The following is a 57,671-nucleotide window of genomic DNA, read 5'->3' on the forward strand; positions in this document are numbered from 1 at the left end:
GTTACTCAGCCGGGCGCGGAGATTTTTCCTATCGGAAATACCGGAATCGGCTGGCAATGGGTCCGACCGCCATCGGGGAAAGCGTGGAAAGGCTTTCCAGGAACTACCGACACTGCTGGCGGTTGGGGTTGGAATGGTTCTGAGCACATCTTGCGTTTTGTAAAGACGGGAACTATTTCCGGCAGTGCGACGATACCCTCAGGCCAACTTGGGACCTTCGTCGCTGCAGAAATCGAGCCTCTGGCAATGAATACAAATGGCACGCGGATCGTCTCGCAGTCTTGTGAAACACCTGATGTGAAAGTGGATATGGGCAGCTACACCATGAGCGATTTTTTGCAGAACGGTGACTATGCCAAGGAGAAATATTTCTTTCTTGATATGAAAAACTGTCCTCCCGGAATCAATAACTTCAGGTACTCCTTTTCGCCCACTGCGGGCAGCCCTGCATGGAGCGCTGATACCGGCGTGGTACACCTCAACAGTAATTCCACTGCCAAAGGGCTGGCATTGCAAATGCGCTTCAGTGACAGGACGATACTCAAGCTGAACCAGAATTACATAATGAAAGCGCCAACATCAAGCGGCGGTAATGCATCCGTTTCCTTGCAAGCCCGCTTCGTGCGCATCGAGCCTTCCAATGCGCAAATGCGAGCGGGCGATGCCAATGCCGAAATTGCCTTTGTCGTCGAGTATCTATGAGCCCAACAGCCTCTTTACCTCAGCCACAATCACCGCAATATCAAACGGCTTGGGCACCACCACATCAAACAGATCCGAACGCTGCATGCCGATGTGCGCTTGCGCGCCACTCATGAGAATGATCGGCAAGTGTTTGACGGACGGCTGGGCACGCACGGCTTCGGCGAATTCGAGGCCGTCCATGACCGGCATCATGAAGTCAGTGATGACCAGGGCTGGACGTTCTCTTTCCAGCACTTCGAGAGCCTTCTTGCCATTGCTCGCGGTCACAGTCATGAAGCCCTCATCCTCAAGCGCAAAGCCAAGAATGTCAGCAATCAGATACTCGTCGTCGACTACCAGGATGGTGGTCATGTTATTTCAACCCGCTTGCAGACTTACGAAATTGAACCAGGCAATGACTCAGCTGTGACTGAAGGTTCATTTTTCAAAGCCTTTTCCAGGAACACATCTTGATCACGGATAACCACCTCGAACCGCGACGGGTTGTAGGAGCTATCACGTATCTTGAGAATGGAAAGCGTCCTGTGAAGTTCAGCGTGATTCTCAAAGAAACGCATGAGCATCAGGTTGTCGACAATACTGGACAGGTCGGAGTTCGGTGCGCTGACCTCGGAGCCGAACAAATCGCGCATTTCCCATGAGGCGAACACCGTAACGCCTCTGGATCGCAGCTCATTCATCAGCGCGCTGAAAAAGTCGGTGATGCGTTCCGGTGTGGTTGAAACCCGAGTCATGCCGCTGAGGCTATCGATGAACAGGCGCTTGATGCCTTTTTCATCGACCAGGCTCAGCAGGCGTGCGCCGAGGCCGTCCAGCAAGCCTTCGGTAGTTGGCTGCCAGGCAATGCTCAGCGCACCGCTGTGTTCCATGTGTTCGATATCAATGCCCAGCGAACGGCCTTTGAGCCGCAGCCGCTGCGGGCTTTCATAGAAGCCGAAGTGCAGGCCCGGCGCTTCGGCCGTCGACTGTGCGATGAACTTCAGACCCAGCGTGGTCTTGCCGATCCCGGAAGGCCCCATGACCAGCGTCACGCTGGAGCTGTGCAAGCCACCACCGAGGATGTCATCCAGTGAAGCAATGCCGCTGGGGATGCGCGTCATGTCCGCGCTGTCAGGGGCGGAAGGGCGCTTGTAGAGGCTTTCGAGGCGAGGGTAGACGACCAGGCCGTTATCGGTGATCTCGCACTCGTGAAGACCGGTCAACGCGCCGCTGCCGCGAGTCTTGCGCAAATGAATGCGGCGCACCGAACGGGTACCGAACAGCTCTTCACCCATTTCGATGACGCCGTCGACCATCGTGTGCTCGGGGCTGCCGTCGTCCAGGCGCGAGCTGGTGAGAAACAGCACGGTGCAACCGGCGAACGCCGCATGGCCTTGCAGTTCGGAGATGAATTTTTTCGTATCGATCGGCGAGTCGGCCTTGGAGCGTGCGTTGAGCAGGCCGTCGACGACCATGACGGTCGCCTTCTGCCGGGTGATTTCGCGTCGCAGCAGCTTCACTACCTCATCGAGGCCTTCGTTTTCCAGCGTATCGAATGCGCTGACAAACTGAATTTCGGCGCCGACTCGCGAGGCGTCGAAGAAACTCATGGTCGACAGAAACTGGAACAGACGGTCGTGGGACTCGGCCAGCAACGTGGCGACCAGCACACGGCCGCCGTTTCGGGCGTGGTGAAATCCGAGCTGATTGGCAAGGATGGTCTTGCCGGAGCCCGGACGCCCTTGAATGATGTACGAGGCGCCCGCGACAAAGCCCCCCTGAAGCAGCGCGTCGAGCCCTTCGATCCCGCTTTGAAGGCGTTTTAGCTTTTCCACAATGCAACCCTGATCTGAATAAACAGGCTTGTTCAGCCGAATGAGTGAAATGCTAACGCCATTTCCGGTTGAGGGCCATAAAGGCTGGGGAAAAGTAGCGTTTTTGCAATGTGAACCTCGCACGTGACTGCTCGGGATCAGGGGGTAGTGACAAGTCCGGCACAGGAAGATTCGATTTTTCGAAACCCGGAGGCCGATTACATCCATAGGCGCTGCTGCGGACCATGAGGGTAACGCTTGCCACTTTGCTTTCATGAAATCGTCACAAAACTGCTGCAGAGTTCGGGAGCCCGTAATCACTAGGTGTCATTTAATGAAAAGTTTGATGAAGTCTGCTGCGCTCGCCATTGCGGTATCTCTTTGTGCCACCTCGGCCTCCTTTGCAGCAGAAAATGTTCGCCTGACGGGGTCCGGAGCAAGTTTCCCGGCGCCGATCTATCTGACATGGTTCAAGGATTTCAGCAAGAAATCCGATGGTGTCACTGTCGATTACCAATCCAAGGGCAGTGGCGCGGGCGTACAGGACTTCTTGAACAAAACCGTGGATTTCGCTGCCAGTGACTCGGCAATGAAAGACGAAGATATCGCCAAGGTCGCCGAAGGCGTGCAGTTGCTGCCAATGACCGCCGGGGAAATCGTGCTGGCCTATAACCTGCCGGGCAATCCCAAGGGCCTGAAGCTGCCACGCGACGTCTATTCCAACATTTTCCTGGGCAAGATCACGCGCTGGAACGATCCGCAGATCGTCGCAGCCAACCCGGACCTGAAACTCTCCGATACGCCGATCACGGTTGTCGTGCGTGCAGATTCCAGCGGTACTACCGCGGTATTCACCAAGCACCTGGCAACCGTCAACGCCGAGTTCAAGCAGGCGTTGGGTGAGGGCAACACCGTCAACTGGCCGGCCAGTGACAAGTTCATCAAATCGCCGAAAAACGATGGCGTAACCGCTACCGTACGCCAGACCCCTGGTGCGATTGGTTACATCGAATATGGCTTCGCCAAGCTGGCCAAGGTCGACTTTGCCCAATTGCAGAACAAGGCAGGCAATTACGTCGTGCCAAACGCCGAAAGCGGTGCCGAGGCCCTGGCGGCGGTGAAGATGCCGGAAAACCTGGTGGCCTGGCTGCCTGATCCGGACGGTGCCAAGTCCTACCCGATCACCTCTTATACCTGGATGATTTTCCGCAAGGACAATGGCAACCCGGCCAAGGCCAAGGCCATGCGTGAAATGGTCGAATACAGCCTGACCGAGGGGCAGAAGATTGCCGATTCGATGGGTTACATCCCGTTGCCGCAATCGGTCGTCGAACAGGTTCGCAAAGCGTCCGCCAACATTCAGTAACGCCGTGAGGTCTCTCTCGGCGTGTGCGTCTGCACCACGCCGGGAGAGTTTTCCCCCTGTTCCGGACTTAGCCCATGAACAAACCTTTTGTCGTACCGGTTAATCCCGACTCTGCCTGCCAGCCACCCTCGACGAAGGATTTCCTGGTTGATCGCACCTTCCGCGCGCTCGCGCGCATCGGTGTGGTACTGATTCTGGCGCTGGTATTTGCACTGGTGTTCGAAGTCGGACGCAAGGCACTTCCCGGTATGGAGAAGCACGGCTTTGATGTGCTTCTGGGCAGTGTGTGGGACGTCAACCAGGGCAAATACGGCATCCTGCCGGCCATCTGGGGCACGCTTTACAGCGCCTTCATCGCTTTGCTGATCGCCGGTGTCTTTGGCGTGAGCATGGCGATTTTCCTGACCCAGGACTTCCTGCCGACCAAGCTCGCTGCGCTGTTTCGCACCATCGTCGAACTGCTCGCGGCCATCCCCAGCGTGGTCTATGGCCTGTGGGGGATCTATGTGGTGATTCCGGCGATTCGGCCGCTGACGACCTGGCTGAACAGCGAGCTGGGCTGGATACCCTTTTTCGGCACGTCCCTGAGCGGTCCGGGCCTGCTGCCCGCAGCTCTGGTGCTCGCCATCATGATTCTGCCGACCATTGCCGCCGTGTCGCAGGACGCGCTTACGGCTGTGCCGATGAAAACCAAACAGGCCGCGTACGGCATGGGCACAACCCATTGGGAAGCGATTCTCAAGGTGATGGTGCCTTCGGCTGCCACCGGCATTTTCGGCTCTCTGGTGCTGGGCCTGGGGCGCGCGCTGGGTGAAACGATGGCGCTGGCCATGCTGGTCGGCAATGCCAACAACATTTCCCTCTCGTTGTTTGCACCGGCCAACACGCTTGCCGCTCTGCTGGCGCTGAACTTCCCCGAAGCCGGACCGAACGAGATCGAGGTGTTGATGTATGCCGCGCTCGTGCTGATGTTGATTACGCTGATCGTGAACATTTTCGGCTCGATGATCATGATGTACGCCCAACGGGGTAACAAGGGATGACTGATCTGACCGCAGCAACAGACCTGACGGCGCCAACCGGTGCGATGCCGAGTTTGCAACGCAGGTTCGAAGGCCGCGCGCTGCGCAGCCTGATCCTGACCACCCTGGTCTGGGCAGGTGCTTTGCTGGCCAGCGTGCCGCTGATTTCCGTGCTCTACATGCTGATCACTCGTGGTGGCGCGCGTCTGAACCTGGAAGTCTTCACTGAACTGCCGCCGACCGGCTTCGAGATGGGTGGCGGTTTCGGCAATGCGATGGCGGGTACTTTCGTGATGGTCGGTATCGCGGCAGCGATCGCGGTGCCGGTCGGGATCATGGCGGCCATTTTTCTGGCTGAACTGGGGCCGGATAGCAAGCTGGGGAACGCCGCGCGTTTTGCCGCCAAGATGCTTACGGGCCTGCCATCAATCCTGGCAGGTGTATTTGCCTACGCTTTGGTTGTAATGACGACTGGCACATATTCGGCACCGGCAGGTGGCGTGGCGCTCGCCGTCCTGATGCTGCCTATCGTGGTGCTCACCGCAGAAGAATCGATGCGGATGGTGCCCAAGATCATGAAAGATGCTGCTTATGGCATGGGCTGCACTCGCTCGCAGGTCATCTGGAAAATCATCTTGCCGACCGGCATGCCGGCGATCCTGACTGGCGTGATGCTCGCCGTGGCGCGTGCCGCAGGCGAGACGGCACCTTTGTTGTTTACCGCGCTGTTCAGCAACTACTGGATCTACCACCAGGGCAATCTCGATGTCATGAATCCGACTGCCTCGCTGGCGGTGCTGATCTACAACTTCTCCGGCATGCCTTTCGATAACCAGATCGAGCTCGCATGGGCGGCCTCGTTGGTGCTGGTGATGATCGTGCTGTTCGTGAACATCATCAGCCGGATTTTCGGCAAGCCCAAGTATTAAGAACGGGAGCATCTGATTTTGAACGTATCCACTGCGCAAATTGCCGCTCCGTTTGTCACCCAGGCGCCTGTAGTCATGGACTGCAAACTGGACAAGATTTTCTACGGCAACTTCATGGCAGTACGTGACAGCCACGTGCCCATCGAGAAAAACAAGATCACCGGATTCATCGGTCCCTCAGGCTGCGGCAAAAGCACCGTGCTGCGCAGTCTCAACCGGATGAACGATCTGGTGAAGGGCTTTCGTTTCGAGGGTCATGTGCATTTCCTCGGCCAGGACGTCTACGGCAAGGGCGTCGATCCGGTGGTCGTACGCCGCTACATCGGTATGGTGTTTCAGCAGCCTAACCCGTTCTCGATGAGCATCTTCGACAACGTGGCTTTTGGTCTTCGCCTCAATCGCTACAAGGGCGATATCGGTGACCGCGTCAAGCATGCGCTGCAAGGCGCCGCGTTATGGGATGAGGTCAAGGACAAGCTCAAGGTCAGCGGCCTGTCGCTCTCCGGTGGCCAGCAGCAACGCCTGTGTATCGCCCGGGCAATCGCCACCGAGCCGGAAGTCCTGCTGCTGGATGAGCCTTGTTCGGCACTGGACCCGATCGCCACCCGACGCGTCGAAGAGTTGATGGTCGAGTTGAAGAAGGACTACACCATCGCACTGGTCACTCACAACATGCAGCAAGCCATCCGTGTTGCTGACACCACAGCGTTTTTCTCGGTGGATATTTCCCAGGGCACGCGCACCGGTTATCTGGTCGAGATGGGCCCGACGGCGCAGATCTTCGACAACCCGCGTGAACAGATGACCGGCGATTACATCAGCGGCAAGTTCAGCTAAGTCACAGCACCGGTCACGGCCGCCTACCTGCACAAGCCAAATGGATTTGGCGGGCACCGGCGGACATTTACCAAGCGTTTCCAAGGAGCTCCAATGCCTGCCACGCATCGCCTTGATTTGCCTGCGATTGAACGCGCACTGCGTAACGTGCAGAGCCGTTTCGCCGAGCTCAGCCGGCACTTCACCGAGCCCCGAGACCCGTTCACTGACGAAGTCCTGAACAATGTGCTTGAAGGTTATGCGTTGGTTGACGAATATGTTGCCCGCGGCATCGACCTGTTCGATCTGCAGCAACTGAACCTGATGCTGGAGATCAATGCCACAGTGCTTTGTGGCCGGGATCCGGCGCGCCGGCTGGAATACGCCCAGCATCTGGCAGCCACCGAGGCGCATTTCTTCAACAACGTCGAGGGCGGCATCAAGGACTTGTACAACTGGTATTGCGCGTATCGCAGTGAGTCAGTCTGGAAACGTGCAGCCGGTGTCTATGTGCGCATTCTGAGCAAGCCGCAGCTGTTTATCGAAGGCAATAACCGCAGTGGCTCGCTCATTGTCAGCTACCTGCTCATGCGGGCGGGGCTGCCTCCATTCGTGTTGACGCTGGAAAACGCCGAGGGCTATTTCAACCCGTCTTCGGTCATCCGCAACTCCGCCAAGCATGGCGTCAAGGCGTTGTACGAATTGCCCAAGATCAAGAAAAAATATGCAGCATTCTTAGAAGAACAGGCGCCCGATCCAATGAAGTTCTTTCTCAAAGGCAAGCCTTTGCCTCTCTCTCAAGGTGGCCATTGATGAACTGGGCACCAGCATTTGCCAGATTGAGAACCTTCGGCAGCCGGGCAGGGCAGGCTATCCGCTGCGCTTTGCCGCAGTTGTTCGAACGTCAGCGCATACGAATTTCGTTCGATATCGATGACACGCTCGCTTGCCAGCTCCACCACTGCGCAGTGGAGAAGAGTCGACTACCGGCCTGTATTCATCGCTGGCTGGGTGAGCCGTTGCGGATGGGCACACGATCGCTGATCCGAGAGCTGCGTCGCCAGGATTGCAGTGTCTGGGTCTACACCTCATCCGGGCGCACGCCGTCCTATATCAGGCGCTGGTTGGCGCTGTACGGTATCCGCGTCGACGGCGTGGTCAACAGTGTGCTGCACAACCGTGCCCTGACGGCGCACGGGATGTCGAATGCGCCTTCCAAGTATCCGCCAGCGTTCGATATCGACTTGCATGTCGATGATTCGGAGGGCGTGCAGATTGAAGGCAAGGATCATGGCTTCCGGGTGGTCGTGGTGCATCCCGAGGATGATCGCTGGGCGCAGAAAGTGCTGGATTCGGTGGCCAAGGTCCAGGCGCAGCTCGCCTGGCAGCAAATGCTCAGACCTCAGGCGCCGGTGCAACAGCGTGCGGAGGCTGTCTTTGAGTCGCTTGGCTGAGCGGGTACGCATTGGCTATTCGGGCAGCAGCGCCTCAGGTGTACGAGGCACTGCTGTGAAATGACTCAACAGATGCGCAAACGATGCTGCGCAAAACATATCTCGCAGAAACGACAAAGCCCTGAATAATCAGGGCTTTGTCGTATAAAGATGGCGGAGGCGATGGGATTCGAACTCATGGACCTGTTACAGTCGACGGTTTTCAAGACCGTTGCCTTAAACCACTCGGCCACACCTCCGTTTGCGTTGCGGGCGCCATAATACCTGAATGAAACACACTGTCAAACTCTCTGCATGGCTTGTTACAGAGCGTCTGTTATGATCTTTGCGACTGAACGTTTCAAACCAACAGGAGTGTCGCCATGCGCGAACAGGATTACGCAGTTAATAACAGCGTGCAGGCTGAGCAGCTAGAGGTTAGCCGCGTCCTGCGCAACACTTATGGTCTCTTGGCTCTGACTCTCGCATTCAGCGGTGTGATGGCCTTCGTAGCCCAGCAGATGCGTGTCGGCTACCCGAACATTTTCGTCGTGCTGATCGGCTTCTACGGGCTGTTCTTCCTCACCAACAAACTCCGTGATTCCGCGTGGGGCCTGGTGTCCGCCTTCGCGTTGACCGGTTTCATGGGTTTCCTGCTCGGCCCGATCCTGAACCGTTACCTGGGCATGCAGGGCGGCGCTGAAGTGGTCAGCTCGGCTTTCGCCATGACCGCACTGGTGTTCGGTGGTCTGTCGGCCTACGTGCTGATCACCCGCAAGGACATGAGCTTCCTCGGTGGCTTCATCACCGCCGGTTTCTTTGTCCTGCTGGGCGCTACACTGGCGAGCTTCTTCTTCCAGATCAGCGGCCTGCAACTGGCGATCAGCGCCGGCTTCGTGCTGTTCTCGTCGGTCTGCATTCTGTTCCAGACCAGCGCGATCATCCACGGCGGCGAGCGCAACTACATCATGGCGACCATCAGCCTGTATGTATCGATCTACAACCTGTTCGTCAGCCTGCTGCAACTGTTCGGCATCATGAGCCGCGACGACTGATCGTAATGGCTGCAATAAAAAACCCGCTTCGGCGGGTTTTTTATCGTCTGGACAAAAGTGTCTGCTCAGTTGATGACGATGCTGCCGTCCACTTGCTGACGGTAGATGGTGTAGGGCAGCAGCAAGGTATCTAGGGCGCCGGACACCACGGCGTCCACCAGCACCACCGGAATCGCCGCGTTGCGGTGATCATCGGGATCGATGCCTGAGGCCAGCGGAGCGTTCAGCGTGCAGAAGTCATAAGCGAGGCCGCTGTAGATTCTCGGTACCGCGCCGCAATAACTTTTCTGCTGCTTGAGTCCGTCAACAGCAGCCTGATCGTTGCGCGCCACCGTTTGAATCGTGCCACAACCGCCGAGCAGCAGGGCCGCCAGCAGCATTGCCTGAATTTTCATAGCGCCATTCCTTAGCCGCGAAAAACCCACAATCTACGCCGAACAACGGAAAAAAACACCTACGCCATCGGTGGCAGGCGTCGCTTGACCGGGGTCTTCTTGACGATCGCAGTGTTGGTTTCGGCCAACGTATTCAGTCGGTCTAGCAGGGTATCGAGCTGCTCCATCGAGCGCACGTGCAGGCGGGCAATAAAGCAGTCGTCACCGGTGACCTTGTCGCACTCGGTGAACTCCGGAATCGACATGATCTGCCGCTCAACCTCGTGCAATTGCCCTGGCAGTGGCCGTACGCGGACGATCGCCTGCAACTGATAGCCGAAGCATTTCGGATCAATCTCCACCGTGTAGCCCTTGAGCACGCCACGTTCTTCCAGACGCCGCAACCGCTCGGCCACGCTGGGCGATGACAGGCCGCTGATCTGCGCCAGCGCTTTGAGCGAGCGACGCGAGTCTTCCATCAGCGCGCTGATAAGGATCTGATCGATATCGTCAGTCACATTCAAACTCCGGATTAGGCGAAGGGCGCGAATCACCCTCGATAAAAAAGGCGAAAACCAAGTTTAGCCTGCTTTATGCGCTGGAGCAGCCCGAGGTGCGCTTGGCATACTTTTGCCATGCTTCGCTCACAGCCTCAGGAGAAGATGATGGACAACGCAATTCGCCGCGGCTCGCTGGAAATGACCGCCGCCATGCTCATATCCGGGACGATCGGCTGGTTTGTGCTGGTGTCCGGGCAACCGGTGCTCGACGTGGTGTTCTGGCGCTGCGTGTTCGGCGCCGGCACCTTGCTGTTGGTCTGCGCCGCGTTTGGCTTCCTGCGTCCGGGGATGCTGACCCGCACAACGTTTCTGCTGGCGGTGCTCAGTGGCATGGCGATTGTCGGCAATTGGGTGCTGCTGTTCGCATCCTATTCCCGCGCCTCGATTGCGATCGGCACGGCTGTCTATAACGTACAGCCGTTCATGCTGGTCGGCTTGGCGGCGTTGTTCCTCGGCGAAAAAATCACCTTGCAGAAGCTGTTCTGGTTGGCGATTTCGTTTCTGGGCATGCTGGCGATTGTCAGCGCCCATGGTACCCAAGGCGAGAGCGGCAATGACTATCTGCTGGGGATTGCCCTGGCGTTGGGCGCGGCGTTTCTGTATGCGATTGCCGCACTGATCATCAAGCGCCTGACCGGCACGCCGCCGCACCTGATCGCGCTGGTTCAAGTGTGCACCGGTGTGTTGTTGCTCGCGCCGTTCGCGCATTTCGATGCGTTGCCGCAAGGCGTCGATGCCTGGGCCAGTCTGCTGACTCTCGGGATCGTGCACACCGGTCTGATGTACGTTTTGCTGTACGGCGCGATTCAAAAATTGCCGACGGCATTGACCGGCGCGCTGTCCTTTATATATCCGATCGCGGCGATTTTCGTTGACTGGTTCGCCTTCGGCCATCGCCTCGAATTGCTGCAATGGATAGGCGTCGCAGCGATCCTGCTCGCCGCCGCCGGCATGCAACAAGGTTGGGGCTGGAAAGCCCGGCGGCTGGCGGCGCAATAAGAATCAGATGTTCCAGCGCGGTGCGGTTGCGGCCAGGCGCTGGCGCATCTCGCTGATATTGGCCGCCAGTTGCCGCGTCAGCATCCGGTAGCCGTCGAGCGTATTGGCGACTGGCGCATCAAGGTCCGCTGCTGGCAGCTCCATCGGCCGCTCCAGCCGTTGCGAGGCCCCGGTCTTCAAGGCGCGAGCCATCCCGATCAGTTGCACGCGAATCTGCCGGTGTTCGGCCTTCAGCGCCGTTTGCAGATGTGCCGTGGCCTGCGGGTCACTTGCGTTGGGGCGGATATTGCCGAGGATCTCCAGCGTGCTGATGCACATGCGCAGGTTGCGCTGAATCGCGTCCAGCTCGGTCATGGAGATTTTCACTTCCTTGGACACCGACGGCATCAGCGAACGTAATTGCACCATCACCGCGCCGAGCTTGCTCATCAGCCGCACGTGTTCGTCGGCGCTGACCGCTTCACCGTTGATGATGCGCCCGTACACCGTGGCGCAATCGCGCAAGGCATCGGCGAGGTTGTAGCGCCACGAGTAGACCGCGTACAGCGGCAGGGCGAAGGAAAACGCCAGGGCGAGGGCGATGCCGATCAGGATGTCGACGCCGCGCCACAGACCATCGGTGATCGGGTTGTCGCCATGCCCGGCGACGATGAACACGGTGATGGCGGAGAGCAGGGCGGTGTAGCCGCCCTTGCCGATCGCGTGATAGGAGAAAAAACCACAGACCACGGCCATGGAAAAATAGGTCAGCCACGGCATGCCCAGCCACGCATGTTGCGCCACCAGTGCCAACCCGACTCCTGCACCGATCAAGGTACCGATGGCGCGCTCGGCGGCTTTTTTGCCGATGTTGCCGTGGTGCTGCAAACCGCCGATCACCACCAGCATGGTCACCGATGCCCATTCGCCGTGGGGCAGATTGATGCCAGTGGTCAGCAGAATCGTCGCCAACAATCCCAAGGCCACCCGCACGGAATGGATCAGTCGGGCGTGACGGTAGCGCCGATACGGGTCCAGTAACGGACGCAGGATACGGCGCAACAGCGGTGGCAGGCGGTGGGTGCTGTAAGTAGTCAGTGCGAACCTCGTGAGTCAGTCAAATCAGTGGAAGGGGAAAATGTAATTCATCCAGGCGGACATGCGCAGCAGGATTTTGCGCATCGCGCCGATGTGGTGAAAGTGCTGACTGTAAAGCGCCGCTTGCCCGTAGGCGCCCCCCGGCATGAGCGCGCTGTATTCGGCGAACGCTGGGTCAGTGATTTCAATGATCACCGGCACCCGTCCGGGCGGTGGTGAGCCGGTGTAGCTGATCAGGGTGCCGGAAGGTTGCACCTGGCCCTCGGCTATCACCCCGATCACACTTTTCACCCGACCGGCGAAAACCTTGCCGGGAATGCCGTCGAAGGCGACTTCGGCCTCGTCGCCCACGGTCAGACGCAATAGGCTGTTCTGACGCATCCAAGCGGCGAAGTACTGACCTTCCTGCGGGATAAACACCATCGACGGGCGCAGCGGCAGCTTGCTCGCCATCATCCCCGGTCGCAGCGAAACGTGGGTGACGAAGCCTTTGCTCGGTGCTCGAACCACGGTGTTGTCCAGCTCGAACTGCGCATTGTCCAGTTGCGCCTGCAGATCGTCGGTGCGGGCGATGGCCGCGTCCAGTTCACGCTGGGTGCCGAAGTTGCGGCGAATCAGTTCGGTGATGCGGTAGCGGTCGCCTTTGGCTGCAACCAGTTGCGCCTTGAGCGATTTCAGGCGGTTCTGGAAAGGCGTGGGATCAATGCGGAACAGCACGTCGCCTTTTTCCAGGGGTTCGTTGCCCTTTACCGGTACGTCGATCACCTGGCCACTGATGATCGGAATAACCGGCACCGAGACGAAGTAGGAGCGCGCCACCTCAGAATAGGGATGGTTGTAGTTCATGGTGAAAATCAGCGCGCCGATGATCAGCACGCCACCCAGGACAGCGGTGGGCACCGTCCATTTGTTCAGCGGAATGCGGAAGATCTTGAAAATCGCGACGCAGAGCGCGGCATACGTGAGGATGAGCAACAGATCCATGCTCAGATCCCCCGGCTGTCAGATTGAGGCGCAACCGGCGACTGCGCTTCGAGCCGCTCGATCCGGGCTTGCAGCTCGACGACCTGTTGCTCCAGTTGATTGACGTGGTTCTGAATGGGTTTGCCATCGCCGAAACCCCAACCGCGATCCTCGCGATAGGCCATCGCCCAGATCCACAGAAATGGCCAGAGTGCATGCAAGGTGAACAGACTGACCCAGCCAGTGGCATGGATCGCGTCCTGGTGCGGGTGGTTGCGGTGGACAGCGATCTCGTACGGGATGTCATGCAGCACGATGATCCCGTAAAACAGCACGAGACCGACAAAAACCAACAGACCCAATGCGAAGTAATCGAGCATGGTCAGCCTCCCGGGCATCCAGCAATGCTGGGCTCAGTGTAGTCACTGAATCGCCGGGGGGCTGACGGATCGGCAGGATCATTCAATCCTGCCGATCACCCGTCAAAAGATGTAATCGGTGGTCAGGAAGCTCGAATCACGCCCGCGAATGATCTCGCTGATCAGATCCTTGTTGCTCTCCTGGAATTTGGTCGCCACCAGGGTGCGGATCGAAAACACTCGCAATGCATCGTGAACCGACAGCGTGCCTTCGGCGGAGTTTTTGCGGCCATTGAACGGGTAAGTGTCCGGGCCGCGCTGGCACTGGGCGTTGAGGTTGATCCGCCCGACCTGATTGGCAAAGGTGTCAACCAGCCGGCCGACCGCCACCGGGTTGGTGCCGAAGATGCTCAACTGCTGGCCGAAATCCGATTCCAGCACGTAGTCGATCACGGTATCGAGGTGGCGGTACGGCACGATGGGCACGACCGGGCCGAACTGTTCTTCCTGATACACGCGCATCTGCGGGTTCACCGGATATAGCACTGCCGGGTAGAAGAACGAGGCGTGGGATTCACCGCCATTCGGGTTGACTACCTGGGCGCCTTTGCTTTGCGCATCCGCGACCAGACCGTGCAGATAATCGACCTTGCCCGCCTCCGGCAGCGGCGTCAGCGCCACGCCGCTGTCCCACGGCATACCCGGTTTGAGCGTGGCCAGTCTGGCGTTGAATTTCTCGATGAAGCTGTCGACCACGTCTTCATGTACGAAGAGGATTTTCAGTGCGGTGCAGCGCTGACCATTGAACGACAGCGAGCCGGTGACCGCTTCGCTGACGGCGTTGTCGAGATCGACTTCGGGCAGAACGATTCCCGGGTTCTTTGCATCCAGACCGAGAGCGGCGCGCAAACGGTGTGGTTTCGGGTGCAGCTTCTTCAGGTCGCTGGCAGCCTTGTTGGTGCCGATAAAGGCGAAGATATCGATCTTGCCACTGGCCATCAACGCACTGACGGTCTCGCGGCCGCTGCCGTAGATGACGTTGATCACGCCGCTCGGGAAGCTGTCGCGGAAGGCTTCGAGCAACGGGCGAATCAGCAGCACGCCGAGCTTGGCCGGTTTGAACACCACGGTGTTACCCATGATCAGTGCCGGAATCAGCGTGGTGAAGGTTTCGTTCAGCGGGTAGTTGTAAGGTCCCATGCACAAGGCGACGCCGAGCGGCACGCGGCGGATCTGCCCGAGGGTGTCCTGCTCCAGCTCGAAGCGGCTGGAGCGGCGGTCGAGTTCTTTCAATGCGTTGATGGTGTCGACGATGTAATCGCAGGTGCGATCGAACTCTTTTTCCGAGTCCTTGAGGTTCTTGCCGATCTCCCACATCAGCAGCTTGACCACCGCCTCGCGCTGCTCGCGCATGCGGCCGAGGAATGCTTCGACGTGCTGGATACGCTCGGCCACGCGCATGGTCGGCCACAGACCCTGACCTCGGTCGTAAGCGCGAACGGCAGCGTCTAGGGCGGTAAGGGCGGTGTCGGCATCCAGCAGCGGCGTGCTGCCGAGGATCACCTGTTCTTCACCGTTTGCGCCTTTCAGATAAACCGGGCTGCGCACCTGCGCGAGCGGGCCGTCCCAGCGGCGCAACTGGCCATCGACCAGATATTCACGCTGCTCGACCTGAGCGTCGAGGCGATATTTTTCCGGGATGTCGCTGACCGAAGGGAACAGGTTGCCAAGGATGTTTGCTGTGGTCATGTCACTACCCTGTGTTGAAGTCGGCGTGCCGATTGAAAGTCTTGTGAAGGTTATACGCCTGAACGGGCCGGGATTTAACCCCGTGAATGTCACGCGAATGTCACGCAACGGTGCAACCACAGTCCACCTTGTGGGAGCGAGCCTGCTCGCGAAGGCGGCGGCACATCCAACATCCTCATCGCCTGACACAGCGCTTTCGCGAGCAGGCTCGCTCCCACGGTCGATCATCTACATCCGTCAATCCATCTTCGGTAATGAAGCTTTTATGACAAAAGTTCGGTAGCCCTTTGCCAGTCCGGTCATGCCTGTGTAACGCGCTTGAGGGGCCTTTCGGGGCGCACTTTGCAAGCCGAGGCGGGACGCCGGGAGTGAGGCAATGGGGACTATGGAACGCTATTCGAAAGTGGGCATGCAGGAGCTCGATCAACGCCTGTCGAAGATCGTCGAAGCCGCGCGCAAGAAGCCGGTTTCGGTGTATCGCTACGGCGCGCCGTGGGTCTGGATCGTCTCGCAGGAGGACTGGCAGGGCGCTTTGAAAGAAGTCTCCAGCTACATTCCGCCGGGCCATTCGCTGGTGTTGCTGCGCCCGCAGATCGACGATCTGCTCGACGCCCACCAGGACCTGCTGCGCGACCTCAATGCCGCACCCGGCATGCTCATTCCCGCGCAGACGGTGATGCACATCCTGCTCCTGCAATTGCTGTATTCGGTGCCTAGCGAACAGCAGCTCTATGAACAACTGAACTACAACCTGCTGTTCCGCTGGTTCGTCGGCCTTGGCCTGAACCAGAAGGTCTGGAGTTTCACCGCCCTCAGCCGTGACATCGCCACGCTGCTCAACGAGCCGCGTGCGGTGCTGCTGATTCAGAAAATCATCGGCGAAGTGTTCTGTGGTGCCTTGCTGCAAATGCCCGAGTTCTCGCTGAACTTTGCGCTGTTGCACACCTGGCTGGGCAAGCACGCCTGCGCCACAACGATCAGCAATTGACGCAGCACACCGGGCGCTAACGCCTACAGGTCATCGCGAATTTCAGGGGGTAGTGTGGAACGGATTTTCACGTCACGGCTGGCACTGTGGGGCTGGCTGCTGGTGACGGCGGGCGCGCAGCCGGCGCTGGCCGAGGAGGGCACAGAAGCGCCCGCCGCGCAGCGACTGGTCGACGTCAACGAATACTTCGTGCGCGGCAACACCGTGCTTGATGCGCGGGCGATCGAAGAAGCGGTGTATCCGTTTCTCGGCCCGCAGAAAGCCTTGAGCGACATCGAAGGCGCCCGTGATGCGTTGCAGAAGGCCTACCAGGAACGCGGCTATCAATCGGTGTTTGTCGAGCTGCCCGAGCAGGCCGTGGCTGATGGCATCGTCTATCTGCAAGTCAGCGAAACCAAGGTCGGCCGGGTGCGCGTGGTCGGCGCCAAACACTATTCGCCGCTGGACATTCGCGACAACGTCCCGGCGCTGAAAGAAGGCGAGGTGCCGGACTTTGCCAAGGTCCAGGGCGAACTCGCGCAGCTCAACAAGACCCCCGGTCGCCAGGTCATGCCGCTGGTGCGCGAAGGTCAGCGCCCCGGCACTATGGATGTCGACTTGCAGGTCGAAGACCAGAACCCGTGGACGGCCAGCGTCGGCCTCAATAACGACTACAGCGCCGACACCGAAAAGCTGCGCAGCGTCACCAGCCTCGGTTACAACAACCTCTGGCAACTCGGTCACAGCGTCAACCTGACGTTCTTCACCGCGCCGCAAGAAACCGACAACGCCAAGGTCTGGTCCGGGTCCTACACCGCGCCGCTGAGCGAGCGCTGGAGCGTGCAATTCTCCGGTTACCAGTCCGACAGCAACGTCGCCACCATCGGCGGCAGCAACGTGCTCGGCAAGGGTCACAGCTACGGCGTCGCGGCAATTTACACGCTGCCCTCGAGTGGCAACTGGTCGAACTCGCTGTCGGCCGGCATCGACTTCAAGGACTTCGACGAGCGCCTGAGCCTGTCCGGCGAAAGCGACAAGGTGCCGCTCAAATACGCGCCGTTCACCTTCGCCTACAACGGCTATCGCTACAGCGAAAAGAGCCAGCTCGGTCTCGGTCTGAGTCTGGTTGCCGCCACGCGCAGCGTGTTCGGCTACGGCAGCGACGACGAAGACTTCGACTACAAACGCTATCGCGCCAAACCGGGTTTCGCCGTGCTCAAGGGCGACACCAACTACACCTGGACCTTCGACAGCGACTGGCAGAGCGCAAGCAAAGCCGCATTCCAACTCGCCTCGGGGCCGCTGGTTTCCAACGAACAATTCTCCGCCGGTGGCGCCACTTCGGTGCGCGGCTATCTCGCGGCTGAACGTACCGCCGATGACGGCTACCTGCTCAGCCAGGAATTGCGCACACCGTCGCTGGCGAAATTCGCCGGCACGTGGATGCAGGACTGGCGCTTCTATGCCTTCGCCGAAGGCGCGCAGTTGTACCTGCGCGACGAACTGCCGGATCAGGACGCCAATTACGCCCTGGCCAGCGTCGGCCTCGGCACCCGCGCCAGCCTCAGTAAATGGCTGTCCGGCAGCCTCGACTGGGGCTACCCGCTACTCGAAGGGCCGAACACCTCAAAGCAGGAATCGCGCCTGCACTTCAACCTTCAAGCCACTTTCTAACGGAGCACGTCCATGCAACGCCTCTTCCTTTCGTTGTTGATCTGCCTGGGCTTCGTGCTCCCGGCCACGGCTCAGGCCTGGTGGCAGGACGACTGGCATTACCGCAAACAGATCGCCTTCGACACCACACCGCAGGGCGCGGCGATCAATCAGGCCCTTGGCCGCACCGCGCTGCTGGTGCGCCTGCACACCGGCAACTTCACCTTCGACGGCGTGAAAGAGGACGGCTCCGATCTGCGCTTTGTCGCTGTCGATGACAAAACCGTGCTCAACCACCAGATCGAGAGTTTCGATGCGCTGATGGGCATGGCGCTGATCTGGGTCGATGTGCCGAATGTCGAGGGCGGTCAGCGTCAGGACATCTGGATGTATTACGGCAACCAGAAAGCCCCGGCTACCGGCAACGGCCAACTGACTTTCGATCCGAATTACACCGCGCTGTATCACTTCGACGGCGCCACCGGCACCCCGGCGAAAGACACCACGGCGTACGGCAACACCGCGCAAAGCGCGACCGGCACAGCGATCGATGGCGTCGTCGGCCGTGCGTTGCAGTTCAGCGGTCAACCGTTGCTGCTGCCGGCCAGTCCGTCACTGCAACACAACGCCGGCAGCGCGTTCACCTTCAGTGCCTGGCTGCGTCTGGATCAGGCGAGTGGCGAGCAACTGATTCTCGCTCGACGCGAAGGCTCGCAGAGCCTGCTGATCGGCGTTAGCCAAGGCCTGCCGTTCGTGGAAATCGACGGCCAGCGCGCCGCTGCCACCCAAGCGCTGGCGCCGGGGCAATGGCAACACCTCGCACTAACCGCCGAGGGCTCGAAAGTCACCCTGTACATCAACGGTCGCGAGAGCGCTGCATTGGCCCAGGCGATGCCGGCATTCAACTCGGTCATGGCCATCGGCGCTGATCTGCAGGAAGGCGCGTTGCAGCCATTCTCTGGCGCCATCGACGAACTGCGCCTGTCGAAAATCGCCCGACCTGCTGCGCTGTTGCTGGCCGATGCCACCTCGCAAGGCGCCGAGTCGAAACTGGTCGCTTACGGCGTCGATGAAGAACAATCCGGCTTCGGTTTCGGCAGCCTCGGCTTCCTCCTTAACGCGGTGCCCATCGACGCCTGGGTGATCATCGCCGTGCTGGTGCTGATGATGTTCCAGTCGTGGATCATCATGCTGCGCAAGAACCGCAGCCTCAGCCGCGTCACTGCGGCCAACGAAGACTTTCGCGTGCAATTCGCCAAGGTCGGCACGCGTCTGGAGATGTTCGCCGACGACGCGCAACTGGCTCAACGTCTGCAGCATTCGTCGCTGTGGCGCCTCTATCTGGTGGCGGTCAAAGAGATCCGCACCCGCCGCGAGCAGGGCGCCGATACCTCGTCGGTCTCTGCCGCGACCATCGAAGCCATCCGTTGCTCGATGGACGGTGTGCGCACCCGCGAGAACCAGCAACTGAGTTCGAAACTCTCGACCCTGTCCAACGCCATCGCCGGCGGTCCGTATATCGGCCTGTTAGGCACGGTGCTGGGGATCATGGTGGTGTTCCTCGGCACGGCGATGGCCGGCGACGTGAATATCAATGCCATCGCGCCGGGCATGGCCGCCGCTCTGTTGGCCACGGCGATGGGCCTGTTCGTCGCGATCCCGGCGCTGTTTGGCTACAACCGCCTGATCACCCGCAACAAGGAAGTCAGCGCCGACATGCGCGTGTTCGTCGACGAGTTCATCACTCGTCTGGCGGAGATGCATGGCGAGAGCCAGTTCAGTGAGGCGTCGCACCAGCGCGGCCATCACGCCAACCACTCCGTACCGGCCTGAGGAGCACTGCCATGGCGTCCGTAAATGCCTCCCACGACGATGATGACGATGCCGCAGTCGACAGCATCAACATCACTCCGCTGGTCGACGTGCTGATGGTGGTGCTGGTGATGTTCATCCTCACCGCCACCGCGCAGGTTTCCGGGATCCAGATCAACCTGCCCAAGGCCAGCGCTTCGGTGTCGCTGTCGGAGGCCAAGACCAAGGCGATCTCGGTCAACGACGGCGGCCAGGTGTTTCTCGATGCCTATCCCGTGACGTTGGCGGAGCTGGAAGAACGCCTGCGCATCGAGAAAGCGCAGAGCCCGGATTTTCCGGTGATCGTGCGCGGCGATGCGACGGTGCAGTACCAGAAAGTCATCGAAGTGCTCGACCTGCTGCGTCGGCTCGAACTGTCCCAGGTCGGTCTCGTCACCGGCAAACCGAGTCAGGGCTGAGTCATGACCGCACAACTCCCGATCGAGCCGCCGCCAGTGAAAAAGACGCCGTTGCGCTATGTGAAGTGGGGCGCCGGATTGCTGGTCGGCGCACTCGCCGCGTGGTTCCTCTGGCAGTGGGCCAACGACATGGCCGGCGTGCGTCGCGAAGCGCCGAAGGTGCCGACGATCATTCCGTTGCCGCCACCGCCACCACCGCCGCCGGAGAAACCGCCAGAGCCGGAAACGCCGGTGGAAGAAAAAGTCGTCGAGCCTGAGCCAACGCCGGAGCCGGAGGAGGTCAAGCCTGAAGAAGAAGCACCGCCATCGCCGGCGGACGACCTGGCCAACCCGATGCAAATGGACGGCGACGCGCAGGCCGGCAGCGACGCTTTCAACATCGGCGCGGGCAAGGGCGGCGGCATGGCCGGTGCCGGCGGCGGGCGTTTGGGTACGGGCACGTACAGCCAGTTTCTCGCGTTCACCTTCCAGCGTTTGCTGCGTGAGAACCCCGAGCTGCGCAACCTCGCGTTCTCGCTGCAGGCCGATGTCTGGCTGAGCAGCGTCGGCGAGATCACCCGTGTCGAGCTGATCAAGTCCAGCGGCAACCCGCAAATCGATACCCAGGTGCTGGCCGCTTTACGCGGTGCGCCAGCGCTCAGCGAAAGGCCTCCGGCCTCCATCACTTTGCCCGTGCGCCTGTCCCTGCAAGGGCGGCGTCCGGGTTAATTCACTTATTCAAGCTTTGGCAAAAGGAGTTGTGTGCAGATGATTTCCAACGTGAATCGATTGTCCCTGGCGGTCGGCATGGTCATTGCGACCCTGGTCGGTCAGGTGGTGGCAGCGCCTGCGCCTTCGGAGAACGCCACGATCAATCTGATCCGCTTGCTGGTCGAGCAGGGCATTCTCAAACAGGACAAGGCCGACGCGCTGATCGCCCAGGCGCAGAACGAAGCGGCGCAGGCGAAACAGGCTGCCGCGTCCACTGCCGTAGCGGCTGGACCGGTCGCCGCGCCGGGGGATGTGCGCGTGCAGTACGTGCCGGCAGCGGTGCGCGACCAGATCCGCGATCAGGTCAAAGCTGAGGTGATGGCCACCGCCAAACAGGAAAACTGGGCAGCACCGAATACCTTTCCGGACTGGGCCTCGCGCATCAGCTTCGACGGCGACATTCGCCTGCGAGACGAATCGCGTTACTACTCGGGCAACAACAGCAACGAAATCGTCGACTTCGCCAAGCTCAACAACAATGGCCCGTACGACGTAAACCCCAACAGCAGCACCAGCCTGCCGCCGTTGCTCAATACCCGCGAAGACCGCGAAAACCTCTTTCGCCTGCGCGCACGCCTGGGCATGAAAGCGGTGATCTCCGAGGAATGGACCGCCGGCATTCGCATCGGCACCGGTTCGGACAACAACCCGGTATCGACCACGCAGAACCTCGGTGGCGGCTTTGCCAAGAAGGACATCTGGCTCGATCAGGGCTACCTGACCTGGAAGCCAATGGACGAATTGACTCTGACCGGCGGGCGCTTCGCCAACCCGTTCATGTCCACCGACATGCTCTATTCCAATGACCTGAATTTCGACGGTGTGGCGGCGATTTTCGATCACATGCTCAACCGCGATTGGGGCGTGTTCGGCACGGTCGGCGCGTTCCCGGTGGACTACACCAACGACACTTCCAGCAGCAACGGTTTCGACAAGGAAGAGAGCGACAACAAGTGGCTGTACGGCGCGCAGCTCGGCGCGAAGTGGGCGATCAATAGCAACAACCGCCTCAAAGGTGCGCTGGCCTATTACCGCTTCGACGATATTCAGGGCCAGCGCTCCAGCCCTTGCGAACCGTGGGCCGGCGCGCCGGGCTGCGACAGCGACGGCACCCGCGCGGCGTTCATGCAGAAGGGCAACAGCGTGTTCCTGCTGCGTGACATCACGCCAAACCCGCTCAACCCGAGCACTACGCCGCAGCCGCAATTCGTCGGCCTCGCGTCCGAGTTCAACCTGCTCGATCTCAACGTCGTGTGGGACGCCGACCTGCCGCAGGACTTCAAACTGCGCAGCCAGGGCAACTACATCCACAACCTCAGCTACGACGAAGGCGACATGCGCAAGCGCTCCGCCGGGCAGATCGTCAACAACCTCGACAGCAACGGCGAGATCGAAAGCGGCGCCAACGCGTGGATGGTGCAGTTCACCCTCGGCAACGCGCTGGACCTCAAGCGCAAGGGCGACTGGAACCTGTTCGCCGGCTACAAGTACATCCAGCCGGACGCCTTGCCCGACGGCTTCAACGACTCGTCGTTCCACCTCGGCGGCACCAACGCCAAGGGCTATTTCATGGGCGGCAACTACGGCCTGGCGAAGAACGTTTCCGCCACGGGTCGCTGGATGAGCACCGAAGCGGTGTACGGCGCGCCGTTCGACATCGACGTCTTGCAGCTTGAGATCAACACGCGCTTCTAAGGCGCCGGGAGAGCTTTATGAACACGCGTTTTCTCGCGCTGGGCCTGGGTTTGTTGATTGCCACCGGGGCGAGCGCCGAAGGCATGGAAGAACGCTTGCGCACGCAATTGCGCAGCACCACCCAGCAATTGCAGGCCCTGCAAAGCCAACAGGCCCAGGCCAGCGCCGCGCAACTGGCGGCGCAGAACGAAGCCAAGGCAGCGCAAGCGCAAATCAAGCAATTGACCGCCGAACTGGCCAAGGCCAAAGGCCTCGCCGAGCAACTCGCCGGGCAGCAACAGAGCCTGCACAGCCAGGCGCAGGCGCAAGTCGCGGCCAGTGCCGAGCAGACTGGCAAGTTCAAAAAAGCCTACGACGAGTTGCTGGTCCTCGCTCGCGGCAAAGAAGCCGAACGCTCAAAGCTGCAAGCGCAACTGGCGGAACGTGACACACAAGTGCAGCAATGTTCAGCCAAGAATCAGCAAATGTACGGCGTCGCCAAACAGATCCTCACGGCCTACGAAAACATCGACGTCGCCGAAGTGATGAAGATCCGCCAGCCCTTCGCCGGCAGCGCCCGGGTCAAGTTCGATGAACTGGCCCAGGGCTTTGGCGACGAGCTGTACAAAACCCAATTCGACGCGCCGCAAGCGGCGATCGCTCACTGATAACAAGGAAGAAAGCCATGACTCAATTGATCACCCACGTTTCCCCGCAATCACTGACCGACGTCCTGCAAGCCGCCGGTTACCGCGTCAACCAGAGCGAACAGAACGGCATCGTCCAGTTGCTCAGCGCCAGTCAGGGCATCGGCTACGCCGTGCGCTTCGGCAACCCGGCGGTGGAACAGGGCAGCTTTGTTGATTTCACCTTCAGCTGTGCGCTGCGCGTGCAGGGCGACTTGCCCAGGGCGTGGCCGAGCAGTGGAACGCTACGCGGCGGTTTGCACGGTTGTCGTTGCAGGGTGAGTTTCTGCTGATGGAAATGGACGTGGTCGTGGCCGCAGGGGTGAGCAACGAGCACCTGCGCGGCAATCTGGAGTTGTGGGATCGCCTGTTGCAGGAATTCATCGTTTACCTGCGCGATTTTAGCCAGACCGCTGCTGTGCAACCCGCCAAATCCGCTGTCGCCGAAGCAGAGGAAGTCGCACTGTGAAAAAGCCTGCCATGGTGATCGGCGCCGGAGCGGTGGCGTTGTTGGTGGTGGCCGTGGCGCTGGTGCTGCGACCGGGAAGTGATCCGGTCGCCGCCCAGCAGCCGTCGCCGTTGCCGGCGGTTGCAGCCGGGCCAGCGGTCGCGCGGTTGGGCAATCAGCAGGTTTCGCCAGAGGAATTGCAGGCGCTGCTGGCCACCGTCCCGGCGCAAACCCGCGAGCAATTGCGCGGCAACCGTGAGGCACTGGAGCGCTGGATTCGTGCGCGGCTGGCCGAGAAAGCGGTGCTGGAACAGGCCGATGCGCAGGGCTGGGCGCAGCGTCCGGACGTCGCCCGGCAGACCCGTGCTGCGACTGAGCAAATCGTGTTTCGTGATTATTTGCGCTCGGTGAGTCAGGTGCCGGCGGAGTATCCAAGCGCAGCTGAATTGCAGCAGGCGTACGACGCCGGCAAGGCCAATTGGCAGACGCCGCCGATGTACCGGGTCAGTCAGATTTTCCTTGGCGTCAGTGACGCAGCGAATGTGGAAACGGTGCGCAAACAAGCCGCTGAATTGAGCAAGAAGGCGCAATCAGCACCGGCTGATTTTGCGGCGCTCGCTACGCAATATTCGCAGGATCGCGTCACGGCAGAGCGGGGCGGTGATACCGGCCTGCAACCGTTGCAACAACTCGTGCCGGAAGTGCGCAGCGCCGTGGCGCGGCTCAAGGTGGGCACCGTGTCCGATCCTGTGCAAAGCGCCGCCGGTTTCCACGTGATCAAGCTCACCGAACAACAACCGGCCCGCACCGCGACGCTGGAGGAACTGCGCGACCAACTGACCCAGGCCCTGCGCGCACAACGCCAGGAACAGATCGCCCAGGCTTACCTGGACGGCATGCTCAACACCGCGACGCTGAGCATTGACGGTGCCGAACTGAACAAAGTGATAGGTAACTGACACACGGTGTTTCTGTAGGAGCTGTCGAGTGAAACGAGGCTGCGATCTGTTGATTTTGCTTTTAAAGATCAAAAGATCGCAGCGTGCCGCAGCTCCTACAAAGATTTGCGTAACGACACCACATTAGATCGACAGGGAGTCATCAATGTCATTCACCGAACCCGCAGGACGCCCGGGCACCGTTGATTATCAATCGCCGCAATCCCGCTCCGAGCCCTGGCTAAACCAGGCCGCGACCATCGACAGCGAAGTCGCCCAATACTTCCTGGTCAGTGCTCGCTGCGGCTGCTTCATGCAAGCCGCGCGCAGCCTCAACGTGCGCTCAACTGTATTGCGCAAACAACTCGCGCAACTCGAACAGCAACTGCAACGCAGCCTGTTCAGCTTCCAGGGCAGCGCCCTCAGCCTGACCCGCGAAGGCCAACAGTTGCAGGCCCGACTCATCACCCTGGCCCACGAACGCAAACTCCCGGTCATCGAACAACCGCTGATTCGTCTGGCCATCGCCGAATCGATCCTGCACGACATCCTCGGCCGCGACCTCATCGCACTGCTGCGGCGCAACGCCAGCCTGCGCCTGGAAATTTTCGCGCTGGATAGTGAACTGGCATTGCGTGCGGTCAGCGCCGACATTGTCCTGTGGCTTGCTCCTGGCGAATGCCCAAATCCCGGCCCGACCTTTTCCACTAGCGAACCGCAACACCTCGCGCGGATTGCGTATCTGCCGCACATTGCCAAGCGCTATTCGCGGGTGACAGCTAGACCGGAAAGTACGGATGAACTGGCGGATTTCATGCTGGTGCAGTGGCAGCATGACCGGCGGGTTGAGAGCTTTCGCCCTTGGAATGAACTGGTTGAACAGCGCTTGGCCGGGGTGGTGCAGATGCAGTCTTATGAATTGATGCTGGAGATGATCCGCTGTGGCGCCTGCATTGGCTTGCTGCCGGCATACATGAGCCGCTTCGACCGTGGCCTCATCGCACTGCCCGGATTATTCGCCGAACCGATGCAGCTCCATGCTTGGCTCGCCGTCAACACCGACTCGCAAGACTCCCCCGAAATCAAAGCCCTCACCGACCTCATCCAGCAAACCTTCAACGAACGCCACGAATGGTTCCAGCCGTAACCCGCCCCCGTGTAGGAGTGAGCCTGCTCGCGAAAGCAATCCGCCAGTCGAAGCCTCAGTGACTGACCCACCGCCTTCGCGAGCAGGCTCGCTCCCACAGGAATCTTCATTGCTTACGCGTTGATCGTTCCCACGCTCCGCGTGGGAACGCAGCCCGGGACGCTCTGCGTCCCCACCAGAGCTGGAACGCGGAGCGTCCCTTGAGGCATTCCCACGCAGAGCGTGGGGACGATCATCAAAACCTTCAACGAACGCCACGAATGGTTCCAGCCTTAACCCGATCCCCTTGTAGGAGTGAGCCTGCTCGCGATGGCGCCAGCCCAGACACTGCACCCGTAACTGAATAAACCGCATCAACAGTGGGAGCGAGCCTGCTCGCGAATGCAATCCGCCAGTCGAAGCCTCAGTGACTGACCCACCGCCTTCGCGAGCAGGCTCGCTCCCACAAGAATCTTCATTGCTTACGCGTTGATCGTTCCCACGCTCCGCGTGGGAATGCAGCCCGGGTCGCTCTGCGTCCCCTCAGAGCTGGAACGCGGAGCGTCCCTTGAGGCATTCCCACGCAGAGCGTGGGAACGATCATCAAAGGCCCGCTACTGCGGCAACTCCAGATTATCCAGCACCCGATTCACTGCCAGTTCGCCGAGCATGATCAACTGCGCAATCCCCATCAGCGTTCGGCGCTGGGATGGCTTGACCAATCCGGCGAACTCCTGGGCGAGGGTTTTGGCCGAGGCGAGGGTTTCGCAGGCGTTGGCCAGCAGGTCTTCGTTTTTGGTGTCGGCGGTGACGGCGTACATGGCGCGGGGACTGAAGGGTGGCGGGGTAGAGTCGGGTGGGCAGAGGTAGTGGTCGAGGGCGCGGTCGGCGGCTTGGTGAAGTTTTTTTGAGTCGAGGGATTCGTAGGGAGAGGTGGGGTCGGATTCGGGTGGGTTGGGTGTGGGTTTGATCATGGGTGAAGCCTCTAGAGTGGTGAAGCTGCCACCGTTCGCTGCTAACGAAGGAGGTGGCGGCTGTACGTGGGTTAGCAGACCAGGACTCTAGAACCCGGCGCACCGAAGTGCCCCACGCAAAGCCGCCATAACGGCAAGACCTTGTGCGTCTAGAGATAACCCGGGCTGCTAAACCCGATCACTGAACATTCAGCGATCGGACCACAATAGAATCCGCCCCCAAGGCGCACAAGCCGGCGGATTCTGACTTGGCTGTAGGCAATGGCGCAAGGGTTTGTAGCCTAGAAGGCGTGTCAGCGCGTGTCTTTTAAACGCCTTGGTTTAAATCAAAAAATTGCGCCAAACCTGTCGGCCCTTTCGCGATCAGAAGAGATGCCTTGATCATGCCCGCTGCTTAAATCACCGGTTGGATAGATCCGCCCCATATTTATGAGTAAAGCTTGAAGGTGTCAAAATAAAAGCCTGTACCCGTTGCAGGCGGTGCGGGTATGTATGGAATGATCCTGATTTTTCGAATGTCTTTGCCCGAGAAGTCAATATTTTTCTGGCTTGGAGTTGGCGAGGCTACCATGTCAAACTTTCCCAAAAGTTGGTTTTGAATGTCTAGAAATTCGATGGAGCCTACAGTTTGATGAAAATTATTTATATTAACGGCGCAATACCAGAAATTCACTGCATGGTAATTTGAGTGAAGGTGCAGAGTGAATTCGCTCACGTATGGCGCTGTATTTGTACCCGTGTAGAGCGCTTGGTTTTGCATCTCTTCGGTTATCGGGAGAGGGGGGTTCGAAGGCTTGTCTTGAAGCTTGAGTAAATAAAGTGCGCCTTTAGTGCATGCAAATTTCATTAACGGGCTATCTATTGACTGACCTGCAGTAATCGTAAAAGAGCGTAATAAATCAAAGTTTTCTAATGTATAGCTCGGATTCGCAATGAATACATATGTTCGCGCAGGAAAAAATAATTCTTTATTGTTGTTCGCGTCGGCTTCTGGTTTCGTGCCAAAGTTGATATTTAGCTTGCTTTGGCTTTTAAGTGTACGCAGCCACTCCATTGGTGCTGCCACAGATAATCCGTCGGTCGAATAATGGGGTTGCCCGTTATATATCACTTGTTCCGTGCTATTTCCCTCGGTGTCAATGCCTTCCAACTTCAAAAAAACCGGATTTCCACTTTCCTGAAATGACCATCTGCTGACAATTATTTCAGCGTTGTCCGGAAGTAGATCAATATTGAGTTGATCACCGGTTTCCCCTGCAATATTTGGCGTCGGCAACCGCGGGTCGTACTCGGCTATGGCATTGATAACCAACGTCAACTCCGGCGAATTCCCCACCGGGTCACCGTCACTGATCAACGTCCAGTAAAAACTTCTACTGCTTCCCCGGCGCGCCACCAGAAACGCTGAACTGAGCGAAAAATCAGCCTGTTTACCTGGATCAAGCGCCAGTACCGGAAACGGTTTACTCCCCGGCAACGGATCATGTTCCTTGAGCTGCGCTTGTTGCCCTGGTGACGCTTCCGGAAACATGACACGCAAGATGACACCTTGTACGTAGGCCAGGACATCGATGGGGGTGACAGCTGGAGACAGCAATACTGGCGGCTGCATGGCCACAACATTGATCGTATAGACATCGGAACTCTGCCCCGCTCCATACAGTTCCTTCGCCACGAAAACGTGTGTGGTCTTGTCTAGCGCGGTAATGAGCAGCGTCCAGACGCCTGTTACCGGGTCGGCAGTCGGCTGCCCCTTTGAAGTAATGCCATCCAGTACATCGACTTTCTGCCCTTTGGCAGCAACCCCGCTCAAGGTTATGGCGGTTTCGACGGTGGTGCCGCCGTTGGGAATCTCCTCGCCGTTGTCAGTAGCTGTAATCGAATCAATCGTCGGCGCAACATCCGCTGTCACCGTAAAACTCCGCGCGTCAGAATCCACCTCACCACTGTGATACAACGATCTCGCAAATAACCGGTGCTTCCCTTCAGCAACAGTTATTCCCCGTGTCCAGATCCCCGTCAGCGGGTCGGCCGTCGCTCGGCCTTTGGCAACCGTGCTCGACCCATCATCATCGAACACCTCGATATCCAGTCCCTTACTGGCAGTTCCCGACAACGTTAAGCTAGTGCTGACCGTCCATCCCCCTTCCAGCACTTCCTCACCGTTCGAGTCCAATACCCTGTCCAGTGTCGGCACAACCAGTTCCACAGACTTGATCGTGTAAACCCGATCCGGAAATTTCACTGCGTTCGTTTCGATATTGCTCTTGTCCAGCGCCACCAGGTACTTAAGCGTCAGTGTCGTGCCATGCCCCAATTGCACGAGATAGCTGTTAGCCAGCGACTTCGGCCAGAAGCCTTGCCTGATCCAAGTGCTGTTGACCTTGGCCGGTAATCCTGCCCAGATCGTCAGATTATGCGCAGTGCCATCAGCCTTCTTACCCTCAAGCCGCAGCCAGCAGGGCTGTTCGGCTTCAATCAAGGTATGCAGCAGCGCATGAATGGTTGCGTTTTTGGTGCCAAGCGCCGTTATGTCGAGAAAATTGTTGGCATCGGCCTCGACAATTTTCGGGGAGTTCAAAGCGGTTGCCGGCAGCGGCAGAATGTCCAGCAGCAACACAGCCGACTCCACGGGTTTGTCGTCGCGGTCGATAAAATAACTGACTGCAACCCGTTGGCCCAGGCTGTAGGCGAGCACCGAGCGCGGTACCGCAATCTCCAGGCCGGCACTGACCAGCCGAGGCGGGCTTGGGTAGGAGCCTTCAGGGACAGCCGTCGCGCCTTGCCAGTTCACCCACAACGTGTCGGTGGGCAGTAACGAACCCTGCGGTACTAGGACTCTGATTTCCGGAGTGGTCGGACTGAACTGATTGCCGTTCATGCCACGGACGGTGGGTGCCAGCAGAGAAAGGCGACCGAGGTGAATGTCCACGCGCTTTTCACCTGACATGACGGCATTGCCCAATTGGTCAAATACTCTGAATTCCGCCACAGCATTCGGATTGTCACCGGCACGCTGGAAGGTATCGGTGAACAGCGTCAGGTTGACCGGGGCCGGCGCGTCGGGCACGTCGAAGCGCACGGTGGTATCGCCGAGCGCAAAAACGATGGAGTCGAAGTGGCGTCGGTTGGTGTAAGTAAACGCAAATGTCACACCTCGTGCGGCGAGCTCCGGCCCCACGCCTTCATGTTCTACATCCGGCGGAATGATCAGATCCAGAGATTCCGGCAGACGCAAATGGTAGAGGGCTAGCGTGTCCCGAGACGATTCATCGTTACCTCCTACGCGCGTGACCTTGTAATACAGGCGATTGACGCCCTGATTGAGCCAGCCGTGGGGCAAGTACAAGCGCACCCGCTGTTGTTCTTCGCCCGGGGCAACGGTCTTGCCCGTTGCGGGAGTAGGGTTGTCGTTGACGTACAGATCGACGCGGTCATCAGCGGCCATGGTCCAGGAAGCGAGCTGCATTTCCGTCCACGGATCTATCAGACATTCCAGACCCTGCGTCTCGCCATCGTAAAGCACCTTGGGAATCCCGCCTTGGGCAATGCCCTGCGGCTTCACCGGTGTGACCCAGCCCCTGATGATGACCGGATACAAGACAAACAATTCGTTGAAAATCGAAGACTGGATATCCATGGAAGCGCTCCCTGAGAATTTTGCCGTGCCGTGCCGTGCATTGAATGGGATCCATCTCACTCCAGTTTGAAAAAAAGCACACCTGTCAGATCTGACAGGTACAGGCGGTATTCAGACGAGCGGTCGAGCCGGCTCTTGTTTGCGCGGTTGTTGTGGGAGCGAGCCTGCTTGCGAATTTGTCGTAATGTTCGGTTGCAATGCTGACTGCTCCGACGCTTTCGCGAGCAGGCTCGCTCCCACAGGAATCTTCATTGCTTACGCGTTGATCGTTCCCACGCTCTGCGTGGGAATGCAGCCCGGGACGCTCTGCGTCCCCACCAGAGCTGGAACGCGGAGCGTCCCTCGAGGCATTCCCACGCAGAGCGTGGAAACGATCATCAAAGGCCCGCTACTGCGGCAACTCCAGATTATCAAGCACCCGATTCACCGCCAGTTCGCCGAGCATGATCAACTGCGCAATCCCCATCAGCGTTCGGCGCTGGGATGGCTTGACCAATCCGGCGAATTCCTGGGCGATGGTTTTCGCTGAGGCGAGGGTTTCGCAGGCGTTGGCCAGAAGGTCTTCGTTTTTGGTGTCGGCGGTGACGGCGTACATGGCGCGGGGGCTGAAGGGCGGCGGGGTGGAGCCGGGTGGGCAGAAGTAGTGGTCGAGGGCGCGGTCGGCGGCTTGGTGAAGTTTTTTTGAGTCGAGGGATTCGTAGGGAGAGGTGGGGTCGGTTTGGGGTGGGTTGGGTGTGGGTTTGATCATGGTAAAGCTCCTAGAGTCGACGGAGCTGCCACCTTTCGCTGCGATACGAAATGGTTGGTGGCAGCTGTACGCGGGTCGCAGACCGGGACTCTAGAACCGGCAGACCCGAAGGTCTCCCACGTACAGCCGCCATAAAAACAGCGGGTGTTGTGCGTCCAGAGATCGACGGGCTGCGAGACCCGATCGCTGATTCGTCAGCGACCGCACCACAATAGAACCCGCCCCCAAGGCGCACAAGCCGGCGGATTCTGGCTTGGCTGTAGGCAACGACGCAAGGATTTGTAGCCTGGAAGGCGTGTCAGCAGGTGTCCTTTAAACAGCGGTGTTTAAAAAGCAAAAAATTGGCGACAGCACGGCAGACGTTTTTGCCGGGAAGCAGGTGTTGGCTATGAGGTCGCTTTCGCGAGCAGGCTCGCTCCCACAGGAATCTTCAGTGCTCACAGGGGTTGTGCCCGGGCTGGATCAAAATGTGGGAGCGAGCCTGCTCGCGAATGCAATCTGCCAGTCGAAGCTTCAGTGACTGGCCAACCGCCTTCGCGAGCAGGCTCGCTCCCACAATTTCATCTCGCCAGATTCCAGATCAGCGGTTTAGAGTGACCAGCCACACGCTGATCACGGACCGATCCCATGTCAGACCCAACCTCCACGATCCATCTCGAACGCTCCAACGAATCCCACCTCGAAGGTATCACTGCGCTTTACAACGACCCCGTCGTTGCACGGCAAGTGCTGCAAATGCCGTTTCAATCCACCGAGGTCTGGCGCCAGCGACTGCAGGCTGATAACGAACGTGCGCTGAAACTGGTTGCCCTGGACCAAGGCGTGGTGATCGGCAATCTGGGCCTGGAAGCTTATTCCCGCATGCGCCGCGCCCACGCCGGCAGCTTCGGCATGGCAGTCGGGGCGGCTTGGCAGGGCAAGGGCGTCGGTTCGATGTTGTTGGCGGCGGCGCTGGAGGTCGCCGATAACTGGATGAATCTGCACCGCGTCGAACTCACGGTCTACGCCGATAACGAGGCGGCGATCGGGCTTTATCGCAAGTTCGGTTTCGAGGCCGAAGGGCTATTGCGTGATTATGCGGTGCGCGACGGGCAGTGGGTCGACACCCTGAGCATGGCCCGTCTACGCAATAGCCTGAAAGCCTGAGTCAGTCGCCCAGTGCGAACGCCACTGCCGACTGCGCATGCAGCTCGGTAGTGTCGAGCAGGGGCAGGGCGCTGTGTTCGGGTTTGATCAGCAGACCGATTTCGGTGCAGCCGAGGATGATTGCCTGGGCGCCACGGGCGGTCAGGGATTCGATGACGCCTTGATAGATTTCTCGCGATTGTTCGCTGATTACACCCACGCAGAGTTCGTCGTAGATGATCCGGTGCACCTCTTTGCGCTCGGCATCATCCGGCACCAGCACGGTCAGGCCTTGGGCGATCAGACGCTGCTTGAGAAAGTCCTGCTCCATGGTGAACGCGGTGCCGAGCAACCCGACAGTGCGCGCGTCGATTTCCAGTGCAGCCTGCGCGGCGGGTTCGGCAATGTGCAAAAACGGAATGCTGATCGCCGCCTGAATCTGCTCGGCGACCTTGTGCATGGTGTTGGTACACAGCACCACGCATTCTGCGCCGCCAGCTTCGAGCCGGCGCGCGGCATCCACCAGAATCGCCGCTGCATCGTCCCAGCGCCCGGCGTGCTGGGCCTGTTCGACCGGACCGAAATCGACGCTGTACATCAGCAACTGCGCCGAGCGCAACGGGCCGAGGCGCTCGCGAACCTGTTGGTTGATCAGGCGATAGTATTCGGCGCTGGACTCCCAGCTCATGCCGCCGATAAGGCCGATGGTGCGCATTGGATTTCCTCAAGCAAATGTCAGTGTCGAGCATTCAGGGCTGCCTGAAGTTTCCTTCTGTTCGAGACTCGACGCCAGTACCGACTGACTGTACCGCCGATCTTTCCCGCAACTGTGCATCTGCAAGAACTAAACGTACGCCGCGCCGGGGATCTGCCACTATCACCCTTCGCAGGTCCTTTCCGAGGAACACCGCAATGAACGACATACAGCAACTGGGCGAAATGCTTCGCCACTATGCCGAAAGCGAAGCGCACAAGAAGCAACTGTTCACCACGCAATCGGCTGCTTGGGCTGCTCGGATTGGCGCGCTGTTCGACCAGATCGAGCAATGGCTTGAACCGGTCAAGGCGCCCAATCTGCTGGAGGTCAGCCGCGAGGCGTATGTCGCGTCCGGGCCGAGCGTGCCGGTGGAAACCTCGACGTTCAAGACGGAAAAACTGAGCATTGTGATTGCCGGCAAACCGGTGGAGTTTGTGCCGGACGTCATGGGCAGCGGCGGGCAGATTTCTTTGGCAGTGATGGGGCTGACGGCGGCGCGGTACGGGAGCATTTCCCTGGTTGGCCTGGCGGATGGTGCGTGGCAGTGGCGCAAGACCAATGGCTTGAAGGATCCGGATACGTTTGCCTTCGACGCCAATTTCCTTGCTCAGCAATTGCAGAGCCTGATACCTCGCGATCGCGGTTAAGATCAAAAGCTTACCCCCTCACCCCAGCCCTCTCCCCAAGGGGGCGAGGGGGAAAGGGGGCAGACCGAGTGATGTTCAAAACTTGAGCTCGACGCGATATTTCAGGTCGACGTGAGTCCTACAAACACTTCGGTCAGTCCCCTCTCCCTCTGGGAGAGGGCTAGGGTGAGGGCAGCCCGCCGCCAGCCACAAAAACATCACGCCCAGCGCATCAAAAAGCATCTCCATCACCTGAGCCCTCAAGCAATTTGAGCATGACGCCGGGCCAGCGCCACATCCGCAGGAGGAGTGAGGCGTAGACCGGGGAAACCCTTAGGTTCGGTGCCAATCCGGCATTTTCCCTTGGGTCACTGATGGCCTTTTGGTAGAGTCGCCGTCGCCAGCGGGTTTTCGGCTGGAAGATGGAACCGAAGAAGGGAGTCTTATCAGTGAGTGCGGGTAAAAAAATCCTCGGTCTCACGGCGTCGCTTTTGCTGCTGACGCTGTGGGCCAGTTACTTTTATGTATTCAAGGAAAACCGCGACGGCCACCTTGGCGGTGTCGGCGAAAGCACCGCGTGGTGCGGCACGCCACCGACCAGTGAAGCGGCGTTGCTGGGCAAGGATCAACTGACCTTGCGCGTCACCAACAACCTGCGCGGCGAATTCATGGTTGGCGGCTCGCTGGTGGTTTCCGAACGAACCTTCAACCGCTACGACCTGGGCCGCAACGAACTGCGCCTGCGTCTGGAACCGCTGCAGTGGTCGTTCGGCGTCACGCCGATCTTCCTTGAGCAGGTCAAGGTGCAGCCGCTGAGCCGCAACCTCTCGTCGACCAATAAAAGCGCTTTCGCCGAACTTGAGCCTCGCGCAATCGGCGTGCACGCTCAGACTGCCGCGTTCCCCTTCGATACCTATCGCTACGGCTATAAACCGGTGCTGTATTACCTCAAGGGCAGCGAGCGCATCGACTTGCGCTTCAAGAACATCACCACGCTGATGGAGATGTCCAACACCTTTACGCCGATCCAGAAGTACAACCGCGCCGACTACATCAACGAGAAAAACTCGATGATCCGCGATGAGGACTACAAGCCGTACGGGGCGCATGAGTGCGCGTTCAGCGTCGAACGCAAAGGCTCGTTCAAGGTCGTGGTGCTGTTGCTTCTGCTGGTGCTGTGCCTGCCACTGATGTTGGTGTTCTACCGCGATGAACCGGGGATCGACTTTCTCGCGACGCTGGTGGGAATTGCGCTGGTGCGTACATTGCTGATCGGGCCGGTGGAAGATTTCCAGCTATACAACATCGACTTCTTGTTTGGTGCGGCGATTCTGCTGGTGGGAACGGTATCGCTGATCAAGGCGATGCGCGCCAATAGTCGGCGAGAGATGGCGTTGCGCAGTGGCGAGACATCGTCCTGGTAATACCGGTTGGCGAGGCACACGCGCTGTCGGATGTGAACTTTGCAATTGGCCATCGCATTTGCCGGGGTTTTGGCTATACCTGTATCTCCCCTATGCAAAATGTCTTGGCCTTCTCAAAGGAATTACAGCATGAAGCTAGCCGTCGTGATGGGCACGCTGTGCATTGCCACCCTTGGCGTGGTGGGTTGTTCCAGCAAAACCGTCGAGCCTGACCAGTATTCCGGCTTTCTCAAGGATTACAGCCAGCTGAAGGAGGCCAAGTCACCCTCTGGTGCCGAGGTGATGCGCTGGATGGACCCGAAACTCGACATCAATAAATTCACCAGCGTTTACGTAGAGCCAAGCCAGCTCTACCCGAAGCCGCAAGCCACCGAGAAAATCCCCCAGCAGACTCTCAATGGCATAACCAGTTATTACGATCAGGCGCTCAAGCGCGAACTCGGCAAATCGCTGCCGTTGGCCGCAGGTCCCGGGCCGGGCGTAATTGTGGTGCGTCCGGCGATTACCGCAGTCAGCAGCAAGACCGAAGGCCTGCAAGTCTATGAAGTGATCCCGATCGCACTGGTCGCCGCAGCGGTAAGTACGGCCTCTGGCATCCGCGACCAGGAAACCACGCTGGCCACCGAAGCGGTATTCATGGACGGCGCGACCAATCATGTCATCGCGCAGGTGGTGCGCAAAGGTACCGGCAAACCGCTGGAAAACTCTTCCCAGGTGATGAAAGCCGACGACATGAAAGCGGTGATCGATGGCTGGGCAAGCGATCTGCATCAGTCGTATCTGAAACTCAAATCTGAAGCCAAATGATGCAGTAAGGCCGGTTGCCTTTTCGCGAGCAGGCTCGCTCCCACACTGGACTCGTATTCAGTATGGGAGTGAGCCTGCTCGCATTTCGGTGTATCAGTTTCGAATGTCCTGCCTGGCACAACGCTTTTGCTAGCAGGCTCAGCCCTACAGGAAAGCTGCGGTGGGTTGTATACAATGTCACCGCTCAGCACCCAACAATTTCCAACAGGGCATAGGTCGTCAGCCGATTTCGTGGTTAACTTCCGCCTCTTGCATGCTTTCCAATCAAAAAACAGAAGGACTCAAGTCATGGCTCAAGTCACCCTCAAAGGCAATCCGGTTCAAGTCAACGGCCAGTTGCCACAAGCCGGTTCCAAGGCGCCAGCCTTTTCCCTGGTAGCCGGCAATTTGTCCGACGTCACCCTGAAAGACTTCGCCGGCAAGCGCAAAGTCCTGAACATTTTCCCAAGCGTCGACACCCCGACCTGCGCCACCTCCGTGCGCAAGTTCAACGCCCAGGCCAACGACATCAGCAACACCGTGGTGCTGTGCATCTCCGCTGACCTGCCATTCGCCCAAGCACGCTTTTGCGGTGCTGAAGGTCTGGAAAACGTACAGAACCTGTCGACTCTGCGCGGCAGCGAGTTCATCGAAAACTATGGCGTGGCCATCGCTGACGGCCCGCTGAAAGGCCTGACCGCTCGCGCGGTTGTGGTGCTGGATGAAAACGACACCGTTCTGCACAGCGAACTGGTCAAGGAAATCGCCGAAGAGCCTAACTACGAAGCGGCACTGTCCGTTCTCAAGTAAGGCTTTTACAATTGTTAACGGCCTGGCCCTGTCCAGGCCGTTTTCATTTGTGTATCAGGGTTTTGCCTCACACCTTGAAACGTAAGTGGAAGGTAAATTGCCGGTAAAGCTGCTTTGCTTAAATCCACTCAGTGCTTATCGTTCAGCCTCCCGTAATAGAAGCCCACGCGCCCAATGGTCAATAACTCCATGCAATCGTCCCCCCGCAAATCCCGTCGCTGGCTGATCAGCCTGCTGGTCCTGTTGGTCATCGCTGTCCTGTGCTGGAAATTCTGGCCCACCGGCTCTGCTGACAAGGCGGGCGGCGACAAAGCGGCCGCTGGGCATACCGGGCGCTCGGGAATGATGCGGCCTGGCTTCGGCGGCGGTACCGGGCCGATTCCGGTGCGTGTGGCGCCGGCGGTGAAGGGCGACTTCCCGCTGTATTACAAGGCGCTGGGCACGGTCACCGCGCTGAACACCATCAATGTTCGCAGCCGCGTGGGCGGCGAGCTGGTAAAGATTCATTTCGAAGAAGGGCAGATGGTCAAGGCGGGCGACCTGTTGGCCGAGATCGATCCGCGTCCTTACCAGAACGCTTTGCTCCAGGCCGAAGGCACGTTGCTGCAGAATCAGGCGCAACTGAAAAACGCTCAGGTGGACGTCGAGCGTTACCGCGGCCTGTACAAAGAAGACAGCATCGCCAAACAGACCCTCGACACCGCCGAAGCGCTGGTTGGCCAGTACCTGGGCACGGTCAAGACCAATCAGGCGGCGGTCAACGACGCCAAGCTCAATCTCGAATTCACCAAGATCCGCGCGCCGATTGCCGGTCGCGTCGGTCTGCGTCAGGTCGACGTCGGCAACCTCGTCGCCGCTAATGACACGACGTTCCTCGCAGTGATCACCCAGACGCAACCGATCAGCGTTGCCTTCACCTTGCCGGAGAACAGCCTCGACACCGTGCTCGCGCGTTACCGCAGCGGAGCTAAACTGCCTGCCGAAGCGTGGGATCGGGGCGACACCAAGCTGCAGGCTACCGGTGTGCTGCAAAGCCTCGACAACCAGATCGACGTCGCTACCGGCACCCTCAAGTTCAAGGCCCGTTACGATAACCGCGACCAGTCGCTGTTCCCCAATCAGTTCGTTAATGTTCATTTGCTGGCCGACACGCTCAAAGGTGTAGTGCTGGCACCGTCGGCAGCGATTCAGTTCGGCACCAATGGCACCTTTGTCTATGCGCTGGACGGCGACAAGAAAGTTACCATTCGCCAACTGAAAATCGGTGCCAGTGACGGTGACAACACCGTGGTCACCGAAGGCCTCGCCGCGGGTGATCGCGTGGTGCTCGAAGGCACCGATCGCCTGAAGGAGGGCAGCGAAGTCGAAGTGGTCAATGACAGCAGCGAAGTGCCGACCTCGCCGACCGAACACCTGCAAGGCAAATCTGCCGCCAATCCCGATGCGACCACAGCCGATAAGGCCAAGAAGGGCGCATGAACATTTCGCGGCTGTTCATCCTCCGTCCGGTAGCCACCACCCTGAGCATGCTGGCCATTGTCCTGGCCGGCCTGATCGCTTATCGCCTGCTGCCGGTTTCGGCCTTGCCGCAGGTCGATTATCCGACCATCCGCGTCATGACCCTGTACCCCGGCGCCAGTCCGGACGTGATGACCAGCGCCGTCACCGCGCCGCTTGAACGCCAGTTCGGGCAGATGCCGGGCCTCACACAAATGGCCTCGACCAGCTCCGGCGGCGCTTCGGTGCTGACCCTGCGCTTCAGCCTCGACATCAACATGGACGTCGCCGAACAGCAGGTGCAAGCCGCGATCAACGCCGCGACCAACCTGCTGCCGACCGACCTGCCGGCACCGCCGGTGTACAACAAGGTCAACCCGGCGGACACGCCTGTTCTGACCTTGGCCATCACCTCGAAAACCATGCTGCTGCCCAAGCTCAATGATCTGGTCGATACGCGCATGGCGCAGAAAATCGCCCAGATCAGCGGCGTCGGCATGGTCAGCATTGCCGGTGGCCAGCGTCAGGCGGTGCGGATCAAGGTCAACCCCGAAGCGCTGGCGGCCAACAGCCTCAATCTGTCGGACGTGCGCACGCTGATCGGCGCCTCCAACGTCAACCAGCCGAAAGGCAACTTCGATGGGCCGACCCGGGTGTCGATGCTCGATGCCAACGACCAACTGACCTCGCCCGAGGACTACGCGAATCTGATCCTGACCTACAAGAACGGCGCGCCGTTGCGGCTCAAGGACGTCGCGGAAATCGTCGATGGCGCCGAGAACGAGCGTCTGGCCGCGTGGGCCAACCAGAATCAGGCGGTGTTGCTGAACATCCAGCGTCAGCCGGGCGCCAACGTTATCGAAGTGGTCGACCGCATCAAGGCCTTGCTGCCGAGCATCACCGACAACCTGCCGGCCGGCCTCGAAGTCACGGTGCTGACCGATCGCACCCAGACCATCCGTGCCTCGGTCACCGACGTGCAACACGAACTGCTGATCGCTATCGCGCTGGTGGTCATGGTCACGTTCCTGTTTCTGCGCCGCGCCAGTGCGACGATCATCCCGTCAGTGGCCGTGCCGCTGTCGCTGATCGGCACCTTCGGCGTGATGTACCTCGCCGGTTTCTCGGTGAACAACCTGACCCTGATGGCGCTGACCATTGCCACCGGTTTCGTCGTCGACGACGCCATCGTCATGCTCGAGAACATTTCGCGCTTCATCGAAGAGGGTGACAGCCCGATGCAGGCCGCGCTCAAGGGCGCGAAACAGATCGGCTTCACCCTGATTTCCCTGACTCTGTCGCTGATCGCCGTACTGATTCCGCTGCTGTTCATGGCCGACGTGGTAGGGCGCCTGTTCCGCGAGTTTGCCATTACCCTGGCGGTGGCGATCCTGATTTCCCTGGTGGTGTCGCTGACCCTTACGCCGATGATGTGCGCCCGCCTGCTCAAGCGTGAACCGCAAGAACACGAGCAAGGCCGTTTCTACCGCGCCAGCGGTGCGTTCATCGACTGGATGATCAAGGAATACGGGCGGATGCTGCGCTGGGTGCTCAAGCATCAGCCGCTGACCTTGCTGGTCGCCATCGGCACGCTGGCGTTGACCGTATTCCTTTACGTGATCGTGCCGAAGGGTTTCTTTCCGGTGCAGGACACCGGGGTGATTCAGGGCATTTCCGAAGCGCCGCAGTCGATCTCCTTCGCGGCGATGGGCGAGCGGCAGCAGCAACTGGCCAAGATCATCCTCGAAGATCCGGCGGTGCAGAGCCTGTCGTCCTACATTGGTGTCGACGGCGACAACGCCACGCTCAACAGCGGCCGCTTGCTGATCAACCTCAAGCCCCATGGCGAGCGCGATCTGACGGCCAGTGAAGTGATTTCCCGCCTGCAACCGCAACTGGACAAACTGGTCGGCATTCGGCTGTTCATGCAGCCGGTGCAGGACCTGACCATCGAGGATCGGGTCAGCCGCACCCAGTACCAGTTCAGCATGTCCTCGCCGGACTCGGAATTGCTCAGCCAGTGGAGTGGCCGTCTGGTCGAAGCCCTGGCCCAGCGTCCGGAGTTGACCGACGTGGCCAGTGATCTGCAGGACAAAGGCTTGCAGGTCTATCTGGTGATCGACCGCGACGCCGCATCGCGCCTTGGCGTGTCGGTGGCGAATATCACCGATGCGCTGTACGACGCCTTCGGCCAGCGGCAGATTTCGACCATTTATACTCAGGCCAGCCAGTACCGCGTGGTGCTGCAAGCCCAGGCCGGGGAGAAGATCGGCCCGCAGGCACTGGATCAGATTCACGTCAAGACCACCGACGGCGCGCAGGTGCGCCTGTCGAGTCTGGCGCATGTCGAAGAGCGTCAGGCGCAACTGGCGATCACCCACATCGGCCAGTTCCCGGCGGTGATGATGTCGTTCAACCTCGCGCCGGGCGTGGCGTTGGGGCATGCCGTGGACATCATCGAGCAGGTGCAGCAGGACATCGGCATGCCGGTCGGCGTGCAGACTCAGTTCCAGGGCGCGGCGCAGGCGTTCCAGGCTTCGCTGTCGAGCACCTTGCTGCTGATTCTGGCGGCCGTGGTGACCATGTACATCGTCCTCGGTGTGCTCTACGAGAGCTACATCCACCCGATCACCATTCTTTCGACCTTGCCGTCCGCCGCAGTCGGTGCCTTGCTGGCGTTGCTGCTCAGCGGCAACGACCTGGGCATGATCGCGATCATCGGCATCATTCTGTTGATCGGTATCGTCAAGAAGAACGCGATCATGATGATCGACTTCGCCCTCGACGCCGAACGCACCCAGGGCATGGCCCCGGCAGAGGCGATCTATCAAGCGGCGCTGCTGCGCTTCCGGCCGATTCTGATGACCACGCTGGCGGCGTTGTTCGGCGCAGTGCCGCTGATGCTGGCCACTGGGTCTGGTGCTGAATTGCGACAGCCGTTGGGTCTGGTGATGGTCGGCGGCTTGTTGGTGAGCCAGGTGTTGACGCTGTTCACCACGCCGGTGATTTACCTGTACTTCGACCGCCTCGGAAGGCGCTTTGGCAAGGCCAAAGCCGAAGGTGAAGAGGTCGCGGTATGACTGTCGGAATATATCTCCCCTGTGGGAGCGAGCCTGCTCGCGAAAGCGGGAAGTCAGTCACTGCCAAAGTTGAAGGTAAGGGCGCATTCGCGAGCAGGCTCGCTCCCACAGAGGTATGCGGGGAGAACAAGAGTCGATGAACCTCTCCGGCCCTTTCATCAAACGCCCCGTGGCAACCATGCTGCTATCCCTGGCAATCATGTTGCTCGGTGGGGTCAGCTTCGGTCTGTTGCCGGTATCGCCATTGCCGCAGATGGATTTCCCGGTGATCGTGGTTCAGGCCAGTCTGCCGGGCGCCAGTCCCGAGGTGATGGCTTCGACGGTGGCGACGCCGCTGGAGCGGTCGTTCGGTGCGATTGCCGGCGTCAATACCATGAGCAGCCGTTCCAGTCAGGGTTCGACGCGGGTGATTCTGCAGTTTGACCTCGACCGCGACATCAACGGCGCGGCGCGGGAAGTGCAGGCGGCGATCAACGCCTCGCGCAATCTGCTGCCGAGCGGGATGCGCAGCATGCCGACCTATAAAAAGGTCAATCCGTCGCAGGCGCCGATCATGGTGCTGTCGCTGACCTCGGACGTGCTGGAAAAAGGCCAGCTTTACGACCTGGCTTCGACCATCCTCTCGCAAAGCCTGTCGCAGGTGCAGGGCGTTGGTGAAGTACAGATCGGTGGCAGTTCGCTGCCGGCGGTGCGCATCGAGCTCGAACCGCAGGCGTTGAACCAGTACGGCGTGGCTCTCGACGATGTGCGCAAGACCATTGCCGACGCTAACGTACGGCGGCCCAAGGGTTCGGTCGAGGACGGCGAGCGCTTGTGGCAGATCCAGGCCAACGACCAGTTGGAGAAAGCCAAGGATTACGAGTCGCTGATCATTCACTACGCTGACGGCGCCGCATTGCGTCTCAAGGACGTGGCGAAAGTCAGCGATGGCGTCGAAGACCGTTACAACAGCGGTTTCTTCAACGACGACGCGGCGGTATTGCTGGTGATCAACCGTCAGGCCGGCGCCAACATCATCGAGACGGTCAACGAGATCAAAGCGCAGTTGCCCGCGCTGCAAGCGGTGCTGCCGGCCAGCGTCAAACTCAATCTGGCCATGGATCGCTCGCCGGTAATCAAGGCCACGCTGCATGAAGCCGAGATGACCTTGCTGATCGCCGTCGCCCTGGTGGTGCTGGTGGTTTATCTGTTTCTCGGTAACTTTCGCGCCTCGCTGATCCCGACGCTGGCGGTGCCGGTGTCGCTGGTCGGTACCTTTGCGGTGATGTACCTGTACGGGTTCTCGCTGAACAACCTGTCGCTGATGGCGCTGATTCTCGCCACAGGTCTTGTGGTGGACGATGCCATCGTAGTGTTGGAGAACATTTCCCGGCATATCGACGAAGGCGTCAAGCCGATGCAGGCCGCGTACCTCGGGGCCAAGGAAGTCGGTTTTACCCTGCTGTCGATGAACGTCTCGCTGGTGGCGGTGTTCCTGTCGATCCTGTTCATGGGCGGGCTGGTTGAAAGCCTGTTCCGCGAGTTTTCCATCACCCTGGCGGCGGCGATCGTGGTGTCGCTGGTGGTTTCCCTGACGCTGACGCCAATGCTCTGCGCGCGCTGGCTCAAGCCGCACACGCCGGGCCAGGAAAACCGCCTGCAACGCTGGAGCCACAAGACCAACGACTGGATGGTCGGCAAATACGCCACCAGCCTCGACTGGGTATTGCGTCATCGCCGTCTGACCTTGTTCAGTCTGCTGCTCACCGTTGGCGTCAACATTGCGCTGTATGTGGTGGTGCCAAAAACCTTCCTGCCGCAGCAGGACACCGGCCAGTTGATCGGTTTCGTGCGTGGCGACGACGGTCTGTCGTTCAACGTCATGCAGCCGAAAATGGAAACCTTCCGCCGCGCCGTGCTCAAGGACGAAGCGGTGGAAAGTGTCGCCGGCTTCATTGGTGGTAACAACGGCACCAACAACGCCTTCATGATCGTGCGCCTGAAGCCGATCAAGGAGCGCCAGCTTTCAGCGCAGAAGGTCATCGAACGTCTGCGCAAGGAAATGCCCAAGGTGCCCGGGGCGCAGTTGATGCTGATGGCCGACCAGGACCTGCAATTTGGCGGCGGCCGCGAGCAGACCAGTTCGCAATACACTTACATCCTGCAAAGCGGCGACCTCGCTGAATTGCGCAAGTGGTTCCCGAAAGTGGTCACCGCGTTGCGCGCCTTGCCCGAGCTGACCGCCATCGATGCCCGCGAAGGTGCCGGGGCGCAGCAGGTGACACTGATTGTCGACCGGGATCAGGCCAAGCGCCTGGGGGTCGACATGAACATGGTCACCGCCGTGCTCAACAACGCTTACAGCCAGCGGCAGATTTCGACGATCTACGACAGCCTCAACCAGTATCAGGTGGTGATGGAGGTCAATCCGAAATACGCCCAGGATCCGGTGACGCTCAAGCAGGTCGAGGTGATTACCGCTGACGGTGCGCGCGTGCCGCTGTCGACGTTCGCCCATTACGAAAACAGCCTGGAAAACGACCGGGTCAGTCATGAAGGCCAGTTTGCGTCCGAAAGCATTTCATTTGATATGGCCGAAGGCGTGACCGTGGAGCAGGGGAGTGCCGCCATCGAACGAGCGATCGCCAAGGTCGGTTTGCCGGAGGATGTGATTGCGAAAATGGCCGGCACCGCTGACGCCTTCGCCGCCACGCAGAAGAGCCAGCCGTTCATGATCCTCGGTGCATTGCTTGCGGTGTATCTGGTGCTCGGTGTGCTGTATGAAAGCTACATCCACCCGCTGACCATTCTCTCGACCTTGCCCTCGGCCGGGGTTGGCGCGTTGCTGTCGATCTATGCGCTGGGCGGCGAGTTCAGCCTGATTTCCCTGCTGGGGATATTCCTGCTGATCGGCGTGGTGAAAAAGAACGCCATTCTGATGATCGACCTTGCGCTGCAATTGGAGCGGCATGAGGGCCTGTCGCCCCTGGAGTCGATCCGCAGCGCCTGTCTGCAACGCTTGCGGCCGATCCTGATGACCACGCTGGCGGCGATCCTCGGCGCCTTGCCGTTGCTGCTCGGCCGCGCCGAGGGTGCGGAAATGCGCCAGCCGCTGGGCCTGACCATCATTGGCGGCCTGGTGTTCAGCCAGGTCCTGACCCTTTACACCACCCCGGTGGTTTACCTTTATCTCGACAAGCTGCGCCATCGCTTCAACAAATGGCGTGGCGTGCGTACTGATGCCGCTCTGGAAACTCCGCTATGACTGACCGTTCGCTTATCCAATTGGCCACCGTCCGCGGCTCGCGCCTGTTGAGCCTGTCGCTGTGCGTGGCGCTGCTCAGCGCTTGCGCAGTCGGTCCGGACTACCAGCGCCCGCAAACCGCCGAAATCGCTCAGTTCAAGGAAGCCGAAGGCTGGCGTCAGGCCAACCCAAGCGACTCGCTGGCCCGGGGCGCCTGGTGGGAGTTGTACGGCGATCGGCAGCTCAATGCCTTGGTGGAAAAACTCAACAGCTCCAACCAGACTGTCGCCCAGTCCGAAGCGCAGTTTCGTCAGGCGCAGGCTTTGGTGCGCAGCGCGCGCGGGGCGTTTTACCCCAGTGTCGACCTGAGTCTGGGCAAGAACCGCTCGAGTCAGGGCACCGGCAGCAGCAGTTCGAGCCTGAGCAGTTCCTCAAGCGGTATTCGTGATACCTACACCGCGCAACTGGGCGTCAGTTGGGAAGCCGATGTCTGGGGCAAGCTGCGCCGTGGGCTGGAGGCGGATGAGGCCAACGCCCAGGCGAGTTTTGCCGATCTGGCGGCGATGCGTCTGAGTCAGCAGTCGGAGCTGGTGCAGAACTACCTGCAACTGCGCGTCATCGATCAGCAGAAGCGTTTGCTTGAAGCCACGGTTGCCGCTTACGAGCGATCACTGAAGATGACGCAGAACCAGTACCGCGCCGGGGTTTCCGGGCGCGATGCGGTGGCGCAGGCGCAAACTCAGTTGAAAAGCACTCAGGCCGATCTGGTCGACCTGATCTGGCAGCGCGCACAGTTTGAAAACGCCATTGCCGTGCTCACTGGCGAAGCCCCGGCCAACTTCAGCATTGCCGAAAGCCATAACATCCCGAATCTGCCGCAAGTGCCGTTGAGCCTGCCTTCGCAATTGCTCGAACGCCGTCCTGACATCGCTTCGGCAGAGCGCTCTGTGATCGCCGCCAACGCCAATGTCGGCGTGGCGAAAGCCGCGTATTACCCGGACCTGACACTGAGCCTGAGCGGCGGCTACAGCAGCAGTACCTCGAAAAACCTGATCAGCCTGCCGAACCGTTTCTGGTCGGTCGGCCCGCAGCTGTCGTTACCTCTTTTCGATGGTGGCATTCGTTCGGCCGAGGTTGACCGCAGCGAGGCGGCCTATGACGAAACCGTCGCGCGCTACCGCCAGACTGTGCTCGACGGTTTCCGCGAAGTGGAAAACTACCTGGTCCAGCTCAAGGTGTATGAAGACGAAGCAGCAGTGCGCCAGGAAGCGCTGGATGCCGCCCGCGATTCCCTGCGCCTGACGGAAAACCAGTACAAGGCGGGCCTGATTGCCTATATCGACGTGGTCGTGGTGCAAGCCACAGCGCTGAGCAACGAACGCAGTGTGCTGAATATTCTGCAGAACCGACTGATCGCCAGCGTGCAACTGATCGCCGCGCTGGGCGGCGGCTGGGACGGCCAACTCGACGTCAGCGACAACCGCTGAACCTGTGGGAGCGAGCCTGCTCGCGAAAGCGGTGGGTCAGGCAACTACGATGGTGGCTGTGCCGACGCCTTCGCGAGCAGGCTCGCTCCCACGGGGATTTTTGTCTGGCATGAGATCGCTTTCACAGGGTGAGGTTAAAGCCCACCGCAGAGCCTTGTAGGACGATCGAACAAGCGTTTCATCGGCTTGATGGCAATTTGGTTACTTTGTCAGTGCGTTCTTCCGCGCAATCAGTACAATCGCCGCATTTGCCCGACCGAGAATGGAAGCAGTACGGTTTCGGCTTGTCACGAGAACGTCCATGCTCATCGGCAGCTACTCCTTCACCCTGGTTTTCATTTCGTTGTGCGTGGCCATTCTGGCTTCCTACACGGCGCTCGATCTCACCGGACGCATTGCCACGGCTAAAGGCCGGGCCGTGCATTTCTGGACGGCGGGCGGGGCGTTGGCGATGGGCGTTGGCGTCTGGTCGATGCATTTCATCGGCATGCTCGCCTTCAAATTGCCGATCGACCTGGGCTATGACTTCGCCCTCACTGCGCTGTCGCTGCTGATCGCGGTGCTGTCCTGCGGTTTCGCCTTGTGGCTGGTCAGCCAACCGAAACTGCCGCTGGCGCAACTGGCTTTCGGTGCGCTGATCATGGGGGCGGGCATCAGCGCCATGCATTACACCGGTATGGCCGCGCTGCGCATGACACCGGGCATCGATTACGACCCGACCCTGTTCAGTGCCTCCCTGCTGATCGCCGTCGGCGCCTCGGCAGCGGCATTGTGGATTGCCTTTCGCCTGCGTCAGCAATCGCCCTATGTGCGGCTGATTCGTGCCGGCGCGGCGGTGATCATGGGTGTGGCGATTGTCGGCATGCACTACACCGGCATGGCTGCTGCGCAATTTCCTGACGGCAGTTTCTGCGGCGCGACGCTCAATGGTTTGAAGGGCAATGGCCTCGATAGCCTGGTCGTGGTCACTACGCTGGCGGTGTTGTCGATTGCCCTGTTGACCTCGATTCTCGACGCCCGGCTCGAAGCGCGCACGGCTGATCTCGCGCACTCGCTGACGGTGGCCAACCGCGAACTCACCCAACTGGCCCTGCACGACCCGCTGACCAGTCTGCCCAACCGCATGCTGCTCGACGACCGCATCAATCAGGCGATCAAAAAGGTGCAAGAGCAGGGTGGCTGCTTCGCCTTGATGTTCATCGACCTCGACGGTTTCAAACCGGTCAACGACGCATTCGGCCATCACATGGGCGACCAATTGCTGCGTGAGGTCGGCGCGCGTCTGCGTGAAGACTTGCGCAGCCAGGACACCCTGGCGCGAATCGGCGGCGATGAGTTCGTTTTGCTGGTGCGCTTGAGCGAGCCCAATGACGCCTTGAGCCTGGCTGCGCGTCAGGTCAGCCTTATCGGTCGCACGTTCCGCGTCGCTGAACATGATCTGCAGATTTCCGCCAGCGTCGGCATTGCCCTGTATCCGGGCAACGGCGCCAACGCCCAGGAACTGCTGATGAACGCCGACGCCGCGATGTACCACGCCAAGGGCGGTGGCAAGAACGGCTACAGCTTCTTCGATGCGTCGATGAACACCAACGCGCGCAAACAATTGCAACTGTTACAGGATCTGCGCGCGGCCATCGAGCACAACCAGTTCTGCCTGCATTACCAGCCCAAATTCGACGCCGCCAATGGCCGTCCGGTCGGTGCCGAAGCGCTGCTGCGCTGGAAGCATCCGCTGCATGGCATGCTGATGCCGGATAAATTCATCGATCTGGCGGAGAAAACCGGGCTGATCATTCCGATGGGTGAATGGGTGCTCAACGAAGCCTGCCGGCAGATGCGTGAATGGTACGTGCTCGGTTACACCGACTGGCGCATCGCCGTGAACCTCTCGGCCTTGCAGTTCTGCCATGCCGGGCTGGTGCAAAGCGTGGCCAAGGCGCTGGCGACCCACCACTTGCCGGCCAACAGCCTGACCCTGGAAATCACTGAAACGACAGCGATGAGCGACGCTGACGCGAGCATGACCGTGCTGCAAGAGTTGTCGGACATGGGCGTCGACCTGTCGATCGACGACTTCGGCACCGGTTATTCCAGCCTGATGTACCTCAAACGTTTGCCGGCCAATGAGCTGAAGATCGACCGCGGTTTCGTCCGCGATCTGGAGCATGACAGCGATGATGCCGCAATCGTCTCGGCGATCGTTGCGCTGGGGCAGGCCCTGGATTTGCGGATTGTCGCCGAAGGTGTCGAAACCGGCGCGCAACAGGACTTCCTGACCAAACTGGGCTGTGATTCGCTGCAGGGCTATCTGCTCGGCCATCCGATGCCGGCGGAGCGCTTCATGCAGGACATCGTGCGTGGGCAACGGCTGGCAGTGGTCTGAGATACCGAGTCATCGTTCTTCGCGAGCAGGCTCGCTCCCACAGGTGATCGCATTCCCTTGTGGGAGCGAGCCTGCTCGCGAAGGCGCTTGTGCAAACACCATAGAACTCATGCAAAGCCATGAATGGCAGTTATTCTTCCCCCGACTGTTACGTGTGCACGTGGGGGAAGGCCAGCATGGATAAAGTCATTGTCATCACCGGGGGCGGGCGCGGAATCGGCGCGGCTACGGCATTGCTGGCAGCCGAACAGGGCTACCGGATCTGCATCAACTACCAGTCGGATGAGCAGGCCGCACACAGCGTACTCGAACAGGTTCGAGCCTTGGGCGCGCAGGCCATCGCGGTTCGCGCCGATGTCAGCATCGAAGACGAAGTAATCGCGATGTTTCATCGCGTCGACACCGAACTGGGCCGTGTCACCGCGCTGGTCAACAACGCCGGCACCGTCGGACAGAAATCGCGGGTCGATGAAATGTCCGAATTCCGCATCCTCAAAATCATGAAAACCAATGTGCTGGCGCCGATCCTCTGCGCCAAACACGCGATCCTGCGCATGTCGCCCAAACACGGCGGGCAGGGCGGCAGCATCGTCAACGTGTCCTCGGTCGCGGCACGCCTCGGTTCGCCGAACGAGTACGTTGATTACGCCGCATCCAAGGGTGCGCTCGACACCTTCACTATCGGTCTGTCGAAAGAAGTCGCGGGTGAGGGCATTCGCGTCAATGCCGTGCGTCCGGGCTACATCTATACCGACTTCCACGCGCTGAGCGGCGACCCGTATCGAGTCAGCAAGCTTGAGTCGGCGATTCCCATGGCCCGGGGCGGGCGGCCGGATGAAGTTGCGGAGGCGATTGTCTGGTTGCTGTCGGACAAGGCATCGTATGCGACCGGGACGTTTGTTGATTTGGGGGGCGGGCGGTAAACCGGTGGGTTTGCAGTGTTAAAACCGGCCTCTTCGCGAGCAGGCTCGCTCCCACAGTGGATTTGTGAATACAGACCCCATGTGGGAGCGAGCCTGCTCGCGAAGGGGCCAGTCCAGACAACATCTATCCCTCAGAACGACCGCACAATCCGCCCCAACGTCTCCATGGCCTTTTCCGATTCCTCGGTCCACGGGCTGCCGTAATTCAAGCGAATACAGTTCCTGAAACGCTGGGTCGGCGAGAATATCGGCCCAGGCGCGATGCTGATGCCTTGCGCCAATGCCATCTGAAACAGCTTCAGCGAATCCATCTGCTCCGGCAATTCCAGCCACAGAAAGTAGCCGCCCGCCGGTTGGCTGACCCGGGTCTGCGCCGGAAAGTAGCGGGCAATCGCCGCGAGCATCGCGCTCTGCTGTTCTTCCAGGGCATAACGCAGTTTGCGCAGATGCCGATCGTAGCCGCCGTGTTGCAGATAATCGGCGATAGCCGCTTGCGCCGGCATCGAAGCGCACAGTGAGGTCATCAGCTTCAGCCGTTCGATTTTCTGCGCAAAACGCCCGGCCGCCACCCAGCCGATGCGATAACCGGGCGCGAGACTTTTGGCGAACGAGCCGCAATGCATGACCAATCCTTCGGTATCAAAAGCCTTGGCCGGTTTTGGCGCCTGTTGCCCGTAATAAAGCTCGGCGTAGACGTCGTCTTCGATCAACGGCACCTGATGCTGACGCAGCAGTTCGACCAGTTCCTGTTTCTTCGCCTCGGGCACAGTCGCGCCCATCGGATTCTGGAAACTGGTCATGCACCAGCAGGCCTTGATCGGATGGCGTTCCAAAGTCTGCGCGAGCACACCGAGGTCGATGCCATCGCGCGGGTGCACGGGGATCTCCACAGCTTTGAGTTTCAGACGCTCGAGCACCTGCAGGCTGGCGTAGAACGCCGGGGCCTCGATGGCCACCAGATCCCCGGGCTCGGTCACCGCTTGCAGGCACAGGTTCAGCGCTTCGAGCGCGCCGTTGGTGATGAGCAATTCTTCCATCGGCAACATCAGCCCGCCGACCATGTAGCGCAGGGCAATCTGCCGGCGCAGTTGCGGGTTGCCCGGGGACATATCGGTGACGACCATGCGCGGGTCCATCTCCCGCGCGGCGCTGGCCAGGGAGCGCGACAGGCGTTGCAGCGGGAACAGCGTCGGGCTGGGGAAGGCCGAGCCGAATGGCACGGTGTTGGGGTCTTTGATCGAATCGAGTACCGAGAACACCAACTCGCTGACGTCGACTTCAGTGGATTCGTTGACCTGGCTGCTGATTACCGGCTCGGAGAATGTGCTCGGCGTATGGGCGTTGACGAAGTAACCGGAGCGCGGCCGGGCGCGGATCAGGCCGCGGCGTTCGAGCAGGTAATAGGCCTGGAACACCGTGGACGGGCTGACGCCGTAGGTCTGGCTGGCGTAGCGCACCGACGGCACCCGCTGGCCGGGGCCGAGGACGCCGGAGCGGATCAGTTCAGCGATGTCGTCGGCGAATTTTTCGTAGCGTTTCATCGGTGGGCCTTGGTGGACTTGATTTTGTGGGGTGTCAGGGAAGGAGCCCTCACCCTAGCCCTCTCCCAGAGGGAGAGGGGACTGATTGGGGGATGCTGATGAAATACGCCGACCTGACAGTGCTTTGCCGAATCCATAATCGACTCGGTCTTTCAGGTCGATGCATAGCGACAGACACCTCGGTCGGCTCCCTCTCCCTCCGGGAGAGGGCTGGGGTGAGGGCAGCAATGCCAAATTCTCAACGATTTATCGGCGCCACAAACCGGCTCTTCGCCACGCTGTATACCTGCGGCTCGTCACTGTCTTCAATCCTGAAATTCAACGTCTGCGAACTGCTCGCCGGCCGCTCGGTGGTCATCGCCACCGACACCGGCACATCGACAATCTCTCCCGGCGCCAGGCTCAATGCCGTTTTGCCCTGCAACTCAAACCCGTCGCCATCAACCAGACTCAACCGGTATTCCTGTCGCTGCTGAGTCTTGTTGATCACTTTCAGCGAATAAATATTCTCGATCTGCCCCTGAGCGTTCTCGCGGAACAACCCGCGATCCTTGGTCACGTCCAGCGACACCATCGGCCGCGCGATCAATGCCAGCGCCAACGCTCCGATCATCACCAACAACACCGCCGTATAGCCAATCAAACGCGGACGCAGCAGATGGGTTTTGCCGCCCTGCAATTCGCGCTCGGAACTGTAGCGGATCAGGCCGCGCGGGTAATGCATTTTGTCCATGATCGAATCGCAGGCATCGATGCACGCTGCGCAGCCGATGCATTCCATTTGCAAACCATCGCGGATGTCGATGCCGGTCGGGCAGACCTGCACGCATAACTGGCAGTCGATGCAATCACCCAGGCCGGCTTCGACCGGGCGCACATCACGCTTGCGCGGACCACGGTTTTCGCCACGGGCGGCGTCGTAGGCAATGGTCAGCGTGTCCTTGTCGAACATCACACTCTGGAACCGCGCATACGGGCACATGTGCATGCACACGGCTTCACGCAGCCAACCGGCGTTGATGTAGGTGGCGGCGGCGAAGAACAGCACCCAGAACAGACTGATGCCACCGATCTGCAGGGTCAGCAAATCTTCAGCCAGCGGCCGGATCGGGGTGAAGTAACCGACGAAGGTCAGGCCGGTCATCACGCTGATCGCCAGCCACAACGTGTGCTTGGCGGCGCGCCGCGCCAGTTTGTTCAGGCTCCACGGCGCCGCTTGCAGCTTGATTCGCTGGTTGCGTTCGCCTTCGGTGATCTTCTCGCACCACATGAAGATCCACGTCCACGAACTCTGCGGGCAGGTGTAACCGCACCAGACGCGACCGGCGAACACGGTGATGGCGAAGAGTCCGAACGCAGCGATGATCAGCAGCGCCGAGAGCAAAATGAAATCCTGCGGCCAGAACGTCGCGCCAAAGATATGGAATTTGCTTTCCGCCAGATCCCACAGCACCGCCTGCCGACCGCCCCAGTTCAGCCACACGGTGCCGAAGAACAGCAGGAACAGAAACCCGGCACCGCTCATACGCAGGTTGCGGAACAGGCCGGTGAAACTGCGGGTGTGGATCTGCTTGTCGGTGGATCCGGCAGTCGCTTTCAGAGGGCGTGCGGGTACGCTTCTTATCGTCGGCGCTGCTTCTACGGTTCGGACGGGGATTTGCTCGCTCATGTTCGTTCGCTCATCAGCCTCCATCAGGCCGATGCACTATGAGCGCCGATCTGTTTGCAGAACAGACTCAGGTTTGGCAATAAAAAGCGGATCAGATGGGGTTTGGCGCAATCCCTGCGACAACTTGAAGCATCAGGGTGGGCGCGGCGCAAACGCCTATTGCAGGCGCCTGCGCCGGGTGTTGATCGAAATCAATCAAACCACCGAATCACTGTCATCGGCCTTCAGATGTTTGCGCCCGTCCTTGGCCCCGGCGACGGTCAAGACATCGGCTTCTGCTTCGGTGATGTAGGCGCGTTTGCCTTCGATTTCCACGAACGACATGGCTTTTTCGCTATCGGTCTCGACTGTCAACGTGTCGCAGATACGGATTTGCTCACCATGCTCGACGGTGAAAAAACACACTTTCTGCTCAGGGTTGGATTCATCGATTCGAACGGTCATGGCGGCAGTCCTTTCAAGTGAGGTCTGCACGTTAGGAAACGCAGCGCGCAGTTCGTTCTGCGCAACCGATTAATGGTCGCTGTTGTCCATCGTTTATCTAACCAATAACAAGGGAGGCACGATGGAAGACTGGTGGGATGAAGTGTGGGCCACGATGCAAGCCGAATTTGCCGACATCGGCGACGCCTCGCAAATGACCCGGATCACCGTACGCCTGCTGATGGCGGCGATTCTCGGCGGGATACTCGGATTTGAGCGCGAGCATAAAGGCAAGGCAGCGGGCGTGCGCACGCACATGCTGGTGGCGTTGGGCGCTGCGCTATTCGTGTTGGTGCCGCAGACCTCGGGCGCAGAATCCGATGCCATGAGTCGGGTCTTGCAGGGTGTGATTGCCGGGATCGGCTTTCTCGGCGCCGGCACCATTCTGAAAAATCAGCAGGGCGACGAGGCCCATGTCAAAGGCCTGACCACGGCGGCGGGCTTATGGATGACGGCGGCGATCGGCGTGGCGGCGGGGCTGGGCAAGGAAGCGACGGCATTGCTCAGTACCATTCTGGCACTGGCGATCTTCAGCGTGATGCCTTACGTGGTGAGAGTGTTCGAAAAGGATGTCGACAAGAACGACCACCTCTGACTTCCCGCCGGCTGATGATCGTTGCCTGATCGTTGCCTGATCGTTCCCGCGCTCCGCGTGGGAATGCAGCCCGGGACGCTCCGCGTCCCTTCTGGAGCCGAACGCGGAGCGTCCGTTGAGGCATCCCCACGCGGAGCGTGGGAACGATCAGGGGGGCAGGGTCAGACGATCACCGGCGGCATCGTATTCGGTGGCTCTTCTTTCGGCGGTGGCGTGGTGCCGGGTGGCTCTTGCTCGGGCACCGGTGGCGGCTCGGTATCCGGCAGGGTGGGTTTGTCGATGTTCGGATCAGGCGTTTCCGCCGGGATCGGGATGTTCATCTGATGACCTCCGTATGGCACATGGCGTGGGACGTGCTTAAGTGAGTTGACCCGGCCACGGCAAATTCGATCCGCCGGTTTGTCTTGTTAATTTCATCTGAACTTTTCCCCGCGCCGGTTGCTCGGAACCTAAGTGAGTTCATGACAGGGCCGGCGCTTTGTCGCGAATACTGTTCCGGCACAAGAGCGTCCTTGGGGCGTTAAGGAGAGATGCTCAATGACTGCTGAAAGACCTTCAGAGCTGAGTTACAACCCGCACATGCCATTGTCGCAGGCGTTGCTGCTGCCTCGAATCGTCATCGAAAACACCATGCCGACCCTCGACGGCGGCCAGTTTGCCGTCAAGTCGATTGCCGGGCGCGAAGTGGTGGTGACCAGCAAAGTGTTTGCCGACGGCCATGACAAGCTCGCCGTACGCATCCGCTGGCGCGAAGAAGGCCAGGAAACCTGGCAGACCGAGGTCATGTCCGATCAGGGCAACAACACCTGGCAAGGCCAGTTCCGCCCGCAAGAGCAGGGCCGCTATCTGTATTGCATCGAAGCGTGGATCGACCATTTCGCCAGCTTCCAGTACGAACTGGAAAAGAAGCACAACGCTGCTGTGCCGGTTTCCCTGGAGCTGCAGGAAGGCCGAACCATGGTGCAACAAGCCGCAGAACGCAGCGAAGGTCAGCTCAGCGAGCAGCTTGCCGCGCTGCACCATGAATTGTCCGGCCTGCTCGAAACCGAGCAGGTTGCGCTGTTTCTGCACTCGCGCAGTGCAGAGCTGATGGCCCAGGCTGATCACCGCGCCTACCTCAGCATCAGCGCCGAATTCCCCATGGACGTCGAGCGCGAACTCGCCGAGTTCGCCAGTTGGTATGAGCTGTTTCCGCGCTCGATCACCGACGATCCCCAGCGTCACGGCACTTTCAACGACGTGCACTCGCGTCTGCCGATGATTCAGGACATGGGCTTCGACGTGTTGTACTTCACGCCGATTCACCCGATCGGCCGCGCCCACCGCAAGGGCCGCAACAATTCCCTGACTGCTGGCCCGGATGATCCCGGCAGCCCGTATGCGATTGGTAGCGAAGAGGGCGGCCACGAGGCGATTCACTCGCAGCTCGGCACCCGTGAAGATTTCCGCCGGCTGGTGGCTGCCGCCGCCGATCACGGTCTGGAAATCGCTCTCGACTTCGCCATCCAGTGCTCCCAGGACCATCCGTGGCTCAAGGAGCATCCGGGCTGGTTCAACTGGCGCCCGGACGGCACGATCAAATACGCCGAAAACCCGCCGAAGAAGTACCAGGACATCGTCAACGTCGACTTCTATGCGCCGGATGCAATTCCGAGTCTGTGGGTCGAGTTGCGCGACATCGTCGTCGGCTGGGTCAAGGAAGGTGTGAAGATCTTCCGCGTCGACAACCCGCACACCAAACCGCTGCCGTTCTGGCAATGGCTGATCGCCGATGTGCGCACCCTGTATCCGGAAGTGATCTTCCTCGCCGAGGCTTTCACCACGCCGGCGATGATGGCGCGTCTGGGCAAGGTCGGTTACTCGCAGAGCTACACCTATTTCACCTGGCGCAATACCAAGGCCGAACTGGCGGAATATTTCACCGAGCTGAATCAGTCGCCGTGGCGCGAATGCTACCGGCCGAATTTCTTCGTCAATACCCCGGACATCAACCCGGCGTTTTTGCATGAGTCGGGGCGTCCCGGTTTCCTCATCCGCGCTGCCTTGGCAACGATGGGCTCGGGCCTGTGGGGCATGTATTCCGGCTTCGAGTTATGCGAATCGGCACCGGTGCCGGGCAAAGAGGAATACCTGGATTCGGAGAAATACGAAATCCGCGTCCGCGACTTCACCGCGCCGGGCAACATCATTGCCGAGATCGCTCAGCTCAACCGCATCCGCCGGCAGAACCCGGCGCTGCATACGCATCTGGGCCTGAAAATCTATAACGCCTGGAACGACAATATTCTGTTCTTCGGCAAGCGCAGCGCCGATGGCAGCAATTTCATTCTGGTCGCAGTCAGCCTCGATCCGCATAACGTTCAGGAAGCGAATTTCGAACTGCCGCTGTGGGAAATGGGCCTGCCGGACGATGCCACCACCCATGGCGAAGATTTGATGAACGGCCATCGCTGGGACTGGCACGGCAAGTATCAGTTTATGCGCATCGATCCGGCGTATCAGCCGTTCGGGATTTGGCGGATTACCGCTTCGTAACATTTGCACCGCCTCCGTGGCGAGGGGATTTATCCCCGTTGGGGCGCGCAGCGGCCCCTTTTTTCAAGCTGCACCGCGTTAACAATTTGCGACTGCTGCGCAGCCGAACGGGGATAAATCCCCTCGCCACAGGGGCTCACCACTGCGAGTCCCTCGGTGTATCAGAGAATTTTTCAGGAGTTCCACATGGCGAAGAAACCCAAGGCAGCCGCCTTCATCAAAGACCCGCTCTGGTACAAGGATGCGGTGATCTATCAGGTTCACGTCAAATCGTTTTTCGACTCCAACAATGACGGGATCGGTGACTTTCCCGGGCTTATCGCCAAACTCGATTACATTGCCGACCTCGGCGTCAACACCATCTGGCTGCTGCCGTTCTATCCCTCGCCACGTCGCGACGACGGTTACGACATCGCCGAATATCGTGGTGTGCACAGCGACTACGGGACCATGGCCGATGCCAAGCGCTTCATTGCCGAAGCGCACAAGCGCGGGCTGCGGGTGATCACCGAGCTGGTCATCAACCACACCTCCGACCAGCACCCGTGGTTCCAGCGTGCGCGTAAAGCCAAGCCGGGTTCAGCGGCGCGGGATTTCTACGTGTGGTCCGATGACGATCAGAAATACGACGGCACGCGAATCATCTTTCTCGACACCGAAAAGTCCAACTGGACCTGGGATCCGGTCGCTGGCCAATACTTCTGGCACCGCTTCTACTCGCACCAGCCGGATCTGAACTTCGACAACCCGCAAGTGATGAAAGCCGTGTTGTCGGTGATGCGTTACTGGCTCGACATGGGCATCGACGGCCTGCGCCTCGACGCGATTCCGTACCTGATCGAGCGCGACGGCACCAACAACGAAAACCTGCCCGAGACCCACGACGTCCTCAAGCAGATCCGTGCCGAGATCGACGCCAACTATCCCGACCGCATGCTGCTGGCCGAGGCCAATCAGTGGCCGGAAGACACCCAGCTGTATTTCGGTGACACCGACGCTGCTGGCGTCAATGGTGACGAATGCCACATGGCCTTCCACTTCCCGCTGATGCCGCGCATGTACATGGCGCTCGCGCAGGAAGATCGCTTCCCGATTACCGACATTCTCCGGCAGACCCCGGAAATTCCGGCGAATTGCCAGTGGGCAATTTTCCTGCGCAACCACGATGAACTGACCCTGGAAATGGTCACCGACCGCGAGCGCGATTACCTGTGGAACTACTACGCGGCTGACCGTCGCGCGCGGATCAACCTCGGTATTCGCCGTCGTCTCGCACCGTTGATGGAACGCGACCGTCGCCGCATCGAACTGCTCAACAGCCTGCTGCTGTCGATGCCCGGCACGCCGACGCTGTACTACGGCGACGAAATCGGTATGGGCGACAACATCTACCTCGGCGATCGCGATGGCGTGCGTACACCGATGCAGTGGTCGATCGACCGCAACGGCGGTTTCTCCCGCGCCGATCCGGCCAGTCTGGTACTGCCGCCGATCATGGACCCGCAGTATGGCTATCAGTCGGTCAACGTCGAAACCCAGTCCGGCGATCCGCACTCGCTGTTGAACTGGACGCGGCGCCTGCTGGCCGTGCGCAAGCAATCGAAAGCGTTCGGCCGTGGCACGTTGAAAATGCTCTCGCCAGCCAACCGTCGC

General features: G+C 59.8%; 48 protein-coding genes, 1 tRNA gene and 1 pseudogene (2 of these 50 cut by a window edge). 33 read left to right on the plus strand and 17 right to left on the minus strand.

What is annotated here, in order from left to right; translation table 11 throughout:
• On the plus strand, positions 1-702 hold the 3' portion of the coding sequence (locus tag AB4N73_RS07605; RefSeq protein WP_056785684.1) for a fimbrial protein. 255 nt of this gene lie to the left of the window's left edge; 702 of the gene's 957 nt are visible here — the last part of the coding sequence; its start codon lies off the left edge, out of view; it ends in the stop codon at positions 700-702.
• Here the strand turns inward: AB4N73_RS07605 and AB4N73_RS07610 are convergent.
• Both AB4N73_RS07610 and AB4N73_RS07615 read right to left on the minus strand, forming a co-directional pair.
• Complete coding sequence (locus AB4N73_RS07610) at positions 697-1,056, minus strand: response regulator (protein WP_016774585.1); 360 nt, start codon at positions 1,054-1,056, stop codon at positions 697-699. The two genes, AB4N73_RS07605 and AB4N73_RS07610, sit on opposite strands and share 6 nt — an antisense overlap.
• A gap of 23 nt (positions 1,057-1,079) precedes the next feature.
• Positions 1,080-2,519: an ATPase domain-containing protein gene (locus AB4N73_RS07615; protein ID WP_041478782.1), complete on the minus strand. Its 1,440-nt coding sequence runs from the start codon at positions 2,517-2,519 to the stop codon at positions 1,080-1,082.
• Between the two features lie 313 nt (positions 2,520-2,832).
• Between AB4N73_RS07615 and pstS the strand changes: the two genes are divergently transcribed.
• The 6 genes from pstS to AB4N73_RS07645 all read left to right on the plus strand — a co-directional run bounded on the left by pstS (position 2,833) and on the right by AB4N73_RS07645 (position 8,085).
• Positions 2,833-3,864, plus strand: coding sequence for a phosphate ABC transporter substrate-binding protein PstS (pstS, locus tag AB4N73_RS07620; RefSeq protein WP_051600442.1), 1,032 nt, complete (start codon positions 2,833-2,835; stop codon positions 3,862-3,864).
• A gap of 74 nt (positions 3,865-3,938) precedes the next feature.
• On the plus strand, positions 3,939-4,907 hold the full coding sequence (gene pstC, locus AB4N73_RS07625; protein ID WP_095179884.1) for a phosphate ABC transporter permease subunit PstC: 969 nt from the start codon (positions 3,939-3,941) through the stop codon (positions 4,905-4,907).
• On the plus strand, positions 4,904-5,815 hold the full coding sequence (gene pstA / locus AB4N73_RS07630; RefSeq protein WP_460143192.1) for a phosphate ABC transporter permease PstA: 912 nt from the start codon (positions 4,904-4,906) through the stop codon (positions 5,813-5,815). The genes pstC and pstA overlap by 4 nt, the downstream gene beginning before the upstream one ends.
• 75 nt (positions 5,816-5,890) lie before the next feature.
• Entirely contained in the window at positions 5,891-6,652 is a 762-nt protein-coding gene (pstB, locus tag AB4N73_RS07635; RefSeq protein WP_016774591.1) for a phosphate ABC transporter ATP-binding protein PstB, read from the plus strand.
• Positions 6,653-6,745: 93 nt separating this feature from the next.
• Positions 6,746-7,444 carry a hypothetical protein gene (locus tag AB4N73_RS07640; protein ID WP_056785687.1) on the plus strand — a complete coding sequence of 233 codons (699 nt, stop codon included), beginning with the start codon at positions 6,746-6,748 and terminating at the stop codon, positions 7,442-7,444.
• Positions 7,444-8,085, plus strand: coding sequence for a hypothetical protein (locus AB4N73_RS07645; protein ID WP_236169731.1), 642 nt, complete (start codon positions 7,444-7,446; stop codon positions 8,083-8,085). Before AB4N73_RS07640 ends, AB4N73_RS07645 begins: the two co-directional genes overlap by 1 nt.
• 151 nt (positions 8,086-8,236) lie before the next feature.
• Here the strand turns inward: AB4N73_RS07645 and AB4N73_RS07650 are convergent.
• Positions 8,237-8,324, minus strand: a tRNA-Ser gene (locus AB4N73_RS07650).
• 123 nt (positions 8,325-8,447) lie between these two features.
• Here AB4N73_RS07650 and AB4N73_RS07655 point away from each other — a divergent pair.
• Positions 8,448-9,119: a Bax inhibitor-1/YccA family protein gene (locus tag AB4N73_RS07655; protein ID WP_008006561.1), complete on the plus strand. Its 672-nt coding sequence runs from the start codon at positions 8,448-8,450 to the stop codon at positions 9,117-9,119.
• A 65-nt stretch (positions 9,120-9,184) separates the two neighbouring features.
• Here AB4N73_RS07655 and AB4N73_RS07660 read toward each other — a convergent pair whose 3' ends face one another.
• Both AB4N73_RS07660 and AB4N73_RS07665 read right to left on the minus strand, forming a co-directional pair.
• Entirely contained in the window at positions 9,185-9,514 is a 330-nt protein-coding gene (locus AB4N73_RS07660) for a YceK/YidQ family lipoprotein (RefSeq protein ID WP_041481021.1), read from the minus strand.
• A gap of 59 nt (positions 9,515-9,573) precedes the next feature.
• Positions 9,574-10,011, minus strand: a complete 438-nt coding sequence (locus AB4N73_RS07665) for an Lrp/AsnC family transcriptional regulator (RefSeq protein WP_041481020.1) — start codon at positions 10,009-10,011, stop codon at positions 9,574-9,576.
• 147 nt (positions 10,012-10,158) lie between these two features.
• Here AB4N73_RS07665 and AB4N73_RS07670 point away from each other — a divergent pair, with 147 nt between their 5' ends.
• Entirely contained in the window at positions 10,159-11,052 is an 894-nt protein-coding gene (locus tag AB4N73_RS07670; protein WP_460143193.1) for a DMT family transporter, read from the plus strand.
• 3 nt (positions 11,053-11,055) lie between these two features.
• Here AB4N73_RS07670 and AB4N73_RS07675 read toward each other — a convergent pair whose 3' ends face one another.
• The 4 genes from AB4N73_RS07675 to AB4N73_RS07690 form a co-directional block, all read right to left on the minus strand.
• A complete protein-coding gene (locus AB4N73_RS07675) occupies positions 11,056-12,096 on the minus strand; it encodes an FUSC family protein (RefSeq protein ID WP_041481018.1) in 1,041 nt (346 codons plus the stop codon).
• Positions 12,097-12,153: 57 nt separating this feature from the next.
• Positions 12,154-13,113, minus strand: coding sequence for an HlyD family secretion protein (locus tag AB4N73_RS07680; RefSeq protein WP_460143194.1), 960 nt, complete (start codon positions 13,111-13,113; stop codon positions 12,154-12,156).
• A gap of 2 nt (positions 13,114-13,115) precedes the next feature.
• Positions 13,116-13,472, minus strand: a complete 357-nt coding sequence (locus AB4N73_RS07685; protein WP_016774599.1) for a DUF3302 domain-containing protein — start codon at positions 13,470-13,472, stop codon at positions 13,116-13,118.
• A 102-nt stretch (positions 13,473-13,574) separates the two neighbouring features.
• Positions 13,575-15,200: an NADP-dependent glyceraldehyde-3-phosphate dehydrogenase gene (locus tag AB4N73_RS07690; protein ID WP_423661342.1), complete on the minus strand. Its 1,626-nt coding sequence runs from the start codon at positions 15,198-15,200 to the stop codon at positions 13,575-13,577.
• Between the two features lie 376 nt (positions 15,201-15,576).
• Between AB4N73_RS07690 and AB4N73_RS07695 the strand changes: the two genes are divergently transcribed.
• From AB4N73_RS07695 to AB4N73_RS07740, 10 genes and pseudogenes are all read left to right on the plus strand, one after another.
• Positions 15,577-16,188, plus strand: a complete 612-nt coding sequence (locus tag AB4N73_RS07695; RefSeq protein ID WP_080902524.1) for a transposase — start codon at positions 15,577-15,579, stop codon at positions 16,186-16,188.
• A gap of 54 nt (positions 16,189-16,242) precedes the next feature.
• Positions 16,243-17,841, plus strand: a complete 1,599-nt coding sequence (locus AB4N73_RS07700) for a ShlB/FhaC/HecB family hemolysin secretion/activation protein (protein ID WP_095179900.1) — start codon at positions 16,243-16,245, stop codon at positions 17,839-17,841.
• A 12-nt stretch (positions 17,842-17,853) separates the two neighbouring features.
• Positions 17,854-19,653, plus strand: a complete 1,800-nt coding sequence (locus tag AB4N73_RS07705; protein WP_460143195.1) for a DUF2341 domain-containing protein — start codon at positions 17,854-17,856, stop codon at positions 19,651-19,653.
• 11 nt (positions 19,654-19,664) lie between these two features.
• Entirely contained in the window at positions 19,665-20,090 is a 426-nt protein-coding gene (locus tag AB4N73_RS07710) for an ExbD/TolR family protein (RefSeq protein WP_003201710.1), read from the plus strand.
• Between the two features lie 3 nt (positions 20,091-20,093).
• Entirely contained in the window at positions 20,094-20,798 is a 705-nt protein-coding gene (locus AB4N73_RS07715) for an energy transducer TonB family protein (protein WP_150635408.1), read from the plus strand.
• 39 nt (positions 20,799-20,837) lie between these two features.
• The gene (locus AB4N73_RS07720; RefSeq protein WP_460143196.1) at positions 20,838-22,535 is read left to right on the plus strand and encodes a putative porin; all 1,698 of its coding nucleotides are present in this window, start codon (positions 20,838-20,840) and stop codon (positions 22,533-22,535) included.
• Between the two features lie 17 nt (positions 22,536-22,552).
• A complete protein-coding gene (locus tag AB4N73_RS07725) occupies positions 22,553-23,182 on the plus strand; it encodes a hypothetical protein (protein WP_056785753.1) in 630 nt (209 codons plus the stop codon).
• A 17-nt stretch (positions 23,183-23,199) separates the two neighbouring features.
• A pseudogene (locus AB4N73_RS07730) lies at positions 23,200-23,669 on the plus strand (YbjN domain-containing protein).
• On the plus strand, positions 23,666-24,607 hold the full coding sequence (locus tag AB4N73_RS07735) for a peptidylprolyl isomerase (RefSeq protein ID WP_460143197.1): 942 nt from the start codon (positions 23,666-23,668) through the stop codon (positions 24,605-24,607). The pseudogene AB4N73_RS07730 and the gene AB4N73_RS07735 overlap by 4 nt, the downstream one beginning before the upstream one ends.
• A gap of 145 nt (positions 24,608-24,752) precedes the next feature.
• Complete coding sequence (locus AB4N73_RS07740; RefSeq protein ID WP_460143198.1) at positions 24,753-25,733, plus strand: LysR substrate-binding domain-containing protein; 981 nt, start codon at positions 24,753-24,755, stop codon at positions 25,731-25,733.
• Between the two features lie 593 nt (positions 25,734-26,326).
• Here AB4N73_RS07740 and AB4N73_RS07745 read toward each other — a convergent pair.
• The 3 genes from AB4N73_RS07745 to AB4N73_RS07755 form a co-directional block, all read right to left on the minus strand.
• Complete coding sequence (locus tag AB4N73_RS07745; protein ID WP_252887893.1) at positions 26,327-26,686, minus strand: DUF6124 family protein; 360 nt, start codon at positions 26,684-26,686, stop codon at positions 26,327-26,329.
• A gap of 427 nt (positions 26,687-27,113) precedes the next feature.
• Positions 27,114-30,326: a hypothetical protein gene (locus AB4N73_RS07750; protein ID WP_460143199.1), complete on the minus strand. Its 3,213-nt coding sequence runs from the start codon at positions 30,324-30,326 to the stop codon at positions 27,114-27,116.
• A 388-nt stretch (positions 30,327-30,714) separates the two neighbouring features.
• Entirely contained in the window at positions 30,715-31,074 is a 360-nt protein-coding gene (locus AB4N73_RS07755) for a DUF6124 family protein (protein ID WP_252878118.1), read from the minus strand.
• A 627-nt stretch (positions 31,075-31,701) separates the two neighbouring features.
• Between AB4N73_RS07755 and AB4N73_RS07760 the strand changes: the two genes are divergently transcribed.
• Complete coding sequence (locus tag AB4N73_RS07760) at positions 31,702-32,220, plus strand: GNAT family N-acetyltransferase (RefSeq protein ID WP_056785767.1); 519 nt, start codon at positions 31,702-31,704, stop codon at positions 32,218-32,220.
• Position 32,221: 1 nt separating this feature from the next.
• On the opposite strand, the gene AB4N73_RS07765 is transcribed toward AB4N73_RS07760, so the two are convergent.
• Positions 32,222-32,914, minus strand: a complete 693-nt coding sequence (locus AB4N73_RS07765; RefSeq protein WP_460143200.1) for an aspartate/glutamate racemase family protein — start codon at positions 32,912-32,914, stop codon at positions 32,222-32,224.
• A gap of 197 nt (positions 32,915-33,111) precedes the next feature.
• Between AB4N73_RS07765 and AB4N73_RS07770 the strand changes: the two genes are divergently transcribed.
• The 10 genes from AB4N73_RS07770 to AB4N73_RS07815 all read left to right on the plus strand — a co-directional run bounded on the left by AB4N73_RS07770 (position 33,112) and on the right by AB4N73_RS07815 (position 49,195).
• On the plus strand, positions 33,112-33,603 hold the full coding sequence (locus tag AB4N73_RS07770) for a hypothetical protein (protein ID WP_460143201.1): 492 nt from the start codon (positions 33,112-33,114) through the stop codon (positions 33,601-33,603).
• Between the two features lie 428 nt (positions 33,604-34,031).
• Positions 34,032-35,006, plus strand: coding sequence for a hypothetical protein (locus AB4N73_RS07775; RefSeq protein WP_460143202.1), 975 nt, complete (start codon positions 34,032-34,034; stop codon positions 35,004-35,006).
• Positions 35,007-35,135: 129 nt separating this feature from the next.
• On the plus strand, positions 35,136-35,813 hold the full coding sequence (locus AB4N73_RS07780; RefSeq protein WP_071172345.1) for a DUF3313 domain-containing protein: 678 nt from the start codon (positions 35,136-35,138) through the stop codon (positions 35,811-35,813).
• Positions 35,814-36,101: 288 nt separating this feature from the next.
• Positions 36,102-36,602 carry a thiol peroxidase gene (gene tpx, locus AB4N73_RS07785; protein ID WP_016774621.1) on the plus strand — a complete coding sequence of 167 codons (501 nt, stop codon included), beginning with the start codon at positions 36,102-36,104 and terminating at the stop codon, positions 36,600-36,602.
• Positions 36,603-36,776: 174 nt separating this feature from the next.
• Entirely contained in the window at positions 36,777-38,081 is a 1,305-nt protein-coding gene (locus AB4N73_RS07790) for an MdtA/MuxA family multidrug efflux RND transporter periplasmic adaptor subunit (RefSeq protein WP_125916191.1), read from the plus strand.
• Positions 38,078-41,179 (plus strand): MdtB/MuxB family multidrug efflux RND transporter permease subunit, encoded by a 3,102-nt coding sequence (locus AB4N73_RS07795; protein WP_460143203.1) that lies wholly within the window; start codon positions 38,078-38,080, stop codon positions 41,177-41,179. The genes AB4N73_RS07790 and AB4N73_RS07795 overlap by 4 nt, the downstream gene beginning before the upstream one ends.
• 136 nt (positions 41,180-41,315) lie before the next feature.
• Positions 41,316-44,423, plus strand: a complete 3,108-nt coding sequence (locus AB4N73_RS07800; protein WP_041480999.1) for an efflux RND transporter permease subunit — start codon at positions 41,316-41,318, stop codon at positions 44,421-44,423.
• Positions 44,420-45,889, plus strand: coding sequence for an efflux transporter outer membrane subunit (locus tag AB4N73_RS07805; protein ID WP_056785785.1), 1,470 nt, complete (start codon positions 44,420-44,422; stop codon positions 45,887-45,889). Before AB4N73_RS07800 ends, AB4N73_RS07805 begins: the two co-directional genes overlap by 4 nt.
• A 301-nt stretch (positions 45,890-46,190) precedes the next feature.
• A complete protein-coding gene (locus AB4N73_RS07810) occupies positions 46,191-48,272 on the plus strand; it encodes a putative bifunctional diguanylate cyclase/phosphodiesterase (protein WP_460143204.1) in 2,082 nt (693 codons plus the stop codon).
• 176 nt (positions 48,273-48,448) lie between these two features.
• Positions 48,449-49,195, plus strand: a complete 747-nt coding sequence (locus tag AB4N73_RS07815; RefSeq protein ID WP_460143205.1) for an SDR family oxidoreductase — start codon at positions 48,449-48,451, stop codon at positions 49,193-49,195.
• A gap of 131 nt (positions 49,196-49,326) precedes the next feature.
• On the opposite strand, the gene mapR is transcribed toward AB4N73_RS07815, so the two are convergent.
• The 3 genes from mapR to AB4N73_RS07830 form a co-directional block, all read right to left on the minus strand.
• Complete coding sequence (mapR, locus tag AB4N73_RS07820; protein WP_041480995.1) at positions 49,327-50,736, minus strand: GntR family transcriptional regulator MpaR; 1,410 nt, start codon at positions 50,734-50,736, stop codon at positions 49,327-49,329.
• 238 nt (positions 50,737-50,974) lie between these two features.
• A complete protein-coding gene (ccoG, locus tag AB4N73_RS07825) occupies positions 50,975-52,405 on the minus strand; it encodes a cytochrome c oxidase accessory protein CcoG (protein WP_460143206.1) in 1,431 nt (476 codons plus the stop codon).
• A 195-nt stretch (positions 52,406-52,600) separates the two neighbouring features.
• On the minus strand, positions 52,601-52,849 hold the full coding sequence (locus tag AB4N73_RS07830) for a DUF3203 family protein (RefSeq protein ID WP_460143207.1): 249 nt from the start codon (positions 52,847-52,849) through the stop codon (positions 52,601-52,603).
• A gap of 121 nt (positions 52,850-52,970) precedes the next feature.
• On the opposite strand from AB4N73_RS07830, the gene AB4N73_RS07835 reads away from it, so the two are divergent.
• On the plus strand, positions 52,971-53,483 hold the full coding sequence (locus AB4N73_RS07835) for an MgtC/SapB family protein (protein ID WP_056785798.1): 513 nt from the start codon (positions 52,971-52,973) through the stop codon (positions 53,481-53,483).
• 161 nt (positions 53,484-53,644) lie between these two features.
• On the opposite strand, the gene AB4N73_RS07840 is transcribed toward AB4N73_RS07835, so the two are convergent.
• Positions 53,645-53,803 carry a hypothetical protein gene (locus AB4N73_RS07840; protein ID WP_167351302.1) on the minus strand — a complete coding sequence of 53 codons (159 nt, stop codon included), beginning with the start codon at positions 53,801-53,803 and terminating at the stop codon, positions 53,645-53,647.
• A 217-nt stretch (positions 53,804-54,020) separates the two neighbouring features.
• On the opposite strand from AB4N73_RS07840, the gene AB4N73_RS07845 reads away from it, so the two are divergent.
• Entirely contained in the window at positions 54,021-56,018 is a 1,998-nt protein-coding gene (locus tag AB4N73_RS07845) for an alpha-1,4-glucan--maltose-1-phosphate maltosyltransferase (RefSeq protein ID WP_460143208.1), read from the plus strand.
• 186 nt (positions 56,019-56,204) lie between these two features.
• Positions 56,205-57,671: the start of a maltose alpha-D-glucosyltransferase gene (treS, locus tag AB4N73_RS07850; protein ID WP_460143209.1), read on the plus strand. The gene runs 1,875 nt beyond the window's last position; the window shows 1,467 of its 3,342 coding nt (coding positions 1-1,467); it begins with the start codon at positions 56,205-56,207; its stop codon lies beyond the right edge, outside the window.

This window comes from Pseudomonas sp. S3_B08 (genome assembly GCF_054667725.1).

Excerpts from the sequence above, each read along its gene's own strand:
- AB4N73_RS07685 (WP_016774599.1), bottom strand. The coding sequence starts at position 13,472 with ATGCTCGATTACTTCGCATTGGGTCTGTTGGTTTTTGTCGGTCTCGTG.
- AB4N73_RS07845 (WP_460143208.1), top strand. The coding sequence starts at position 54,021 with ATGACTGCTGAAAGACCTTCAGAGCTGAGTTACAACCCGCACATGCCA.
- pstS (WP_051600442.1), top strand. The coding sequence starts at position 2,833 with ATGAAAAGTTTGATGAAGTCTGCTGCGCTCGCCATTGCGGTATCTCTT.
- AB4N73_RS07810 (WP_460143204.1), top strand. The coding sequence starts at position 46,191 with ATGCTCATCGGCAGCTACTCCTTCACCCTGGTTTTCATTTCGTTGTGC.
- AB4N73_RS07695 (WP_080902524.1), top strand. The coding sequence starts at position 15,577 with ATGGGGACTATGGAACGCTATTCGAAAGTGGGCATGCAGGAGCTCGAT.
- AB4N73_RS07780 (WP_071172345.1), top strand. The coding sequence starts at position 35,136 with ATGAAGCTAGCCGTCGTGATGGGCACGCTGTGCATTGCCACCCTTGGC.
- AB4N73_RS07790 (WP_125916191.1), top strand. The coding sequence starts at position 36,777 with ATGGTCAATAACTCCATGCAATCGTCCCCCCGCAAATCCCGTCGCTGG.
- AB4N73_RS07660 (WP_041481021.1), bottom strand. The coding sequence starts at position 9,514 with ATGAAAATTCAGGCAATGCTGCTGGCGGCCCTGCTGCTCGGCGGTTGT.
- AB4N73_RS07760 (WP_056785767.1), top strand. The coding sequence starts at position 31,702 with ATGTCAGACCCAACCTCCACGATCCATCTCGAACGCTCCAACGAATCC.
- AB4N73_RS07740 (WP_460143198.1), top strand. The coding sequence starts at position 24,753 with ATGTCATTCACCGAACCCGCAGGACGCCCGGGCACCGTTGATTATCAA.
- AB4N73_RS07715 (WP_150635408.1), top strand. The coding sequence starts at position 20,094 with ATGACCGCACAACTCCCGATCGAGCCGCCGCCAGTGAAAAAGACGCCG.
- AB4N73_RS07835 (WP_056785798.1), top strand. The coding sequence starts at position 52,971 with ATGGAAGACTGGTGGGATGAAGTGTGGGCCACGATGCAAGCCGAATTT.
- pstC (WP_095179884.1), top strand. The coding sequence starts at position 3,939 with ATGAACAAACCTTTTGTCGTACCGGTTAATCCCGACTCTGCCTGCCAG.
- AB4N73_RS07690 (WP_423661342.1), bottom strand. The coding sequence starts at position 15,200 with ATGACCACAGCAAACATCCTTGGCAACCTGTTCCCTTCGGTCAGCGAC.
- pstA (WP_460143192.1), top strand. The coding sequence starts at position 4,904 with ATGACTGATCTGACCGCAGCAACAGACCTGACGGCGCCAACCGGTGCG.
- AB4N73_RS07670 (WP_460143193.1), top strand. The coding sequence starts at position 10,159 with ATGGACAACGCAATTCGCCGCGGCTCGCTGGAAATGACCGCCGCCATG.
- AB4N73_RS07770 (WP_460143201.1), top strand. The coding sequence starts at position 33,112 with ATGAACGACATACAGCAACTGGGCGAAATGCTTCGCCACTATGCCGAA.
- AB4N73_RS07645 (WP_236169731.1), top strand. The coding sequence starts at position 7,444 with ATGAACTGGGCACCAGCATTTGCCAGATTGAGAACCTTCGGCAGCCGG.
- AB4N73_RS07765 (WP_460143200.1), bottom strand. The coding sequence starts at position 32,914 with ATGCGCACCATCGGCCTTATCGGCGGCATGAGCTGGGAGTCCAGCGCC.
- AB4N73_RS07755 (WP_252878118.1), bottom strand. The coding sequence starts at position 31,074 with ATGATCAAACCCACACCCAACCCACCCCAAACCGACCCCACCTCTCCC.
- AB4N73_RS07655 (WP_008006561.1), top strand. The coding sequence starts at position 8,448 with ATGCGCGAACAGGATTACGCAGTTAATAACAGCGTGCAGGCTGAGCAG.
- AB4N73_RS07815 (WP_460143205.1), top strand. The coding sequence starts at position 48,449 with ATGGATAAAGTCATTGTCATCACCGGGGGCGGGCGCGGAATCGGCGCG.
- AB4N73_RS07710 (WP_003201710.1), top strand. The coding sequence starts at position 19,665 with ATGGCGTCCGTAAATGCCTCCCACGACGATGATGACGATGCCGCAGTC.
- AB4N73_RS07750 (WP_460143199.1), bottom strand. The coding sequence starts at position 30,326 with ATGGATATCCAGTCTTCGATTTTCAACGAATTGTTTGTCTTGTATCCG.
- AB4N73_RS07800 (WP_041480999.1), top strand. The coding sequence starts at position 41,316 with ATGAACCTCTCCGGCCCTTTCATCAAACGCCCCGTGGCAACCATGCTG.
- ccoG (WP_460143206.1), bottom strand. The coding sequence starts at position 52,405 with ATGAGCGAGCAAATCCCCGTCCGAACCGTAGAAGCAGCGCCGACGATA.
- AB4N73_RS07720 (WP_460143196.1), top strand. The coding sequence starts at position 20,838 with ATGATTTCCAACGTGAATCGATTGTCCCTGGCGGTCGGCATGGTCATT.
- AB4N73_RS07680 (WP_460143194.1), bottom strand. The coding sequence starts at position 13,113 with ATGGATCTGTTGCTCATCCTCACGTATGCCGCGCTCTGCGTCGCGATT.
- AB4N73_RS07805 (WP_056785785.1), top strand. The coding sequence starts at position 44,420 with ATGACTGACCGTTCGCTTATCCAATTGGCCACCGTCCGCGGCTCGCGC.
- AB4N73_RS07840 (WP_167351302.1), bottom strand. The coding sequence starts at position 53,803 with ATGAACATCCCGATCCCGGCGGAAACGCCTGATCCGAACATCGACAAA.
- tpx (WP_016774621.1), top strand. The coding sequence starts at position 36,102 with ATGGCTCAAGTCACCCTCAAAGGCAATCCGGTTCAAGTCAACGGCCAG.
- AB4N73_RS07830 (WP_460143207.1), bottom strand. The coding sequence starts at position 52,849 with ATGACCGTTCGAATCGATGAATCCAACCCTGAGCAGAAAGTGTGTTTT.
- AB4N73_RS07640 (WP_056785687.1), top strand. The coding sequence starts at position 6,746 with ATGCCTGCCACGCATCGCCTTGATTTGCCTGCGATTGAACGCGCACTG.
- AB4N73_RS07725 (WP_056785753.1), top strand. The coding sequence starts at position 22,553 with ATGAACACGCGTTTTCTCGCGCTGGGCCTGGGTTTGTTGATTGCCACC.
- AB4N73_RS07795 (WP_460143203.1), top strand. The coding sequence starts at position 38,078 with ATGAACATTTCGCGGCTGTTCATCCTCCGTCCGGTAGCCACCACCCTG.
- AB4N73_RS07705 (WP_460143195.1), top strand. The coding sequence starts at position 17,854 with ATGCAACGCCTCTTCCTTTCGTTGTTGATCTGCCTGGGCTTCGTGCTC.
- AB4N73_RS07745 (WP_252887893.1), bottom strand. The coding sequence starts at position 26,686 with ATGATCAAACCCACACCCAACCCACCCGAATCCGACCCCACCTCTCCC.
- pstB (WP_016774591.1), top strand. The coding sequence starts at position 5,891 with ATGGACTGCAAACTGGACAAGATTTTCTACGGCAACTTCATGGCAGTA.
- mapR (WP_041480995.1), bottom strand. The coding sequence starts at position 50,736 with ATGAAACGCTACGAAAAATTCGCCGACGACATCGCTGAACTGATCCGC.
- AB4N73_RS07610 (WP_016774585.1), bottom strand. The coding sequence starts at position 1,056 with ATGACCACCATCCTGGTAGTCGACGACGAGTATCTGATTGCTGACATT.